53 protein-coding genes and 1 pseudogene (2 of these 54 running past the window's edge) are annotated in these 57671 nt (G+C 62.9%); 51 read left to right on the top strand and 3 right to left on the bottom strand.

Annotation, left to right across the window (positions count from 1 at the left end; genetic code table 11):
* The 19 genes and pseudogenes from IDH44_RS27340 to leuS all read left to right on the top strand — a co-directional run.
* On the top strand, positions 1 to 204 hold the 3' portion of the coding sequence (locus tag IDH44_RS27340; protein ID WP_397326747.1) for an aldehyde dehydrogenase family protein. 60 nt of this gene lie to the left of the window's left edge; only the last 204 of its 264 coding nucleotides appear in the window; its start codon lies off the left edge, out of view; its stop codon occupies positions 202 to 204.
* A pseudogene (locus IDH44_RS27335) lies at positions 164 to 457 on the top strand (aldehyde dehydrogenase family protein); the annotation flags it as partial. The gene IDH44_RS27340 and the pseudogene IDH44_RS27335, both read left to right, overlap by 41 nt.
* A gap of 97 nt (positions 458 to 554) precedes the next feature.
* Positions 555 to 1592, top strand: a complete 1038-nt coding sequence (locus IDH44_RS04820) for an SGNH/GDSL hydrolase family protein (RefSeq protein ID WP_190915242.1) — start codon at positions 555 to 557, stop codon at positions 1590 to 1592.
* A 204-nt stretch (positions 1593 to 1796) separates the two neighbouring features.
* Positions 1797 to 2249, top strand: coding sequence for a stage V sporulation protein AC (spoVAC, locus tag IDH44_RS04815; RefSeq protein ID WP_190915564.1), 453 nt, complete (start codon positions 1797 to 1799; stop codon positions 2247 to 2249).
* Position 2250: 1 nt separating this feature from the next.
* Positions 2251 to 3267: a stage V sporulation protein AD gene (gene spoVAD, locus IDH44_RS04810; protein WP_190915240.1), complete on the top strand. Its 1017-nt coding sequence runs from the start codon at positions 2251 to 2253 to the stop codon at positions 3265 to 3267.
* A 1-nt stretch (position 3268) separates the two neighbouring features.
* Positions 3269 to 3619 carry a stage V sporulation protein AE gene (gene spoVAE / locus IDH44_RS04805; RefSeq protein WP_190915238.1) on the top strand — a complete coding sequence of 117 codons (351 nt, stop codon included), beginning with the start codon at positions 3269 to 3271 and terminating at the stop codon, positions 3617 to 3619.
* Positions 3620 to 3741: 122 nt separating this feature from the next.
* Entirely contained in the window at positions 3742 to 4698 is a 957-nt protein-coding gene (locus IDH44_RS04800; RefSeq protein WP_190915236.1) for an AAA family ATPase, read from the top strand.
* Positions 4699 to 4803: 105 nt separating this feature from the next.
* Positions 4804 to 5952, top strand: a complete 1149-nt coding sequence (locus IDH44_RS04795) for a DUF58 domain-containing protein (RefSeq protein ID WP_223869374.1) — start codon at positions 4804 to 4806, stop codon at positions 5950 to 5952.
* On the top strand, positions 5936 to 8179 hold the full coding sequence (locus IDH44_RS04790) for a DUF4129 domain-containing transglutaminase family protein (protein ID WP_190915233.1): 2244 nt from the start codon (positions 5936 to 5938) through the stop codon (positions 8177 to 8179). The genes IDH44_RS04795 and IDH44_RS04790 overlap by 17 nt, the downstream gene beginning before the upstream one ends.
* Before the next feature lie 116 nt (positions 8180 to 8295).
* A complete protein-coding gene (locus IDH44_RS04785; protein WP_190915231.1) occupies positions 8296 to 8820 on the top strand; it encodes a YqeG family HAD IIIA-type phosphatase in 525 nt (174 codons plus the stop codon).
* The gene (gene yqeH / locus IDH44_RS04780) at positions 8817 to 9935 is read left to right on the top strand and encodes a ribosome biogenesis GTPase YqeH (RefSeq protein ID WP_190915229.1); all 1119 of its coding nucleotides are present in this window, start codon (positions 8817 to 8819) and stop codon (positions 9933 to 9935) included. The genes IDH44_RS04785 and yqeH overlap by 4 nt, the downstream gene beginning before the upstream one ends.
* Before the next feature lie 41 nt (positions 9936 to 9976).
* Complete coding sequence (gene aroE / locus IDH44_RS04775) at positions 9977 to 10834, top strand: shikimate dehydrogenase (RefSeq protein WP_190915227.1); 858 nt, start codon at positions 9977 to 9979, stop codon at positions 10832 to 10834.
* A 52-nt stretch (positions 10835 to 10886) separates the two neighbouring features.
* On the top strand, positions 10887 to 11183 hold the full coding sequence (gene yhbY / locus IDH44_RS04770; RefSeq protein ID WP_190915226.1) for a ribosome assembly RNA-binding protein YhbY: 297 nt from the start codon (positions 10887 to 10889) through the stop codon (positions 11181 to 11183).
* Positions 11184 to 11207: 24 nt separating this feature from the next.
* Positions 11208 to 11798 (top strand): nicotinate-nucleotide adenylyltransferase, encoded by a 591-nt coding sequence (gene nadD / locus IDH44_RS04765; protein ID WP_190915224.1) that lies wholly within the window; start codon positions 11208 to 11210, stop codon positions 11796 to 11798.
* Positions 11788 to 12351: a bis(5'-nucleosyl)-tetraphosphatase (symmetrical) YqeK gene (gene yqeK, locus IDH44_RS04760; protein ID WP_190915222.1), complete on the top strand. Its 564-nt coding sequence runs from the start codon at positions 11788 to 11790 to the stop codon at positions 12349 to 12351. Before nadD ends, yqeK begins: the two co-directional genes overlap by 11 nt.
* 3 nt (positions 12352 to 12354) lie before the next feature.
* The gene (gene rsfS, locus IDH44_RS04755; RefSeq protein WP_190915220.1) at positions 12355 to 12702 is read left to right on the top strand and encodes a ribosome silencing factor; all 348 of its coding nucleotides are present in this window, start codon (positions 12355 to 12357) and stop codon (positions 12700 to 12702) included.
* Complete coding sequence (locus tag IDH44_RS04750; RefSeq protein WP_190915218.1) at positions 12699 to 13613, top strand: CvfB family protein; 915 nt, start codon at positions 12699 to 12701, stop codon at positions 13611 to 13613. Before rsfS ends, IDH44_RS04750 begins: the two co-directional genes overlap by 4 nt.
* A 21-nt stretch (positions 13614 to 13634) precedes the next feature.
* The gene (locus IDH44_RS04745) at positions 13635 to 14399 is read left to right on the top strand and encodes a class I SAM-dependent DNA methyltransferase (protein ID WP_190915216.1); all 765 of its coding nucleotides are present in this window, start codon (positions 13635 to 13637) and stop codon (positions 14397 to 14399) included.
* Between the two features lie 62 nt (positions 14400 to 14461).
* Positions 14462 to 16891 carry a leucine--tRNA ligase gene (leuS, locus tag IDH44_RS04740; protein ID WP_190915213.1) on the top strand — a complete coding sequence of 810 codons (2430 nt, stop codon included), beginning with the start codon at positions 14462 to 14464 and terminating at the stop codon, positions 16889 to 16891.
* On the opposite strand, the gene comER is transcribed toward leuS, so the two are convergent.
* Positions 16888 to 17727 carry a late competence protein ComER gene (gene comER / locus IDH44_RS04735; protein ID WP_190915211.1) on the bottom strand — a complete coding sequence of 280 codons (840 nt, stop codon included), beginning with the start codon at positions 17725 to 17727 and terminating at the stop codon, positions 16888 to 16890. The two genes, leuS and comER, sit on opposite strands and share 4 nt — an antisense overlap.
* A 137-nt stretch (positions 17728 to 17864) precedes the next feature.
* Here comER and IDH44_RS04730 point away from each other — a divergent pair, with 137 nt between their 5' ends.
* The 7 genes from IDH44_RS04730 (at position 17865) to holA (ending at position 26461) form a co-directional block, all read left to right on the top strand.
* Positions 17865 to 18299 (top strand): ComEA family DNA-binding protein, encoded by a 435-nt coding sequence (locus tag IDH44_RS04730; protein ID WP_223869373.1) that lies wholly within the window; start codon positions 17865 to 17867, stop codon positions 18297 to 18299.
* A gap of 48 nt (positions 18300 to 18347) precedes the next feature.
* Positions 18348 to 19640 (top strand): homocysteine synthase, encoded by a 1293-nt coding sequence (locus IDH44_RS04725; RefSeq protein WP_190915207.1) that lies wholly within the window; start codon positions 18348 to 18350, stop codon positions 19638 to 19640.
* A 38-nt stretch (positions 19641 to 19678) separates the two neighbouring features.
* Positions 19679 to 20203, top strand: a complete 525-nt coding sequence (locus IDH44_RS04720) for a deoxycytidylate deaminase (protein ID WP_190915205.1) — start codon at positions 19679 to 19681, stop codon at positions 20201 to 20203.
* Positions 20204 to 20366: 163 nt separating this feature from the next.
* Positions 20367 to 23051, top strand: coding sequence for a ComEC/Rec2 family competence protein (locus IDH44_RS04715; RefSeq protein ID WP_190915203.1), 2685 nt, complete (start codon positions 20367 to 20369; stop codon positions 23049 to 23051).
* A gap of 155 nt (positions 23052 to 23206) precedes the next feature.
* Complete coding sequence (locus tag IDH44_RS04710; RefSeq protein WP_190915200.1) at positions 23207 to 23755, top strand: RNA polymerase sigma factor; 549 nt, start codon at positions 23207 to 23209, stop codon at positions 23753 to 23755.
* On the top strand, positions 23752 to 25167 hold the full coding sequence (locus tag IDH44_RS04705; protein ID WP_190915198.1) for an anti-sigma factor family protein: 1416 nt from the start codon (positions 23752 to 23754) through the stop codon (positions 25165 to 25167). The genes IDH44_RS04710 and IDH44_RS04705 overlap by 4 nt, the downstream gene beginning before the upstream one ends.
* Positions 25168 to 25411: 244 nt before the next feature.
* Positions 25412 to 26461 (top strand): DNA polymerase III subunit delta, encoded by a 1050-nt coding sequence (gene holA, locus IDH44_RS04700; RefSeq protein ID WP_190915196.1) that lies wholly within the window; start codon positions 25412 to 25414, stop codon positions 26459 to 26461.
* Between the two features lie 165 nt (positions 26462 to 26626).
* Here the strand turns inward: holA and rpsT are convergent, their stop codons facing one another.
* The gene (gene rpsT / locus IDH44_RS04695; protein WP_190915194.1) at positions 26627 to 26899 is read right to left on the bottom strand and encodes a 30S ribosomal protein S20; all 273 of its coding nucleotides are present in this window, start codon (positions 26897 to 26899) and stop codon (positions 26627 to 26629) included.
* Positions 26900 to 27103: 204 nt separating this feature from the next.
* On the opposite strand from rpsT, the gene gpr reads away from it, so the two are divergent.
* The 14 genes from gpr to IDH44_RS04625 all read left to right on the top strand — a co-directional run bounded on the left by gpr (position 27104) and on the right by IDH44_RS04625 (position 42696).
* A complete protein-coding gene (gene gpr / locus IDH44_RS04690) occupies positions 27104 to 28105 on the top strand; it encodes a GPR endopeptidase (RefSeq protein WP_190915192.1) in 1002 nt (333 codons plus the stop codon).
* Positions 28106 to 28265: 160 nt separating this feature from the next.
* A complete protein-coding gene (gene spoIIP, locus IDH44_RS04685; RefSeq protein WP_190915191.1) occupies positions 28266 to 29525 on the top strand; it encodes a stage II sporulation protein P in 1260 nt (419 codons plus the stop codon).
* Positions 29526 to 29541: 16 nt separating this feature from the next.
* On the top strand, positions 29542 to 29958 hold the full coding sequence (locus tag IDH44_RS04680) for a hypothetical protein (protein ID WP_190915189.1): 417 nt from the start codon (positions 29542 to 29544) through the stop codon (positions 29956 to 29958).
* A 118-nt stretch (positions 29959 to 30076) separates the two neighbouring features.
* Entirely contained in the window at positions 30077 to 31891 is a 1815-nt protein-coding gene (gene lepA / locus IDH44_RS04675; protein WP_190915187.1) for a translation elongation factor 4, read from the top strand.
* A gap of 118 nt (positions 31892 to 32009) precedes the next feature.
* Complete coding sequence (gene hemW, locus IDH44_RS04670; RefSeq protein WP_190915185.1) at positions 32010 to 33167, top strand: radical SAM family heme chaperone HemW; 1158 nt, start codon at positions 32010 to 32012, stop codon at positions 33165 to 33167.
* A gap of 137 nt (positions 33168 to 33304) precedes the next feature.
* The gene (locus IDH44_RS04665; RefSeq protein ID WP_190915562.1) at positions 33305 to 33766 is read left to right on the top strand and encodes an N-acetyltransferase; all 462 of its coding nucleotides are present in this window, start codon (positions 33305 to 33307) and stop codon (positions 33764 to 33766) included.
* 145 nt (positions 33767 to 33911) lie between these two features.
* The gene (gene hrcA, locus IDH44_RS04660) at positions 33912 to 34937 is read left to right on the top strand and encodes a heat-inducible transcriptional repressor HrcA (RefSeq protein ID WP_190915183.1); all 1026 of its coding nucleotides are present in this window, start codon (positions 33912 to 33914) and stop codon (positions 34935 to 34937) included.
* A 33-nt stretch (positions 34938 to 34970) separates the two neighbouring features.
* Positions 34971 to 35615, top strand: coding sequence for a nucleotide exchange factor GrpE (grpE, locus tag IDH44_RS04655; protein ID WP_190915181.1), 645 nt, complete (start codon positions 34971 to 34973; stop codon positions 35613 to 35615).
* A gap of 77 nt (positions 35616 to 35692) precedes the next feature.
* On the top strand, positions 35693 to 37540 hold the full coding sequence (gene dnaK / locus IDH44_RS04650) for a molecular chaperone DnaK (protein WP_190915179.1): 1848 nt from the start codon (positions 35693 to 35695) through the stop codon (positions 37538 to 37540).
* A gap of 99 nt (positions 37541 to 37639) precedes the next feature.
* Positions 37640 to 38755 (top strand): molecular chaperone DnaJ, encoded by a 1116-nt coding sequence (dnaJ, locus tag IDH44_RS04645; protein ID WP_190915177.1) that lies wholly within the window; start codon positions 37640 to 37642, stop codon positions 38753 to 38755.
* Between the two features lie 124 nt (positions 38756 to 38879).
* Positions 38880 to 39830 (top strand): 50S ribosomal protein L11 methyltransferase, encoded by a 951-nt coding sequence (gene prmA, locus IDH44_RS04640; protein ID WP_190915175.1) that lies wholly within the window; start codon positions 38880 to 38882, stop codon positions 39828 to 39830.
* A gap of 102 nt (positions 39831 to 39932) precedes the next feature.
* A complete protein-coding gene (locus tag IDH44_RS04635) occupies positions 39933 to 40709 on the top strand; it encodes an RsmE family RNA methyltransferase (RefSeq protein WP_190915173.1) in 777 nt (258 codons plus the stop codon).
* A gap of 4 nt (positions 40710 to 40713) precedes the next feature.
* A complete protein-coding gene (gene mtaB / locus IDH44_RS04630; RefSeq protein ID WP_190915171.1) occupies positions 40714 to 42078 on the top strand; it encodes a tRNA (N(6)-L-threonylcarbamoyladenosine(37)-C(2))-methylthiotransferase MtaB in 1365 nt (454 codons plus the stop codon).
* A 189-nt stretch (positions 42079 to 42267) separates the two neighbouring features.
* Positions 42268 to 42696 (top strand): NUDIX hydrolase, encoded by a 429-nt coding sequence (locus IDH44_RS04625; RefSeq protein WP_190915169.1) that lies wholly within the window; start codon positions 42268 to 42270, stop codon positions 42694 to 42696.
* 48 nt (positions 42697 to 42744) lie between these two features.
* On the opposite strand, the gene IDH44_RS04620 is transcribed toward IDH44_RS04625, so the two are convergent.
* On the bottom strand, positions 42745 to 43716 hold the full coding sequence (locus IDH44_RS04620; protein WP_190915167.1) for a Na/Pi cotransporter family protein: 972 nt from the start codon (positions 43714 to 43716) through the stop codon (positions 42745 to 42747).
* 103 nt (positions 43717 to 43819) lie between these two features.
* Between IDH44_RS04620 and IDH44_RS04615 the strand changes: the two genes are divergently transcribed.
* From IDH44_RS04615 to IDH44_RS04565, 11 genes are all read left to right on the top strand, one after another.
* A complete protein-coding gene (locus tag IDH44_RS04615) occupies positions 43820 to 45232 on the top strand; it encodes a class I SAM-dependent rRNA methyltransferase (RefSeq protein WP_190915165.1) in 1413 nt (470 codons plus the stop codon).
* 26 nt (positions 45233 to 45258) lie between these two features.
* Positions 45259 to 48795: a helicase-exonuclease AddAB subunit AddB gene (addB, locus tag IDH44_RS04610; RefSeq protein WP_190915164.1), complete on the top strand. Its 3537-nt coding sequence runs from the start codon at positions 45259 to 45261 to the stop codon at positions 48793 to 48795.
* The gene (gene addA, locus IDH44_RS04605; RefSeq protein WP_317890109.1) at positions 48776 to 52624 is read left to right on the top strand and encodes a helicase-exonuclease AddAB subunit AddA; all 3849 of its coding nucleotides are present in this window, start codon (positions 48776 to 48778) and stop codon (positions 52622 to 52624) included. Before addB ends, addA begins: the two co-directional genes overlap by 20 nt.
* Before the next feature lie 24 nt (positions 52625 to 52648).
* Positions 52649 to 53284, top strand: coding sequence for a hypothetical protein (locus IDH44_RS04600; RefSeq protein ID WP_190915162.1), 636 nt, complete (start codon positions 52649 to 52651; stop codon positions 53282 to 53284).
* Positions 53285 to 53418: 134 nt separating this feature from the next.
* Entirely contained in the window at positions 53419 to 53745 is a 327-nt protein-coding gene (locus IDH44_RS04595) for a hypothetical protein (RefSeq protein WP_223869372.1), read from the top strand.
* A gap of 147 nt (positions 53746 to 53892) precedes the next feature.
* Entirely contained in the window at positions 53893 to 54264 is a 372-nt protein-coding gene (locus IDH44_RS04590) for a histidine triad nucleotide-binding protein (protein WP_190915160.1), read from the top strand.
* 85 nt (positions 54265 to 54349) lie between these two features.
* Positions 54350 to 54523: a 30S ribosomal protein S21 gene (rpsU, locus tag IDH44_RS04585; protein ID WP_190915158.1), complete on the top strand. Its 174-nt coding sequence runs from the start codon at positions 54350 to 54352 to the stop codon at positions 54521 to 54523.
* Positions 54524 to 54538: 15 nt separating this feature from the next.
* The gene (locus tag IDH44_RS04580) at positions 54539 to 54982 is read left to right on the top strand and encodes a GatB/YqeY domain-containing protein (protein ID WP_190915156.1); all 444 of its coding nucleotides are present in this window, start codon (positions 54539 to 54541) and stop codon (positions 54980 to 54982) included.
* A 154-nt stretch (positions 54983 to 55136) separates the two neighbouring features.
* Positions 55137 to 56522 (top strand): NfeD family protein, encoded by a 1386-nt coding sequence (locus IDH44_RS04575; protein ID WP_190915154.1) that lies wholly within the window; start codon positions 55137 to 55139, stop codon positions 56520 to 56522.
* A gap of 48 nt (positions 56523 to 56570) precedes the next feature.
* Positions 56571 to 57557 (top strand): flotillin-like protein FloA, encoded by a 987-nt coding sequence (floA, locus tag IDH44_RS04570; RefSeq protein ID WP_190915152.1) that lies wholly within the window; start codon positions 56571 to 56573, stop codon positions 57555 to 57557.
* 46 nt (positions 57558 to 57603) lie between these two features.
* Positions 57604 to 57671: the start of a hypothetical protein gene (locus IDH44_RS04565; protein ID WP_190915150.1), read on the top strand. It continues 523 nt past the right edge of the window; 68 of the gene's 591 nt are visible here — the first part of the coding sequence; its start codon is at positions 57604 to 57606; the stop codon falls past the right edge of the window.

The raw sequence follows: 57671 nt of genomic DNA, 5'->3' as shown, positions 1-57671 counted from the left end.
GATGTGGTCGGTGCAGCCGTAGTGGAGCATCCAGATGTAGCAGGTCTTACCTTTACCGGTTCGAACCATGTAGGGAGGACAGACCGCACTGAAGCGTGGAGCCAAGTATCATCGAGATTGGCAAGCAAGAATGGGCGAGGTTATTGTGCGGTGGTCATAAGCTGGTCCAGTTCTTGCATTAATACGCGTAGCATCGCTCTCTGAAGCGCTGCAGGTAGCTAATGATTCCCAATATGGTCTGAGCGCTTCACTCTATACGACGAATATTCACCATGCGCTTGCCTTTGCCCGGGAGATGGATGCAGGGCTGCTGCGGGTCAATGCGGAGACAGCCGGAGTTGAACTGCAAGCGCCATTCGGCGGGATGAAGCAATCGAGCTCGCATTCCAGGGAGCAAGGCTCCGCCGCTATCGAGTTCTACACTTCGATCAAGACGGTCTTCATCAGTCCGTCATAGGTCCAATTCCTTGAAGCAAGGTCTGTGCGGCCAAGTGCTACTGTGCTATAATGTAAGCGGATTTCATAAATTTTACATATGCTGGAGGAACGCTTAGATGAATTTGGATCGGGTACAGTTTTACAATCTTGGCGCATTTGAAGAAATTCCAGGTATCGGCGAGCATGGCATGGTGCGCGTGCCGGCCGCGATTCGACACCGGCTCAACGAGCGCGCGCGCTTCATCGGCAAAGAATCGATCGGCGTAGAAATTCGGTTCGTGACCGACGCGCCCAATATCGATCTCTATCTGTCTGCACAAAAGGAACACGGCAGCGTATCTGCCGCGGTGCGCGTGTATAAAGGCAACTTCCTGGTGAAAACCCTGGAGCTGCAGAGCGGCGCGACGACCTTCCATCGGCTCGTGCCCCCGCCTGCGTTCGAAAAAGGAAACGAAAAGCTGATGCGCGACGGCGGCTACGCCCCGAACGTATGGCGCGTGATCTGCGGTCGCGCTCCAATTGCTGTGCACGGCATCGATACTCAAGGCCATGACATTCGGCCGCCGCGCCAGGACGAGCTGCCGCCGGTCAATTGGCTCGCGTACGGTTCGTCCATCACCAATGCCGACTTGGACGGTTATGTGCATGTCGCTGCTGCCAAGCTCGGCGTGCAAGTGCAAAACAAAGGCTTCAGCGGCGCATGCCATATCGAGAAAGAATTAGTCGACTACTTGCTCGATGATTGCGCATCGGACGTGATGACCTGCGAGTTGGGGGTCAATATGCGCGGCGCCTATACGCCGGAAGTTTTTGAGCAGCGCGCTTCTTATTTGATCAACCGCCTGGTCAAATTAAAAAAGCCCGCTCTGATCATCACCACGTTTCCGAATAGCCGGACGGATGGTTATGCCCTTGGTCCGGACGAGGTGACGGCGAAGGAAGCAGCCTTTAACGAGATTTTGATCCGGTTGGTTCGCCAGGCCGACAGCCCGACGCTTGAGCTGATGCACGGCTACGACGTGTTGAGCGAGGTGAATGGCTTGAGCGCCGATTTGCTGCATCCGACCGCATACGGACACGCGGTCATGGGCATGAATCTGGCCGCCAGGCTAAAGCCTTTTTTGCAGGCCCATCGTCTCCTTCCGCAGCAGTAGGCTGGGGTGCCGCGCCGGCGGGATGCGAATTTCGTTGTATCATATTTCGAAAAAAACTTGCGCCTTTCCAAAAGAGGCGTGAGTTTTTTGTCGTTGCAGCATAATGCGAGCGCAAAGTACAAATACTTTGGGAAAGCAAGGCGAGGCGAGAAGGAGGATGCCAAAGTGGCTACGAAACAAGCGGAATCGGGCAAATATAAAAAAATGGCGCTATCCGCCAAGGAGTACAAAGCGTTCGCCAAAACGCGCGAGCCGTCGCGTTCGATCGGTTTCAACTGCTTGCGGGCCTTTTTGGTCGGCGGTGCAATCTGCGCGTTCGGCCAGCTTATTCAGAATTTATTTGTCGCCTATATGGGCATGAACAAAACCGAAGCCAGCAACCCCACTGTGGCTGTGCTCATCCTGCTGTCCGTCATTCTGACGTGTCTGGGCGTCTACGACAAGCTGGCGCAATGGGCTGGCGCCGGATCGGCCGTGCCGGTGACGGGCTTTGCCAATTCGATGGCCTCGGCCGCGCTGGAGCATCGCAGTGAGGGCCTCGTACTGGGCGTAGGCGGCAATATGTTTAAGCTTGCCGGATCGGTCATCGTATTCGGTACAGTCGCCGCTTTTTTTGTCGGGATCGTGCACTGGATTCTCGGCACGGGGGGGCAATAAGATGCTGCGCGGCAATCAGACGTGGTGGTTTGAGCAGCGGCCGGTCATTATTGGGGCGTCGTCGGTCGTCGGTCCTGATGAAGGTGAAGGCCCGCTTGCGTCCGATTTTGACCTGATTCATCCCGAGCTCGACATGCAGCAAAAGAGCTGGGAGAAGGCAGAGCGGCTACTGATGGAGCAGGCCTCTGATTTTGCGATTCGCCATGCGGGCATACAGAAGGAACAACTGCAATTTTACATTGGCGGAGATCTGCTCAACCAAATTATCAGCTCAAGCTTCGCCGCCCGCGATCTCGGCGTGCCGTATCTGGGGATGTTCGGCGCTTGCTCGACCTCGATGGAGACGCTGGCGCTGGCCTCGCAGCTGGTCAACTCCGGCTCGGCCAGCTACGCCCTCGCCGGTACGAGCAGCCACAATTGCACGGCGGAAAAACAATTCCGGTATCCGACAGAATACGGCGCGCAGAAGCCGCCGACCGCGCAATACACGGTCACCGGCGCAGGGGCCGCCATTATTGCGACGGAGGGCGACGGGCCTGTCGTGGCCTGTGCGACGATCGGCAAAATCGTCGACCTCGGCGTCAGCGATCCGTTCAACATGGGCGCAGCCATGGCGCCGGCGGCAGTCGACACCATCCAGTCGCACTTCAACGATACCGGTCGGCAACCGTCGGATTACGATCTGATCGTGACCGGCGATCTGGCGAACGTCGGCCATCGTATCGCGAGCGATCTGCTGGAGCGCGGAGGCGTGCCGATGCGGGATACGACATTTGGCGATTGCGGACTCATGGTCTACGACGTCGAGAAGCAGAAGGTGCAGGCCGGCGGCAGCGGCTGCGCCTGCTCCGCGGTCGTGACTTACGGACACCTGCTCAAGCGTATCGCGAGCGGAGAGCTGAAGCGAATTCTGGTTGTCGCGACGGGGGCGCTGCTCTCGCCGCTTTCGTACCAGCAGGGGGAGACGATTCCATGTATCGCCCATGCCGTGGCTATCGAAAGCAAGGAGGCGAACTGACATGCAATTTGTATGGGCATTTGTCGTAGGCGGCGCAATCTGCGTCCTCGGTCAGCTCATGTTCGACGTCGTCAAGCTGACGCCGGCGCATACGATGTCCGCGCTTGTCGTGGCAGGCGCGATTGTAGATGGGCTGGGCTGGTATGAGCCGCTCGTCGATTTCGCCGGCGCGGGCGTCACCGTCCCGATTACCAGCTTTGGCAACGCGCTCGTGCACGGCGCGCTGACAGAGCTGCACAGTACGGGCTGGATCGGCATATTGACCGGAATTTTCAAAGTAACCAGTGCCGGAATCTCGGCGGCGATCATTTTTTCGTTTCTGGCGGCGCTTGTCGTCAGGCCTAAAGGCTGAGGAGGGTCCCTGTGGGATCCTCCAATTTTTTTTGGAGCCCCCTCCGGCTTGTACTCGCCTTCCGGATTCTTGTAGAATAGAGGTACACTGCCTGTTTTATTTCACCTCCGGGAGGTATCGCCATGGAAATCCGCAATGCAGATATGCAGCTTTGCACCATTATACGCCGCAACCTCGAATCATGCATCCTGGGTAAAAAGACCGAGATCTCCCGTTTGCTTACCGCGTTGCTGGCAGGCGGCCATGTGCTGCTGGAGGACGTGCCGGGCACCGGAAAAACCCAGCTCGTCAAAGCGCTGGCCCGCACAATCGGCGGCGATTTTCGACGTATTCAATGCAATCCGGATCTGCTGCCAACCGATATTACCGGTGTTTCAATCTATCACCCCAAAGAAGAAACCTTCATTTTCCGTCCGGGCCCTGTCGTCTCCAATATTTTGCTCGCGGACGAAATCAACCGGGCCACGACCAAAACGCAATCCGCCCTGCTCGAAGCGATGGAAGAACGGCGCATAACGGTCGACGGATTCACACATGAGCTGCCGGTGCCGTTCCTGCTGTTTGCGACCCAGAATCCAGTCGAATTCGAAGGGACTTACATGCTGCCCGAAGCTCAGCTCGATCGGTTCATGATGAAGCTGACGCTCGGTTATCCGGATGAAGCAACCGAACTGCAAATGGTGCTGGCCAGCCGCAGCGGCCAACCGGCGGATCGGCTGGAGCAGGTCGCCGAAATCGACGACATTGCGCGGATGCAAGAGCAGGTCCGGCATGTGCACGTCGACGAAGCGGTCGCCGATTATTTGATTCGCATCGTGCGCAGTACCCGTACACACGATGCGGTGCAGCTGGGCGCCAGTCCGCGCGCCGCGATCGCGCTGCTCGCCGCTGCCAAGGCGCACGCCTATCTTGCCGAGCGCGACTATGTCATTCCCGACGACATCAAGGAGTTGGCGCAGCCGGTGCTGGGGCACCGACTGATGCTGCATACGGAAGCACGCATGAACGGCACCACGCCGCTCCAAATTATCGACGCGGTCGTGGAACAGACGAACGCTCCAGTTCGGCTGGAGCGCTGATTGATGACTCGCGCGCCTTTGTCGGCCTTTCGCTGGCGCCTGGCTGCTGGAGTGTACGCCAGCAGCGCATTATATATGTTGTTCCAAGGCGGCAAAACGGCTCTTATGCTTTTTATGATTGTGAACGTGCTTTTTTTGTATCTGTTGCTCGGACGCTGGAGCGGCATCAGCAAGATCAGCGGCGAGCGCAGACTGGTTCAGGCCGGCGGGGCTCAGCAGACTGTGCTGGAGGCCGGCACCCGGCTGAAGATCGAGCTCCAATTTCGCATCCCCGGACTGTGGCCGATTCCTTATGTGCTGGTGCGCGAGCGGCTCGTGCGGCAGGGCGGCAAGGATATGCCGTTCGAGGTCTCGTTTGTGCCGGATTTCCGGCGCCACGGCTCGATTACGTACCTGACGCCTCCGCTTAGCCGCGGGCACTACCGCTTTTCGCCGACGGTATGCTCCACACGGGACGTATTTGGGCTGTTCGAGCACGACGGGACATTTGAGTCCGCGCACCGCTTCAGCGTGCTTCCCCAAAAAATTCGCATCCGCCACTGGAATGAGCTGCACCGCGGCATGAAGGGCCCCTATTCGCATGCCACGGCGCTGCGCTCAATGAAGGAAACGACCCAGCTCAACGGGGTGCGGGATTATCACTACGGCGACCGCCTCTCGCGCATTCATTGGAATGCGACGGCCAAGTCGGGCGAATGGAAGTCAAAGGAATTCGAACGCGAGGCGATGCCGAGGTCGGTTATCGTGCTGGATCGCTGCGAGGCGGCTTACCCGCAGCCGGAGTTCTTCGAGCTGGCCGTGTCGACGGCGGCTTCGCTGGCTGATTTCGGATTGCGGCGCGAGACGGCGACGGGCCTCGTGTCGTCCGGGGCGACGAAGGAAGGGTTTTTGCCGCGTGCCTCAGAGGAGCAGCGCAGCTTGATCGCCAAGCATCTGACGGGCGTCGCTTGCGACGGGCAGTCTGCGCTGTATAGCTCGATGCGTCAGGCCGCGGAGCTGCTGCCGTCCGGCTCGATCGCCGTGATCGTCAGTCCGCAGGGCGGCGAGGAAATGCTGCGCACGATGCAATGGCTGGACCGCAAGGGCCTTGCTCCCTGTCTCATTCATCTGCAGGCGCCTGCGGACAAGACGCCAGAAGCGCTGCACTGGCAGCGGCTTGTGCGCAGCCACGGCTGGCCCCTCTATACGATCGGGCATCTCCAAGAGCTTCCTGCCGCACTGGAAGGAGGCGCGCACCATGCATCCAGTGTTTGACGCTGTACGCCGATATTTGGCGCAGGAATGGTACCGCAAGCTGAAATATTTATTTGTTGCCATCCTGCTCTGGCAGTGGTTTTTTAGCCTGGAGGACTACTGGTGGGAGGAGACCTTCCAGATCGTGTTTGTCGTGCTTGCCTTGAGCACGGCGGCCGAAATGCTCCTGGCCGGACGACGATGGGTGCGGCTGCTGCTCCAATTGCTCGCGCTAATCGCAATCAATATCCATTATACCGGCTATGCCTGGGTGCCGAGATCGGATGAGCCCTGGCGGGAGAGTGTGGCGTGGCGCGATTGGTTCTCCGCCAATCTTACGCAACTGGAGCCATTTCTCTGGATCAGCCTGGGGGTATGGCTGCTGTATCAATTTGCCGCCTTGTGGACCATTACCCGCATGCAGGTGCTTATGCTGGTCTCGATCTGTTTGCTCACGCTGCTCGTAGCGGATTCCTTCAGCCCGCTGCTGCTCTGGGACAATGTGGCCTGGACCGTGTTCGTCGGACTCGCGTGGCTGATTGCCGAGCATCTGTGGCGCTTCCAGTCGAAGCATCCGGAGAGCTGGAAGCATCTGCTGCAGTACCCGGTGTCGCTCATTATGCCGACCTTGCTCGTGCTGGCGCTGGTCATGGCCTCGGGTCTGTTCGTTCCGAATATCGCCCCCGTGTTCAAGGACCCTTATACCGCCTGGAAGGAATCGCGCGGCGAGACGGTGCCCTCCTTCGTAGGCGACAAAGGGCTTAGCGGCAGTCCCGCGGACAACGCGGGAGACAGTCGCTCCGGCTACAGTCGGGGCGACAGCGAGCTGGGCGACGGCTTTCAGTTCGATTATTCGCCGATCATGGAGATCACGACGACCCGGCGCAGCTATTGGCGCGGCGAGACGAAGGGGCTGTATACCGGTACGGGCTGGGAAGACGGATCCGCCGAGCGCCGGGAATCGTCGGTGATCGGACTGATGAACGAGGAGGAGCTGCAGAGGCTGGGCGGCCCAGGCGCAGACGTGGAGACGATCGAGGTCGCGCAGACGGTGACGATGCTCAGAGAAGACGCGCTGCCGGTGCTGTTCGGCGCGGCGCCGATCTCTCGCCTGATGTCGCTGGGGGACGGGGAGGCTCAGGTGCGTATTCCCGGCCGTGTCGCATGGCTGCCCTACTCGTGGGAGCTGCGCTGGCCGGAGGAGGATGAGCGCGCAGCCTATCCGCAGGTCTACTCGATCGTCTCCGAGGTTCCGATCCTGGACGAGGAGGGCCTGCGCGCGGCCGCTGCCGAGCTGGACAGCTCGCAGCAGCGCCAGACGTACCTGCAGCTGCCGGACGGCTTGCCGCAGCGCGTCATGGATCTGGCCGAGGAGATTACGGCCGCTGCCGAATCGGATTACGAGCGCATGCGCGCGCTCGAGGATTATCTCAAGCTCACGTTCCCCTATACGAACACGCCCGATCTTTCGCGGCGGGAGAGCGACGATTTTGTCGACGCGTTTTTGTTCGAGGTGCAGGAGGGCTACTGCGATTATTATTCGAGCGCGCTGGCGGTCATGGGCCGCACGATCGGCGTGCCGACCCGCTGGGTCAAGGGCTATGCCCCGGGGGTGCTGCCGGCCGATCCGTTCATGGAATCGATGCCGGACGAGCTGGAGCTGAACCCGGAAGGCTCGGGCACCTATACAGTCCGCAACGCAGATGCGCACAGCTGGGTGGAGGCGTACTTTGAAGGCTACGGCTGGATTGCCTTCGAGCCGACCGCGGGCTTCAGCTTCCCGTACAGCTATGCCGAGGAAGAGCCGGAGGTGTCGGTGGAAGAAGTCGAACCGGCCGCGCCGGTCGAGTCCGCGCCGGAGACGGCGCCGGATCGGCGGACGAACTGGATGCCCTTCGTCGGAGCGGCCATGGTCGCGCTGTTGGCCGCGTGGACGGTGCTCAGGCGCCGCCAGCTGCTTGCCTCGGCGCGCAATTGGAGACTCCGCCATTATACGGCCAATCAGCGCATCGTGTGGGAGATGGAGCGGTTGCTGCGCGATTGTCGCCGCAAAGGGCTGCAATACGCAGAGCACGAGACGTTGCGTGAAGCGATTCGGCGCTGGGGAGGCGAGCGCAGCTACCTGCTTGACGATTTTCAAGCGGTGCTGCAATCGTTCGAACTGGCCAAGTATAGCGGGCGACTGGTGACGAGCGAGGAGGCGGAGCTGGCCGCCGCGCGCATCAAGCAGCTCAGAGAAAAGCTTTAGCGATTCGCACGCCGGAATCCGAAAACAGCGGATTCCGGCTTTTCTTTGCAACAAATTCACGGATTATGGTATAGTTTTTGCTATGATGAAAGGTTGGATTCAAAGGGGTCGGGGACATGTTTAAGCGGCTGCTGCCGAAAATGATCGTCAACACGATTTATGATATTGATTTGCAAAAACTGCATGAACTTGGGCTGCGCGGCATCATTACCGACCTGGATAATACGCTGGTCGGCGCACGCGACCCGAGCGCGACGCCCGAGCTGATTGACTGGCTGGACGATTTGCGCGCGCTCGGCTTCAAGGTCGTCATCGTGTCCAACAACAACATGACGCGGGTCTCGAACTTCTCGGAGCCGCTGAGCATCCCGTTCATCCACGCGGCCCGCAAGCCCGCCTCCAAGGCGTTCAGACGGGCGCTGCAGGTGCTGGATCTGCCGGCCGACCAGACGGCGGTCGTCGGCGACCAGATGCTGACCGACATGCTCGGCGGCAGCCGGATGGGGCTACATACGATTTTGGTCACGCCGATCGCGCCCAAGGACGAGGGCATCATGACCAAGATCAATCGCGGAATCGAAAAGATCGCGCTTGCCAGGCTGCGCAAAAAAGGCCTGTGGCCGGAGGAGGACAAGAAGTGAATGGAACGGATACGGCGCCTGTCTGCTCGGGCTGCGGCGCCGAGCTGCAGACGCTGGATGCAGCGCGACCCGGCTACGTGCCGGCGTCTGCGCTGACGCGCTCGCCGGCGGTGTGCCAGCGCTGCTTTCGCATCAAAAATTACAACGAAGCCGCTACGGTGGCCGTCGATCAGGACGATTATTTGCGACTGCTCGGCGGCATTGCCGCCACGCGCAGTCTGGTCGTCCATATTGTGGACGTTTTTGATTTTGAGGGCAGTCTGATCGGCGGCCTCGGCCGCTTCGTCGGCAACAATCCGGTTCTGCTGGCCGTCAACAAAGTGGACCTTCTGCCGAAGGCGGTCAACTTGAACCGAATTCGCAATTGGGTGCAGCAGCAGGCCAAGCTGGCCGGCATTCGCACGGTGGACGTGATTTTGTTCAGCGCGAAGCGCGGGCTCGGCATGGACAAGCTGATCGATGCGATCGAGCGCCAGCGCTCTGGCCGGGACGTCTACGTCGTCGGCGCGACCAATGCCGGCAAGTCGACGATGATCAACCGCCTGATCCGCGATTACAGCGACCTCGACAATGAAGTGACGGTGTCGCGTTACCCCGGCACGACGCTGGGCGAGATCCGCATTCCGCTCGAAGACGGCGCGAGCATCGTCGACACGCCCGGCATCGTATACCCGTCGCGTCTGACGGAGCTGGTGCCGCGCCGCATTCTCGGGGCGCTCATGCCGGAGAAGCCAATCAAGCCGCTCGTGTATCAGTTGAACAGCGGCCAGACGCTGTTTTTCGGCGCGCTGGCCCGGCTCGATTTTGCAGAGGGCGAGCGGCAATCGTTCACGGTCTATGCCGGCGCCGGGGTCAAGGTGCATCGGACCAAGCTCGAGCGCGCGGACGCGCTGTACGAGGAGCATCGCGGGGAACTGCTGACCCCGCCGACCCGGGACGAACTGGCCGATCTGCCGGCCTGGACGCGCCATTCGCTGCGCGTGCCCGCCGGCGCGGCCAAGGATGTGTACATTTCCGGCCTCGGCTGGATTGCCGTCAACGGCAGCGGCGGCGCGCTGCTGGACGTTCATGCGCCGAAGGGCGTCAAGGTGCTGCTGCGCGACGCGTTAATTTAAAAAGAATAGAAAGTATGGAACATATAGGAGACTTCGATCATATGCAGGACATTATTCAGGTGGACAGCCATACGGTGCTCTATGCCGTCATCGGCGATCCGATTCGCCATTCCAAGTCCCCGCTGATGCTCAACCGGGCGTTCGCAGAGGCAGGGATCAACGGCGTATACACGGCGTTTCACGTCAAAAAGGAGCAATTGGGCGACTTTGTCGCCGGTGTGCGCGCCATGGGGGTACGGGGCGTCAATGTGACAATCCCGCACAAGCTCGACATCATGCCGCATCTTGACCGCATCGACGAGAGCAGCCGGGCGATCGGCGCAGTCAATACGATCGTCAACGACGACGGCGTGCTGACCGGGTACAATACCGACGGACTCGGCTATGTGCGCTCGCTCAAGGAGGAGGTCGAGCCGGAACTCGCGGGCAAGCGCATTGTCGTGCTGGGCGCAGGAGGCGCCGCGCGCGGCGTGCTCTACGCGCTGACAAAGGAGCGGCCCGGCGCGATCACGGTCGTCAACCGTACGCTGGCCAAGGCCGAGGCGCTGGCGCGCGACCTGGCGCCTTACGGCACGGTCGCCGCGGCGGACAGCGGCGCGCTGGCGCGGCTGTGCGCGGACGCGGATATCGTCATCAATACGACGAGCGTGGGGATGCACCCGTCAACGGATGAAGTCCCGCTCGACGCCGGATGGCTGCGTCCGGGCGCGGTGGCCAGCGATCTCATCTACAACCCGATGGTGACGCGATTTTTGCGCGAGGCGGAGCAGCGCGGCTGCCGCATTCACGGCGGACTGGGCATGTTCGTCTACCAGGGCGCGCTTGCCTTCGAATATTGGACCGGCCGTCCCGCTCCGGTGGCTGCGATGCGCGAGGTCGTGCTGCGCGCCTTCACGTGAAGGCCTGGTCGCGGCGACAGGATTCATTCATATCGAAGAGGAGTATATACCTATGCTGACCGGAAAACAAAAACGCTATCTTCGCGGAGAAGCGCACCATCTGCAGCCGATCTTCCAGATCGGCAAGGGCGGCTACAACGCGCACCTCGTGCGCCACATTCAGGAAGCGATCGAAACGCGCGAGCTGATGAAAATCTCCGTGCTGAACAACTGCCTGGACGACCCGAAGGCGCTCGGCGAGCAGCTTGCCAGTGAATCAGGGGCCGAGCTGGTGCAGGTCATCGGCAAAACGATCGTGCTCTACAAGGAATCCAAAGACCACAAAACGATTGAGCTGCCGCGGGCCTAGAACGGCCGCAAAGGAGGACAAAAAATGCTGCAAGTCGGATTGATGGGAGGCACCTTCGACCCGATTCATTACGGCCATTTGCTGGCTGCCGAATCGGCGCGCGAGCAGCTCGGGCTGGACGAGGTATGGTTCGTACCGAGCCATCATCCGCCGCTCAAGCCGCATGCGCCGCAGGCATCGGGCGAACAGCGGCTCGAAATGGTGTTTCGCGCCATCGACTTTCAACCTCATTTCCGGGCGATGCCGATCGAGCTGGAGCGTGAAGGCACCTCCTTCACCATCGATACGGTGGCCGCGCTGCGCGAGCAGTACCCGGAGCGGGAATTTGCGGTCATTATCGGCGCCGATCGGGTCAACGATCTGGCGCAATGGCATCGCATCGAGGAGCTGGCCCGGGGCGTGTCGTTTATCGCGCTGCGTCGTCCGGGCGTAGAGCTGGACTGCGCCAGCTTGCCGGCTTATTTGCGCGAGCGGCTGCGGATCTGCGACATGCCGCAAATGGGGGTATCCTCGACCGAAATCCGCGAGCGCTGCGCCGCCGGGCGCTCGATTCGCTTCCTCGTGCCGGACAAGGTGCGCCAGTTTATTTTGAGGAACGGCCTATATGGAGCGTAAAGCGCTGATCGAAGCGGTCAGGACGCAGATGCCCGAGCGCCGCTGGCAGCATACCGAAGGCGTCATGCAGACCTCGATCGTGCTCGCGCGCCGCTTCGGCGCCGAGCCGGAACGCGCCGAGCTGGCCGCGATTCTGCACGACGTAGCCAAGTTTTGGCCGGTGGAGCGCATGCGCGAGGCCATAGTGGAGGAAAATCGCTACACGGACGTTCTGGCATACGACAAGGAACTCTGGCATGCCCACGCGGGCGCCTACGCCGCGGGCCGCGACTATGACGTCCGCGATCCCGAGGTGCTGGACGCGATTCGCTATCATACCTCGGGTCGGGAGCGGATGTCGCTGCTGGAGCGGGTCGTATGGCTGGCCGATCTGATCGAGCCGGGTCGCAATTTCCCGGGCGTGGAGCAGATTCGGACGCTGGCCGAGCACGATTTGCGGGGGGCGCTGATCGAGGGCTTCGATACGACGATTGCATATTTGCTAGCCAAGAAGAAAAGAATTTATCCATTGACTGTATTGGCAAGAAACGATTTGATGACCGAAGGAGGGTAAGCGATGACCGTAAGTTCGAGAGCATTCATGCAGATCGCCGTACATGCGGCGGAGGAAAAGAAGGCACAAAATATCGTCGCGCTGAATCTGGAGAACGTTTCGCTGGTGGCGGACTATTTCGTCATCTGCCACGGCAATTCGGACGTCCAGGTCCAGTCGATCGTCACCGAGGTGCGCAAGCGGGTCGAGGAAGCGGGCGGACGGATGCGCGGCGTCGAGGGGATGGACACGGCGCGCTGGGTGCTGATGGACCTGGGCGATGTCGTCGTGCACGTGTTTCACCGCGAGGAGCGGGAGTATTACAACATTGAGCGGCTGTGGTCGGATGCCAAGGTCGAGGAATTCGCATGAGCCTGGTCGCGGGCACGTACCGCACGCTCGAGGTCAAGCGCGAGGTGGAGCCTAACGGCTACTATGTCGGCGAGGACGATCAAGAAGTACTGCTGCACTATAGCGAGATTGTCGGCGACCGTCCGCAGATCGGAGACGCGATCGAGGTGTTCCTGTTCTTCGATACGGAGGACCGTCCGGCGGCGACGATGAAGCGTCCGCTGCTCGCCTTGGGCGAGCTCGGACGCCTGGTGGTGGCGGATATCCATCCGCGGCTCGGCTGCTTCCTCGAGATCGGGCTCGGACGCCAGCTGCTGCTGCCGCTCTCCGAGCTGCCGGAGCAGCGCGAGTATCGGCCGCAGCGCGGCGATGAAGTGTTCGTGCGCATGGAGCAGGACAAGGCCGGGCGGCTGATTGCAGCTGTCGCGCGCGAGGAGGATCTGGCGCCGCTCGTTTTTTCGGTGCCTGACGCATGGCGCAACAGCTGGGTCGAGGGCTGGGTCACCAAGACGCTGCAGCTCGGTTCTTTTGTGCTGCTCGACGGCGGCGATGTCGGCTTTGGCGCGTACGGCATGATCCCGGACGAGGCGCGCACGCGGCCGCTGCGCATGGGCGAGCGCGTACGGGCCCGTGTCACCTACATCCGCGAGGACGGCCGCGCCAATCTGGCGATGACCCCGCCCAAGGAGATCGGGCGCACGGAGGATGCGGCCCGGCTGCTGGCCTTCCTGCGGGAGCGTCCCGGCGGCGCGATGCCGTACTCGGACGAGACGCCGCCGGAGGTCATCAAGCAGCGCTTCGGCATCAGCAAGGCGGCGTTCAAGCGCGCGCTCGGCAAGCTCATGCGCGAGGGCGCGGTCACCCAGAAAGGCAGCTGGACGCACCTGGCGGAAGACAAGGCGCAGGACGCAGCTGAAGAGGCCCCCGAATAGACGAATATAGGAGAGAACAATATGTGCGCTTATCGCCAGTTCGCGTCGGTCTATGACCGGTTGATGGAGGATATGCCTTACCCGGCGTGGCTGCGCTTCGCCAGACAGGTCTGGGAACGCGGCGAAATGCCGCGCACCGTGGCCGATCTGGGCTGCGGTACGGGCAGCATTGCCATTCCGCTGGCGAAGTCGGGCTTCGAGGTGTTCGGAATCGACCTGTCGGCGGATATGCTCGCCGTGGCGCGCAGCAAGTGGGAGACGTCGCCGCAGCGGGCGATGCCGTCGAGCGCGGGCTCCATCCGCTGGCTGCAGCAGGATCTGCGCGATTGGGAGCTGCCGGAGCCTGTCGATGCGGCGATATCGTTTTGCGATTGCATCAATTATTTGACCGAAGAAGAGGATGTGGAGGCCGCGTTTCGCGCCACCTGCCGCGGACTGAAGCCGGGCGGCTTGTTTCTTTTTGACGCGCATGCGCCGTCCCAGCTGCGTCGTTACGCCGAGGAGCAGCCGTTCGTGCTGGACGAGCGCGACGTCGCTTATATCTGGACGAGCGAGCTCGACAGCCGCCGGATGGAGATCGAGCACCGGCTGACGATTTTTGCGCGGGAGTCGGGCGAGCGCTTCATCCGGTTTGAGGAAGTGCACGTCCAGCGCGCATACGAGGCGCAATGGCTGGTCGGCGCGCTGCGCCGGGCCGGCTTTTCCGATGCGCGCTGCTTTGCGGATTTTGAGCTCAGCGCCCCGGACGCCGATGCGCAGCGTCTCTTCTTCGTCGCCCGCCGCTAAATACATAGCCAATCAAGCCGGCATGGTGCTATACTGGAAAGCAAGTTGAGGAGGCTTCGCACATGAGTCAGGAACAGGGATACAATCCGCTTGTCATCGAGCCGAAATGGCAGCGGCACTGGGAAGAACATAAAACCTTTAAAACGACGGAGGATGCGGACAAGCCGAAATTTTATGCGCTGGACATGTTCCCTTATCCGTCCGGAGCGGGGCTGCACGTCGGGCATCCCGAGGGATACACGGCGACGGATATCGTCGCGCGCTACAAACGGATGCGCGGCTTCAACGTGCTGCATCCGATGGGCTGGGACGCATTCGGCCTGCCCGCCGAGCAGCATGCGCTCGACACCGGGCAGCATCCGCGCGACATTACGTTCAAAAATATCGACAACTTCCGTCGGCAAATTAAATCGCTGGGCTTCTCGTACGATTGGGATCGCGAGCTGAGCACGACCGATCCCGACTACTACAAGTGGACCCAATGGATCTTCATTCAGCTCTACAAGCGCGGACTCGCCTATGTAGCGGAAGTGCCGGTGAACTGGTGCGAGGCGCTCGGCACGGTGCTGGCCAACGAAGAGGTCATCGACGGCCTCAGCGAGCGCGGCGGCCATCCGGTCGTGCGCAAGCCGATGCGCCAATGGGTGCTCAAGATCACGGCCTACGCCGAGCGGCTGCTCGAAGACCTGGAGGAGCTGGACTGGGCGGAGAGCATCAAGGACATGCAGCGCAACTGGATCGGCAAGTCGACCGGCGCCGAGGTGACCTTCCCGATCGACGGCACCGACCGCGCGCTGGAGGTGTTCACGACGCGCCCGGACACATTATTCGGAGCGACGTATTGCGTGCTGGCGCCGGAGCATGAGCTGGTCGACGCGATCGTCACCGCCGATCGCCGGGAGGCAGTCATCGCCTATCGGGACGCAGCGGCGCGCAAGAGCGATCTGGAGCGCACCGATCTGGCCAAGACCAAGTCGGGCGAATTCACCGGCGCCTACGCGCGCAATCCCGTGAGCGGGGAGCGCGTGCCGATCTGGATCGCCGACTATGTGCTGGCGGGCTATGGCACCGGCGCCATCATGGCGGTGCCCGGACACGATCAGCGCGACTGGGAGTTCGCCTCCCAATTCGGGCTGCCGATCGTGGAGGTCGTGCAGGGCGGGGACGTGACCGAGGAGGCGTATACGGGAGACGGTCCGCACGTCGGCTCGGGCATCCTCGACGGGCTGCACAATGCGGAAGCGATCCCGCGTATGATCGCTTGGCTGGAAGAGCAGGGCAAGGGTCGCGGCAAAGTCACGTATCGCCTGCGGGACTGGCTGTTCAGCCGCCAGCGCTACTGGGGCGAGCCGATCCCGATCCTGCATCTGGAGGACGGCACGATGAAGCCGGTGCCCGAGGAGGAGCTGCCGCTGCTGCTGCCGGACGTCGATCAGATCACGCCGTCGGGGACGGGCGAATCGCCGCTGGCGGTCGTCGCGGACTGGGTGGAGACGGTCGATCCGGAGACCGGCCAGCGGGCGCGCCGCGAGACGAATACGATGCCCCAATGGGCCGGCAGCTGCTGGTATTATCTGCGCTACATCGATCCGCACAACAGCGAGCAGCTCTGCGCCCCGGACAAGCAGGAGCAGTGGCTGCCGGTCGATCTGTATATCGGCGGCGCCGAGCATGCGGTGCTGCATCTGCTCTATGCGCGGTTCTGGCACAAGGTGCTCTACGACATCGGCGTCGTCTCCACCAAGGAGCCGTTCCAAAAGCTCGTCAACCAGGGCATGATCCTCGGCACAAACAACGAGAAAATGAGCAAATCGCGCGGCAACGTCATCAACCCCGACGAAATCGTCGGCTCGTACGGCGCCGATACGCTGCGCATGTACGAGATGTTCATGGGACCGCTGGAGGCGACCAAGCCGTGGAACGGAAGCGGCGTCGAAGGCGTGCACCGCTTCCTTAGCCGGGTGTGGCGGCTGTTCGTCGCGGAGGACGGCGCGCTCAATTCGAAGATCGCGGACGTTCCCGGCGAGGAAGGCCTGCGCCGCACCTGGCATCGCACGATCAAAAAAGTGACGGACGATTATGAGCAACTCCGCTTCAATACGGCGATCAGCCAGCTGATGATCTTCACCAATGAAGCGTACAAGGCCGACGCGCTGCCGCGGGAGGCGATGACGCATTTTGTCCAGCTGCTCGCGCCGGTCGCTCCGCATATCGCCGAGGAGCTGTGGGCGCGCCTGGGCCATGCCGAATCGGTGAGCCACTCCGTCTGGCCGTCCTACGACGAGGCGCTGACCGTCGACCAGGAGGTCGAGATCGTCGTCCAGGTCAACGGCAAGATCGTGCAGCGCCTGGCGGTTGCGGCCGACCTGGAAGGGGCGGAGTTGGAGCGCGCCGCCCGGGTGCTGGACAAGGTGCAGGCGGCCATTTCCGGCAAAACCGTCCGCAAAATCATTGCCGTCAAAGGCAAGCTCGTCAACATTGTTGCGAATTAAGAGCCGTTGATTTTTTCGCCGTACAGCGAGATGCCGACCTTTTCCACATCCTCGGCGAACTTGGCGTGCGTCGTGCGGATGAGGCGGTTGAAGACGCCGTCGAGCTCGGTATCGAGCATGCGCAGCGCCTTGGCGGTGATGCCGCCGGGGACGCTGACGCGGGCTTGCAGCTGCTCGGGCGACAGGGCGCCGTCGGTAAGCAGCTTGCCGGTGCCGAGCAGCATGCTCGAGGCAAGCCGGGACGCCTCTTCGCGCGCAATGCCGGTCTCCTCTACGGCGGCGTCAATGTACTTTTGCAGCAAAAAAGCAAAAAATGCCGGACCGCAGCTCGACAGATCGGAGGCAATGCGCGTGTACGCCTCGTCGATCTGCAGCGGTCGGCCAATGGAGCCGAGCAGCGCCTCCAGCCGCTCGCAGTCGGCGGCGGAAGCGCGGCTGCCGTAGGTGCACAGGACGACGCCGCTGAACACGTCGTTCGTAATGCTCGGAATCATTTTGGCGACTTTGCACGGCATCATATCTTCCAATTGGGCCAGAAGCACTGGACTTGTGATCGAGACGATCATCTGTTCCGGCTGCATGCTGGCCTTTATTTCGTCCAGCACCTGGCGATACTCCAGCGGCTTGACGCACAGGAAGACGAGCTCGCAGCCGAGCACAGCCTCCAGGTTGGACGCGACCGCTTGCAGACCGGGATGCCGGATGGCCAGCCGCTCCGCCTTTGCACGGGTTCGATTGGCGGCGCGGATTTGCTGGGGCTGCAGAGCGCCGGAGCGAATGAACGCATCAATGAGCAGACTGCCCATGCTGCCGGTGCCGATGAATCCGACTTTCATCTGAATCCCTCCTTCTTACTTAATAGGGGAAATACCGTAGCGGCTGCTCTTCCTAGCGTATGCAGAGCGGCTTGCCCGAAATACCGCATGATTCGAGCGAATCCGGGAAAAATTTCGACGAAGGGAAGGTGCAAGAGATGAAACGATCACTGCAAGGCAGGCAGCGCCGTCGCTCCGGGGGGCGCGGACTGGCAGCGCTGCTCGCCGCAGCCGCGCTGTGTCTTGCCGTCGCGGCCGTCACGCTGGAGCGTCCTGCCGACGAGGACGTGCCCTGGCAGCGGGTAGACGCCGCAGTGTCGCTGGCGCTGGAGGGCATGGCCGCCGCCCAGGAAGCGGCCGCCGCTGCGAGCGAGCCTGAGGGGCCCGTCGATCTCAATGCGGCGAGCGCGGCCGAGCTGCAGGCGCTGCAGGGCATAGGGCCGGCCAAGGCGCAAGCGATTGTGGACGATCGCGAGACCAACGGACCTTTTGCGCAAGCGGAGGATTTGCTGCGGGTGACGGGCATCGGCGAGAAAACTTTGGAAAATTTGAAAGCTGACATTGTCGTGTACCCGGTAGATGTGCGAGAATAGAAAGGAAGAGGAATGAATCATATTAGGGAAGAGGAGGAAACCTTATCCATGTCTGATACCAAAAAACAATCGCTTGCTACCATTGCCGTTCACGGCGGCCAGGAAATCGATCCGACGACGATGTCTCGGGCCGTCCCGATCTATCAGACGACCTCGTACGGATTTCGCGATACCGAGCATGCCGCGAACCTGTTCGGTCTGAAGGAATTCGGAAATATCTACTCGCGCATCATGAATCCGACCAACGACGTCCTCGAGAAGCGGATCGCCGCGCTGGAGGGCGGGGCGGCGGCGCTGGCCGTCGCGTCCGGCCAAGCGGCCATTACGTATTCGATCCTGAACATTGCCGGCTCGGGCGATGAGATCGTCGCTTCGGCCAGCCTCTACGGCGGTACATACAACCTGTTCTCCACGACGCTGCCGAAGCTGGGCGTGACCGTCAAGTTCGTCGATCCGTCCGACCCGGACAATTTCCGCGCGGCGCTGACGGACAAGACGAAGGCGGTGTACGCCGAAACGATCGGCAATCCGAAGGGCGACGTCCTCGATCTGGAGGCGGTGGCGAACATTGCGCATGCGCACGGCGTGCCGCTCATCGTGGACAACACCTTCCCGACGCCGTATCTGTGCCGGCCGCTGGAGCACGGCGCCGACATCGTGGTCCACTCTGCGACCAAATTCATCGGCGGCCATGGCACCTCGATCGGCGGTCTGATCGTCGACGGCGGCAGCTTCGACTGGAAGGCCAGCGGCAAATTCCCGGGCCTGACCGAGCCGGACCCGAGCTACCACGGCGTCGTCTATACCGAGGCGGTCGGTCCGATCGCCTTCATCATCAAGGCCCGGGTGCAGTTGCTGCGCGATATGGGCGCGGCGATGTCGCCATTCAACGGCTTCATGTTCCTGCAGGGGCTGGAGACGCTGCATCTGCGGATGGAGCGGCACAGCGCCAATGCGCTGCGCGTCGCGCAATTCCTCGAAGGCCATGAGGCGGTGGAGTGGGTCAACTACCCTGGTCTGTCGAGCCACCCTTCCTACGATCTGGCGAAGAAATACATGCCGGAGGGACAGGGCGCGATCATGACCTTCGGTGTCAAGGGCGGGCTGGAGGCCGGTCGCAAGCTGATCCACGCGGTAGAGCTGCTGTCGCATCTCGCCAATGTGGGCGACTCCAAGTCGCTGATCATTCACCCGGCGAGCACGACCCATCAGCAGCTGCGCGAGGAGGAGCAGACGGCGGCCGGCGTGTCGCCGGGCATGGTGCGCCTCTCGATCGGCACCGAGGGCATCGAGGACATCATCGCCGATCTCGAGCAAGCGCTGCAGGTCAGTCAGGGCTAAGGCGCGCTCAGCGCCCCGGTACGAAAGGAAGGGTGACGATGGCGCAGCATCAGGCGTCCCGCAAGGATTGGGACACGTACTTCATGGATATCGCCTACATGGTCTCTACGCGATCCCGCTGCCCGAGACGCCATGTCGGAGCCGTGCTCGTGCAGGGCAAAAAGCTGCTCGGCACAGCGTACAACGGCGCCCCGATGGGCGTATCCGATTGCTCGGAGGCGGGCTGCATGATCGTCGGCGAATACGAGCTCGTGCGCGAAGGCGAGCAAGAAAAAATGGTGAAAAAGGAGCGCTGCATCCGCACGATCCACGCCGAGCAGAACCTGCTGCTGTTCACCGACCGCGTCGATCGGGAGGGCTCCACGGTGTATGTCACCGATCAGCCGTGCTGGACCTGCGCCAACATGCTGGCCAACAGCGGCGTACAGGAGATCGTGTATCATCGCCCTTACCTGAAGGATCACGATAAAGTGCTGCAATTAATGGAGAAAAAGGGAATGCGATTCCGGCAGCTGGGCGGCTATCAGCCGCCGGAGCAGACGCGTATGGAGCCGGCGCCTTGATTGCTTCTGCCGAGCCGGCTCTTTGCAACCGAATCTAATTGCGAAAAGGAAGAACCTTTTCACATCGTTTTTTTTCGATGTGAAAAGGTTCTTTTTTTTAAAATAATAGAAAGTAAATGATTTCCTCTATCCTTTTCTAAATTTTTCGGAGGTGCATCCCGAAATGATCATAACTAGTCGGCCGCTGCTCGCATTCGCCGCTTGCTGGCTCGGCGGATCGGCCGCCGCAGCTGCGCTCGCTCCGATGGGAACGCTGCTGGCGGGCGGCGCCTTGGCCGCCGTCATGCTGACCCTGCTCCTGCTCGGAGGCGCCAGACGGCGGGACTGCGCGCTCTGCCTCACGGCGTTTGTCCTGGCCGCGGGTCAGCGAATCTGGAGCGACGTGCACAACGAGTCGGCGCTCGGTGAGGCGTGGCGCGCCGCAGCCGCCCAGATGCCGGCCGCCGCGTACCCGGTGCAATTGACCGGAACGATCGTCTCGCCGGTGGAGACGGACGGGGATCGGGCGAGCCTGCATGTGCGCGCAGAAACGCTCGCATTCAGCGTGGGAGAGGACGTTATACCACAGAAGGAGCGCATGCTCGTCCAATTGAAGCTGACGGCGCCGGAAGAAGCAGACGAGGTTGCCGATTGGCGGAGAGGGGCGCGTATCGTCATCTCCGGCGAGCTCGCGCCGCCGAGCGCCGCGACCAATATCGGCGCCTTCGATTACCGCGATTATTTGCGCAGGCAGCGCGTTCATTGGGTGCTGCAAGCCGAGGGGACGGACGACATTGCCATCTCGCAGGGATCGGGCTGGACGCCTGCAGCCCTGCTCAGTTATATCGACGCGCTGCGCGCCGCGATGGCCGAGCGGCTCGCGTCGCTGTACGCGGAGCCGTACGCCGGTTTTATGAAGAGCCTGCTCGTCGGCTTGAGAGACGAGCTCGACGCCGAGCAGTATCGGCAATTTTCTTTATTGGGCTTGACCCATATCCTGGCGATCTCCGGTCTGCACGTCGGGGTCGTGCTCTATGGGTTGAATCTGGCGATGCGTCCGCTTCCGCTGGCCCGCGAGAGCAAGCTGAATGTGCTGCTCGGCGCCATTCCCTGCTATGTACTGCTCTCGGGGGCGGCGCCTTCGGTCATCCGCGCCGGCCTGATGGCGATGCTCGGCCTCTACGCGGCCAAGCGGCACAAGCTGAAGGACGGCTTGCACGTTTTGGCTGCCGCCGCCCTGGCGATGGTAATCGTTGATCCGTACATGCTGGAGAACGTCAGCTTTCAGCTCTCGTTTTTGGTTACGGGCGGGCTGATCGTCGGCGTGTCGCCGCTTCGCAAGCTGCTGCCCCGCACGAAGCGCTTCTCCGCGGCGCTGGATCTCCTCTCGGTCTCCGTCGTGGCGCAGCTCGTTTCGTTTCCCATGACCATTTATTATTTCAATCAATTCAATCTGCTCTCGCTGCTTGCCAATATCGTGCTGGTGCCGCTGATCTCCATGCTGGTGCTGCCGGCAGGCACGCTATCGCTGCTATTGTCCATGGTGTGGCGGGCCGGCGCACAAGGGCTCGCCGACGGCGTATCGGCGCTGAGCGGCGGGATGTTCACGCTGATTGAAGAGGCGAATCGGCTCATGCAGATGCGGACCATCTGGCCTTCGCCGCCCGTATGGTGGATTGTGCTGTATTATGGCTTGCTGCTGGCGGGATTTCGCTGGGCGGCGGCCAGGGCTCATCCCGATAATGGCGCCGCTCCGGCACGGCCGGACGACACGGTGCCGCTCGGCATCGACGGCGGGGCGCAGACCGCGCCGCTCAGGCCGCAGGCAGGCGCCGCTTCGGCAAGCGTGGCCCGGGTGCCGATGCGCCGGCGCGCGCTCGTGCGCGGCGCAGGGCTGGGCGCGCTGCTGCTGGGCGCCATGTTGATCTATGCCGCCGCGCCGGATCGCTTCGATCGCGCCGCCTACGTGGAGGTGCTCGATGTCGGACAGGGGGATGCGATCCTGGTGCGGACGCCGACGGGCGGGCATATCCTGGTCGACAGCGGCGGGACCTTCGATTATCTCGGCGAGGACGAGCAGTGGCGGCGTCGGCGCGATCCGTTCGAGATCGGCCGCAAGGTGGTCGTGCCGCTGCTGCTGCAGCGCGGCGTGCAGCAGCTCGATCTGCTCGTGGCGACGCATCTGGATACCGATCATATCGGCGGCATGCAGGCCGTGCTGGAAGCGATCCCGGTCAAGCGGCTGCTACTGGCCGGGACGATCAAGCCGTCGGAGGACGCGACCGCGCTGCTGGAGACCGCCTTACGGCTGGGGGTCCCGGTCTATGCCGGCTGCGCCGGCCAGAGCTGGCAGATGGAGCCTCACGTCCAGCTGCGGGTGCTGTGGCCTGCGCCCGCCTCTCCCGGCACGAACGAATGCACCGGGTCGGCAGAGGGGGGGCTGCCTGTAGCGGAGGAGCAGAACGAGCGCAGCGTCGTGCTGTGGCTGCAGCTATACGAGCGCAAGCTGCTGCTGACCGGCGACATCGGCGCCGATACGGAACGCAAAATTATAGAGCAGCTTCAAGACGCTGCAAATGAAATGCCGGCAGAGGAGCAAGCCCTGACACCTATCGATCTGCTCAAGGTGGCCCATCACGGCAGCCGCTTCTCGACGAGCGACGAATGGCTCGCCTACTGGCAGCCTGCCGTTGCGCTGATCTCCGTCGGCCGCACCAACACGTACGGGCACCCGCATCCCGACGTGACCGGCAAGCTGGCCGCCGCCGGGGTTGTCAGCCTGCGCACCGATCTGGACGGGGAAGTTCAGCTGCGCATTGGACCCGGACGCATGCAGTGGCGCAGCGCGCTTGCACAAGGAAAGGAATGACAGCGGGCCTGGCCGGCTGCAAGGCTATACGAGGGGGGGCTTTTCTGCTATTCTTAAGGATGGATTAGGACTCGTTTTTTTCGTTTCAAGTGCCAGTGCTGCAACATTTTGAACAGCCTTTCCGTCTGAAAGGTTGCAAGAGAGGGGGACCCTTGGTGGTGGAGCCTGGTCTCATTAGAGCCGCTCAATCGGGCGATCGCGACGCCTTGATCACTCTGTTGCGGGAGATTGAAACCCATGTCTACCGGACAGCCTATTATATACTCAATAATGAACAGGATGCGCTCGACGCAGCGCAGGAGGCGCTCATCCGCGTATATACCAAAATCGGTTCATATGAGGAAAAAGCCCAGTTCAAAACATGGGTGCAGCGCATTGTCACGAATATCTGCATCGACAAGTTTCGGCGCAGCAAGCCGACGGTATCGATCGACGAGCACGATATGGTGTTTCGGGAGAAGCAGAACGTCGAGGACGAGGTCATGTCCGGCTACGTGGCCAAGGATATCCGCGAGGCGATCGACAAGCTGCCCGAGCATCATCGGACCGTCGTGGTGCTTCGATACATGCAGGATTTCTCGTACAATGAAATTGCCGATTCGCTCGATTTGCCGCTCAACACGGTCAAATCTTATCTGTTTCGCGCAAGGCAACAGCTGCAATCGTTGCTCCAAGATTATCAGAAGGGTGGTGTCCGAGGATGAACTGTCAAGAGGTGATGGAACTGATGCAACGTCAGCTGGACGGAGATCTCGACGAGCGGGAATCCGAAATCTTGACGAGCCATACGAGGCAATGCCCGGACTGCGCCGATATGTACGAACGATTAAGCAAGCTGTCTGCCGATCTGGAAAACCTGCCGCGCGTCTCGCCCAGCCATAGCCTGGTCGATGCCATCCTGCCGAAGCTCGAGGAGCTGGAGCGGGCCGAGCGCATCGCCGCGCCCGCGACGTCGGCGGCACCGGCTGCGCAGGCCGATGCGCCAGCCCCTGCACAGACGAGCCCGACGCGCGCGAGGCGCTTGCCCTGGACGAAGCGCTGGTCTACCCGCGCTGCCGGCGGCGCGCTGGCGGCGGCGGTCGTCGTCGGACTGTTCATCGTCACGTTCGACCCCGCGCTCATCGGCGGACCCGGCGCGAGCGACAATGCGAGCTACAGCGCCGACGAGGCCCCGCTCAGCTCCAAAATGGCCAACCAGAGCACAGCTGCGGACGAATCGATGGCGCAGCGTATGGAACATAATGAGACGGCCTCCGGCAGCGATGAATCGTCGTCGGCTGCTCCGGAGGACGGCGCAGCCGGCATGACAGACCGGAGCACGGCCTCGGGCGGCGCAGCGCCTCAGGAGACGGAGGAGGCGAACGGCGGAGCGGCGAATTCGAGCGACGATGGCGCCGCGGCTGCGGACAATGCAGAGCCTGCCGGAGGGGCGGCTGCGGACAATGCGGCGTCCACAAGCGATGCGGATCAGAATGCGGATGCGTCGCAAGCAGAAGAGCTGCCGTCAGGCACTGAGTCGGCGCCCGCTGCTCCGGCCGACTCTCCGGCCAAAGCGCCGCTGGCGCCGACGGCAAGCGAGGGTCGCGCTCCGCAGGAGACGCCTGCGGCCCCGGCCGCGGAGGAGGACGGCGCAGCAGCGCCTGCTGCCGATGCCGACGAGACGCGTGCGGAGCAGCTGCAGGCGCCCCAAAGCGCAGGCGACGGCGCGCCTCAGGCCGAGCAGGATACGGACACAGCCGCTCCGGCACGCCAAGATGAGGCCGACGCGAGCGGCGACATGGCCGATGACACGCAGTCTGATGCGCCCCGGGGCGGGGCCGGCGGCTACGTGCCCGAAAAATCGCAGACGATCGGCATCGCCTCCGGCGATGCGCTTGCCTCGCCAGGCGTGCCTTCGCCGGACGGCGCGTACGAGGCGGTCGTCTCCGGCAGCACGCTGCAGCTGCGCAACGCGGAGTCCGGAGCGCTGCTGTTCGAGAGCCGCAAGGACGATGGACGCATCGTCAACGTCGTCTGGTCGGATGACGGCGCTACGCTGGCCTACGAGGTCGAAGCGGGCGAGCAGAGCCGGCAATATGTGGTGAATATTGCGAACCTGTCGGAAAGCGCGCAATAGGCGCGGGTAAATGCACACTTGCGGCCCGCGCTGCGTATAGTAAGGTATCACCGGAGGCCGTCAAGCAACGTGCACGCATTGGCCTTACAAGTTGTGAGCCTTGACTTTGTATGACCGTTTTCGGCGAAGCGGCCATGGACCTTTGCCGGGAATGTTTATATAGATGATCAAGGGCGGAGGGATGAAGCCGGGCAGGTGGCTTCATCCCTCCGTTGTGCCTGAATATCGAAAGGAGGCGGCGCCCGTGAACCAGCGTACCGCGGCCAAGGAATTAAAGGAGGGACAGCCTCGTCCCGTCTATGTGCTATACGGCAAGGATCGTTTTCGAATGCAGGAATTTGTCGCGTTTATGACCGAATGTCTGCTGCAGCCGGATGAACGGCAGCTGGGCGTCGTCAAATTCAACACCGCCGATGCGCCGATCGAAGAAGCCGTATTGGAGGCGGAGACGGTGCCGTTTTTTGTGCCGCGCAAAATTGTCATCGTGCGCGACCAAACCTTGCTGGCCGCCGGCGGCAAGGAGACGGCCAAGCTGGAACATCAACCGGATCGGCTGCTCGAGTATTTGAAGCAGCCAAGCGAGACGAGCACGATCGTGCTGATGGTGCTGGCGGACAAGCTCGACGAACGGCGCAAGCTGGTCAAGCGGCTGAAGGATCAGGATGCCCTGCTGCCCTTCGCCGAGCTGCAGGGCGCCGAGCTCATGCGCTGGATGCAGCGGCGCGTGCAGGAGCAGCGGCGCGAGCTGGCCGAAGCCGCAGCCGAGCTGCTGGCCGTGCGCTGCGGCGGCGATTTGCAGCGGGTCGCGCAGGAACTGGACAAGCTCTGTCTGCATGCCGGTCCGGATGGCCGCATTGCACCGGATCACGTCGAGGCATTGACCGAGGCGACGGTGGACGAGGACGTTTTTGCGCTAGTAGACGCGATTACCGCCCTGGAGGCGGGCAAGGCGATCGCGATCTACCGGGCGCTGCTGCTGCGCCGCGAGGAACCGATCAAGATTGCCGCGCTGCTGGCTCGGCAATTTCGGATCATGCTGCAGATCAAGGAGCTGGACGGGCAGCAATACGGTCAGCAGCAAATCGCTGCACAGCTCGGACTGCATCCCTATGCCGTCAAGCTTGCGGCCGAAAAAAGCAGACGGTTTGCACGTGGCGTACTGGCTGCCCATTTGGCCAAGCTGGCCGAGCTGGATTATCAAATGAAAACCGGCCGGCTTGATAAAGCGCTGGGACTCGAGCTGTTTTTGCTGGAAATATGCGCCCAAGGCCACGATGTTGGCATTCGTACGTAATGGGATGACCTGACCTCATCCAGGCTCCGCTGGCGAAACGGCAAGGTTGTCAGCACACAGCTAAAAAAAACGACCGCCACTGGCGGTCGTTTTTTTAAGAATAGAAAGTATATGAATTGGCCTATACTTGTCTATTTTTCGCGGAACGCATGCGTAAAGTCCGGGTTAAGCCTGAGCGGAAAGCGTGTTGATCTTTTTCGCCAGACGGGACTTTTTGCGGGCAGCCGCGTTTTTATGAAGCAGGCCTTTCGTAACCGCTTTGTCCAGCTTTTTCGAAGCGACGGCGTAGGCCGCTTTGGCCGCTTCTACGTCAGTGCCGGCGGTTGCTTGATCGGCAGCTTTGACCGCCGTACGAAGCGCGGACTTTTGCGAAGCGTTCAAGGCACGGCGTTTTTCTCCGGTTTTGACGCGTTTAATGGCGGATTTAATGTTTGGCATGGCTTTCACCTCCTGTACAGGAACAGTCTTGCAGTCGCTGCAACACAACTTAAAATATATTAGCATGCGCAGCCATAAAATGCAATACTTCTTGTCCGCGTCGCCGCTTCCGCGAGGCGCTGCGCCGGCGGTATAAAATCGCTGGCCGCAAGCGCACACTAGTAGCGTAAAGCATGACTAGAATCGAGAGGAGCAGCTATGCCCATGAGCGAACTGGATCTTCAACAATATGCCGTACGCACGGACCTGGCCCTGGAGGCCAAAGAGGAGGCGGAGCGGCCTGGCGGCGCCATTCCCGGCATCACGTCGCAGGTGGACGAGCAGGACGGCATCCGGATCACCCGACTGGCGGTGGACAGCGAACAAGGGGCGGCCGCAATCGGAAAAATGATCGGCCATTACGTGACGCTGGAGGTACCGGAGCTGCGCACGCAGGACACCGTGCTGCAAAATCGCGTGACCGAACAGTTTGCCCGCGAGTTTGAAGCGTTTTTGTCACGCGTCGGCATTTCGCCCGAGGCCAAGGTGCTGATCGTGGGACTCGGCAATTGGAACGTGACGCCTGACGCGCTCGGGCCGCTGGTCGTAGAAAATGTAATGATTACGCGGCATTTTTTTGAATTAATGCCGGACAAGGTGGCGCCGGGGTACCGGCCGGTCAGCGCGGTCGCACCCGGCGTGCTGGGGACGACGGGGATCGAATCCAGCGAGATCGTGCACGGCATCGTCGGCCAGTCGAAGCCCGATCTGATCATCGCCATTGATGCCCTGGCCTCGAAGGCGCTCGAACGCGTCAATACGACCATTCAGATTGCCGATACCGGCATTCATCCCGGCTCCGGCATCGGCAATAAGCGAATCGGCATTACGCGGGAGATCATGGGCGTGCCGACGATCGCAATCGGGGTGCCGACCGTCGTCTACGCTTCGACCATCGTCAACGGCTGCATCGACATGATGGCGCGCCACTTCGAGCGGCACGAAGGCAACACCGGTCCGATCATGGGGATGCTGCCGGAGCTGCCCGAGACGGAGCGTCTCCAGCTCGTCAAGGAGGTGCTGCAACCGATCGGGCACGACTTGCTCGTCACGCCCAAGGAGGTCGACCAGTTCATCGAGGACATGGCCAACATTATTGCCAGCGGCCTCAACGCGGCGCTGCATGGCGCCGTCGACCCTTCCAATGCCGGGGCATATACGCACTGACAGGCGCCTGAACCCGCAGCGGCCGAACTGCAGCTTGTCTGCCCTTTCGGCCGCTTTTTCGATGTCTAGCAGTCTACTTTTTTTGGGGCATGGCGTTCTATCATTTTTGCTCGCTTCATAGGATGGGGTATACAGGGTCAACCATCTGGAGGCTGAGACGATGAAAAAAACGCTGCAATTCGGGGAAGGCCGCCGCGCGGGAGTCGAAAGACTGAAGGCATTGCTGACGACGGGGCGAACATTCGCCTGGCTGTCGGTGGCGTCAAGTATTTTTTTTATTGTGCTCGGGTTGGGGGGCATGCTGCAAAAGCAGGTCGAGTCCTCGCCCCTGTCCTCAATGAAGGGGATGGCGGCCGGCATATCCGGGGGCTGGTTCGGTCAAATGCTGGGCATGGAAATTCCGGCGTTCGAAGGAAAACAGCCGCCGGACGGCTCGCTCCTGGGCACCCAGACCGCGGCATTCGTCATGCGGCTGCTGACGGATATCAACCCGGAGGATCCGCGCAGCCTCATCGCGGGCGAGCTGCCCGGTCTCGGAAGGGACGAGTCCTTCCTGATCCGGGGCGGCAGCGGTCCTGAGGTCGGGCCGCCTCCGCGGGATACGCCGCCCGTAGCGCAGGCGCCGCAAGAGACAGGCGCGCCGTCCGGTCAGCGGCCGGACAGCGCGTCCGAGCCGACCGGTCCCGATCAGCCGCCGAGCGAAGGCGGCGGGACAGGCTCGGAGCAAGCGCCGCCGCCGGACGGCGAGTCCGGACTGCCGGAGCGCTCCACCGGCAGCCGCAAGCCGGTCTTCATCTATCATACGCATAATCGCGAATCGTGGTATCCGGAGCTCGGCGAGGGTATAAAAGATCCCAGCTCCGCCGACACCAATATTACGATGGTCGGCAAGCGGCTCGCCGAGTCGCTGGAACGCTTGGGCGTCGGGGCGCAGCATTCCGCCACCGATTATCCGACCGAGGTGGCGAGCTACCGCTGGGAGCTGCTCTATACATACTCCCGGTCGACGGTCAAGCAAGCGATGCTCGCCAATTCGGAGGTGCGCTTTATCTTCGATCTGCATCGCGATTCCTTGCGCCGCAAGGACACGACGGTCACCATCGACGGCGAGGATTACGCGCAGGTATTCTTCATCATCGGTCACCGCAATCCGGACTGGCGGGAGAACGAGGCCTTCGCAACGCAGATTCACGAAATGCTCGAGGCGCGCTATCCCGGGCTGTCGCGCGGCATCTGGGGCAAGGACGCTTCCACCGGCAATGGCGAGTACAACCAGTCGCTCGCGCCGGAGAGCGTGCTGGTGGAAATCGGTGGCGTCGACAACACGCTCGCGGAGTCGAACCGCACGGCGGACGCGCTGGCCGAGGTGATCGCGGAGCTGTACTGGCAGGCCGACAAGGTCGACGGTGCGGCCGAATAATAAGGGAGGCGATAACATGAAGCGGGACGCATTGAAATGGTCGCTGATCGGAGGCGCGCTCGTATTCCTGCTGCTGTACGGCATCGAGGTGGCCACGACCGGTATCGAGAATGTACACGGTCCGCTGGACAACACGCAGCGCGTCCGGGAGGAGACGCCGCTGTCGCCGTCCGCGCAAGCCGCAGCGGCGGCGCAGGAGGTGGCTGAACGTCTGGCGGCGCAGCGGGAGGAGGCGGCGCGCGAGCAATGGCTGCAGGCGGCCGCCGCCGCGGTGCAAGGCGCCGCCGCCGATCCCCTGCGTCCGGAGGGCGGCGCGCCGCAGCGCGAGCCCTCCGTCAATCAGGTCGCGGACCGGACGGCCGGCGTATTGCAGTCGCTCTCCAGCGGCGGCATCCGCTTCATTGTCGGCCTGTTCGATACGGTCACCGAGTAGCTTCGGAGGGCGGATTGTCCGATTCGTCCGCCCGCTCATTCCAGTCATTGAAACGGCGCACGCCTGCTGATATAATAATAGGATTAATTCGCAAATGGGATGGGTGTGGGGGTTAACGATGACAGACGTTCGCGACCGACAGAAAATGATCCGCAATTTCTCGATTATTGCACATATCGATCACGGCAAATCAACGCTTGCCGACCGCATATTGGAATACACCGGCGCGCTCACCTCTCGCGAGATGCAGGCCCAGGTGCTGGACCAGATGGAACTGGAGCGCGAGCGTGGCATTACGATCAAGCTGCAGGCCGTGCGGCTGAATTACCGTGCCGAGGACGGACAAGAGTATCTGCTCAATCTGATCGACACGCCCGGGCATGTCGACTTTACGTACGAGGTGTCGCGCAGTCTCGCCGCCTGCGAGGGGGCGCTGCTCGTCGTCGACGCGGCCCAGGGCATCGAGGCGCAGACGCTCGCCAATGTCTACCTGGCGCTGGACAACAATCTGGAGATCTTGCCGGTCATCAACAAGATCGATCTGCCGAGTGCGGAGCCCGAGCGCGTCAAGGGCGAGATCGAGGATGTGATCGGTCTGGACGCCAGCGACGCTGTGCTGGCCTCGGCCAAGGCGGGGATCGGCATCAAGGAGATTCTGGAGCAGGTCGTCCTGAAGGTGCCGGCGCCGACCGGCGATCCGGACGAGCCGCTCAAGGCGCTAATCTTCGACTCGCACTACGATCCGTACCGCGGCGTCATCGTCTATGTCCGCGTGCTCGACGGCAGCATCTCGGCCGGTAAAAAAATTCGCTTCATGGCGACTGGCGCCGAATTCGAGGTCATCGAGGTCGGGGCGTTCAAGCCGCGCATGACGATCGTGGACGAGCTTGCGGTCGGCGATGTCGGCTTCGTCGTCGCCGGCATCAAGAACGTCAAGGACACGCGCGTCGGCGATACGATTACCGAATCGAAGCGGCCGGCGCCGAAGGCGCTGCCGGGCTACCGCAAAATCAATCCGATGGTTTTTTGCGGGCTATATCCGATCGAAACGCAGGATTACAACGATTTGCGCGAAGCGCTGGAGAAGCTGGAACTCAACGACGCTTCGCTGCGCTATGAGCCGGAGACCTCGTCGGCGCTCGGCTTCGGCTTCCGCTGCGGCTTCCTTGGCTTGCTGCATATGGAGATTATCCAGGAGCGAATCGAACGCGAGTTCAACATCCCGCTCATCACGACGGCGCCGAGCGTCATCTATCGCGTCACGCTGACCAGCGGCGAGACGATGGATATCGACAATCCGTCGAACTACCCCGAGGCGGGCAAGCTGGAGCAGGTCGAGGAGCCTTTCGTGAAGGCGTCGGTCATCGTGCCCAATGACTATGTCGGGCCGATCATGGAGCTATGCCAGGGCAAGCGCGGCGAGTTCAAGAACATGGAGTACCTGGACACGAACCGCGTCACGATCGTCTACGAGATGCCGCTGTCGGAGATCGTGTACGACTTTTTCGATCAGCTCAAGTCCAACACGAAGGGATACGCCTCCTTCGATTACGAGCTGGCGGGTTACCGCCGCTCCAATCTCGTCAAGATGGACATCATGCTCAACAACGAGCAGGTGGACGCGCTGTCGGTCATCGTGCACCGCGACCGCGCTTACCAGCGCGGCAAGATCATCTGCGAGAAAATGAAGGAACTGATCCCGCGGCAGATGTTCGAGGTGCCCGTACAGGCGTCAATCGGCACGAAGGTCATCGCCCGCGAGACGGTCAAGGCGATGCGCAAAAACGTGCTGGCCAAGTGCTACGGCGGCGACATTAGCCGCAAGCGAAAGCTGCTGGAGAAGCAGAAGGAAGGCAAGAAGCGGATGAAGCAGGTCGGCAGCGTCGAGGTGCCGCAGGAGGCTTTTATGGCCGTCCTCAAAATCGACGAATAGGTCTGCCGGCGATGCACAACAGGGGGAGCGCGCGCGCTCCCCTCTTGCCGTGGGCCGGAGCTGCATGCCGGGCACAACGGCTCAAAAACCAACAAGACGTGCAAGGGAGGGAAAGTCGATGCTTCAAATGCAGCCGCACGCGTTATATATTCATATCCCGTTTTGCACCAATAAATGCTTTTACTGCGACTTCAACTCGTTTGTGCTCAAGGGCCAGCCGGTCGACGCGTACTTGACGGCGCTGGAACGGGAGATGGCGATGACAGTCGCCGCTGTGCCGCCGGAGCGCATCGACAGCGTGTTCGTCGGCGGCGGGACGCCGACGGTGCTGACGCCGCCGCAAATGGAGCGTTTCCTTGCCGCCGTGCGCCGTCATTTTCCGATTACGGCCGAGACCGAGTTTTCGATGGAGGCCAATCCGGGTACGACCGATCCGGACAAGCTGGCGGCGATGCGAGAGGGCGGCGTCAATCGCATCAGCTTTGGCGTGCAGTCCTTCGACAACGGGCTGCTCGAGCGAATCGGCCGCATCCATGACGTGGACGACGTCTATCGCAGCCTCGACAATGCGCGTGCGGCGGGCTTCGACAACCTGTCTATCGACCTGATGTTCGGCCTGCCCGGCCAGACGACAAAGGCGCTGGCGGACAGCGTCGATCGCGCCCTGGCGCTCGACCTGCCGCATTATTCGCTGTATAGCCTCAAGGTCGAGGAGAACACGCTGTTCCACACGCTCTACGAGCGCAACGAGCTGCCGCTGCCAGCCGAAGAAGAAGAGCTCGAGATGTACGGCTATATCATGCGGCGTCTCAAGGACGCGGGACGCCGTCAATACGAGATCAGCAATTTCGCGCTGCCGGGCCGCGAGAGCCTGCACAACATCACGTATTGGCGCAACGCGCCCTATTACGGGATCGGCGCGGGCGCGCACGGCTACATCGGCCGCGAGCGTCACGTCAACGTCAAGGGCGTCCAGCCTTATATCGATGCGGCGCAGGCCGGATTGCCGCGGCTGGAAGGGCACGCCGTCTCGCAGGAGGAGGCGATGGAAGACTTCATGATGGTCGGTCTGCGCCTGTTGGACGGGGTGCGCGAGGCGGATTTCCGGCGTCAGTTCGGCATCGGCTATATGGATGCGTTCGGCACGGTCATCGAGAGGCTGACCCGCGACGGTCTGCTCGAGCCGGTTGACGGCGGTACGGGGCATCGCCTGAGCGTGCGCGGCATCCCGCTCGGCAACGAGGTGTTCGGCGCTTTTATCGGGGTGTTGGTATGACAGGATTGCAGATTTATTCGGTATCGTGTATATTTATTCGTAATCTAACGTGATCGTCCTCGCATCCGTACCGGCGCCAGCCGCGGAGCGTGGCGCGGCCGGGCAACGCAGGTGGAGGGAGAACAGTGCAAAAAACAGTGCAGACCAGCTGCCGCAAGGCAACGCTGGACGATGTGGACGAGCTGTACGAGCTGATCAAGGGATATGCGGAAAAGGGCATTATGCTGCCGCGGTCGCGCGCTGTGCTGGAGCGGCAGATCGACAGCTTCGTCGTGGCGGAGATCGAGGACCGCATCGTCGGCTGCGGATCGCTTTGCCAGCTTGGAGCGGACCTGGTGGAGATTCGATCGCTCGGCATTTCCGAGGGGCATAAGGGCAAGGGCATCGGCAGCAAGCTGGTGGATTGTCTGCTGGCCGAGGCGCGCGCGCAAAATCTGACCAAGGTGATGGCTTTGACCTACGAGGTCGCGTTTTTTCAAAAAAACGGCTTCGAGGTCGTGCAAAAGGAAATTTTTCCGGAAAAGGTCTGGACCGATTGCGTCAACTGCGCCAAGCAGCATTGCTGCGACGAAATTGCGGTCCTCAAAAAGCTGAACTGACTTGACAATCGGCAAGTCGGTTTGGTATTTTTGTAGTAATGATTAGCACTCGATGCTATTGAGTGCTAACGGCCTGCTGCTACACTGAGGCACGGCCGCGCAACCGCCGGGCATGACCAAGAGAGACAGGCAAGGAGGGGCTCGTATGTTGACCGACCGGCAGCGATTGATTCTGAATGCGATAGTGGACGATTATATCCGCTCCGCCGAGCCTGTAGGCTCGCGGAGCATTGCCAAGCGGGGAGGCGTGGGCTTCAGCCCGGCGACGATTCGCAACGAGATGGCGGACCTGGAGGAGCTCGGCTTCCTGGAGCAGCCACATACCTCGGCCGGACGCGTCCCGTCGACCAAGGGCTATCGCTATTACGTCGATCACCTGGTGAAGCTCGGCGAGGTGAACGAGGAGGAGCTGGCCCGGGTGCGGCTGTTCCTGGCTGAGAAGATGAATCAGATGGAACAGATGATTCAGCACGCCGCGACGATCCTGTCCAACCTGACCAACTACACCTCGATCGTGCTCGGTCCGGAGACGTTCAGCAACTCGCTGAAGCATTTTCAGCTCGTGCCGCTGAACGACGAGACCGCAGTGGCAATTATCGTCACCAACACCGGTCATGTCGAGAATCGCACGGTCTCGATTCCGAAGGGGATGGAGATCTCCGAGATCGAGAAGGTGACGCGCATTCTGAATGCGAAGCTGGCCGGGGTGCCGCTGGTGCGGCTGCGCTCGCGCCTCTATTCGGAGGTCGGGCAGGAGCTGGGCCGCTACGTGACCCATTGCGAGCAGCTGATGGATGTGCTCGACGATGCGCTGGCGGGCGAGCAGGGGCATCACGTCGTGCTCGGCGGGACGACGAATATGCTGACCCAGCCCGAATTCAAGGACGTCGACAAGGTGAAGACGCTGCTCGATCTGCTCGAGGAGACGCCGACGCTGCTGCGGCTCGTGTCCTCGCTGCCCGACGGCATCCAGGTCAAGATCGGGGCGGAGAACGGGCATCAGGCGATCAGCAACTGCAGTCTCATTACCGCGACCTATTCGTTCGAGGGGCAGGCGCTCGGCACGATCGGCATCCTCGGACCGACCCGCATGGAGTACGGCAAGGTCATCAGCCTGCTCGACGTGCTGTCCAAGGATATGACAAGGCTGCTTGGAAAATGGTATAAATAGAGCATTGAACTTGACGAAGGAGGTGAAGCATTCGTGAATGTAAATCGTCAATCAGAGCCGCAAGAAGCCGCTCAGGAAACGGCGCAAAAGCAAGCCGCCGAGGAGCAGGAGACGACGCAGGCCCCGGAGGGGCAGGCGGAGAGCGAGGCAACCGATCAGGCGCAGCCGGCAACGGACGCCGATCAGGAGCAGGACGCACATGAGCAGCAAGCTGAAGCGCCAGCCGAGGATCCGCGCATCGCCGCGCTGGAGCGCGAGGCCGCGGAGCATCAGCAGCGTCTGGTGCGCGCCCAGGCCGATTTTGACAACTATCGGCGCCGTACGCAAAAGGAAAAAGAAGAGCTGGCCCGTTACGCTTCCATGAAGCTGATTACGGAGCTGCTCCCGATCGTGGACAACTTCGAGCGGGCGCTGGCAGCGGCTCAGGACAGCGGCGATCAACAATCCCTCGTCAAAGGAGTGGATATGATTTTCCGGCAGCTGGACCAGGTGCTCGGCCAGGAAGGGCTGAAGGCGATGGAGACGGTAGGACAGCCGTTCAATCCGGATTACCATCAAGCCATCATGCAGGTCGAGTCCGAGGAGCATGAAGAAGGCGTCGTGGTGGAAGAGGTGCAGAAGGGCTATATGCTGAAGGACAAAGTGCTTCGGCCGGCCATGGTCAAAGTAAGCGGCTGACGCCGCTTGCCGATCCGGCGTTTATCATTGTCCGGGCATGATCCCCGGACTTGTATATGAATAAGGAGGAATCAGGCATGAGCAAAGTAATCGGAATTGACCTTGGTACCACCAATTCCTGCGTGGCCGTCATGGAAGGCGGCGAAGCGGTCGTCATCCCCAATCCGGAGGGCAACCGCACGACGCCGTCCGTCGTCGGCTTCAAAAAAGACGGCGAGCGCATCGTCGGCGAATCCGCCAAGCGTCAAGCGATCACCAATCCCGACCGTACGGTCATCTCCATCAAGCGCCACATGGGGACGAACCACACCGAAAAAATCGACGAAAAGCAGTACTCGCCGCAGGAAATCTCGGCGATCATCCTGCAAAAGCTGAAATCGGATGCGGAGGCCTATCTCGGCCAGACGGTCACGCAGGCGGTCATTACCGTCCCGGCGTACTTCAATGACAGCCAGCGCCAAGCGACGAAGGATGCGGGCAAAATCGCCGGCCTCGAGGTGCTGCGGATCGTCAACGAACCGACGGCTGCGGCGCTGGCCTACGGTCTCGAAAAAGCCGAGGATCAAAAAATTCTTGTCTATGACCTTGGCGGCGGCACGTTCGACGTCTCGATCCTGGAGCTGGGCGACGGCTTCTTCGAAGTAAAAGCAACGAGCGGCGACAACAAGCTCGGCGGCGACGACTTCGACCAGGTCATCATCGATCACCTCGTGGCGGAATTCAAAAAAGAGCACGGCATCGATCTGTCCAAAGACAAGGCCGCCGTGCAGCGGCTCAAGGATGCGGCCGAAAAGGCCAAAAAAGAGCTGTCCGGCGTCATGTCGACGACGATCTCGCTGCCGTTCATCACGATGTCCGACGGCGTGCCGCAGCATCTGGAGATGAACCTGACCCGCGCCAAATTCGAGGAACTCTCCGCCGGTCTGGTCGAGCGCACGCTCGGCCCGACGCGCCAGGCGATGAAGGACTCGGGCCTCTCGACGAGCGAGATCGACAAAATCGTACTGGTCGGCGGCTCCACGCGCATCCCGGCGGTGCAGGAAGCGATCAAAAAGCTGACCGGCAAGGACCCGCATAAAGGCGTGAACCCGGATGAAGTCGTCGCGCTCGGCGCGGCCGTTCAAGCCGGCGTCTTGACAGGCGACGTCAAGGACGTCGTGCTGCTCGACGTCACCCCGCTGTCGCTCGGCATCGAGACGGCAGGCGGCGTGTTCACCAAAATGATCGAGCGCAACACGACGATCCCGACGAGCAAATCGCAGGTGTACTCGACGTACGCCGACAATCAGACCAGCGTCGAAATTCACGTGCTGCAGGGCGAGCGCGAGATGGCGGCCGGCAACAAAACGCTTGGCCGGTTCATGCTCGGCGATATCCCGCCGGCGCCGCGCGGCGTGCCGCAAATCGAAGTGACCTTCGACATCGACGCCAACGGCATCGTCAACGTCTCGGCGCTGGACAAAGGCACGGGCAAAAGCCAGAAGATCACGATCACGTCCTCGAGCGGTCTCTCGGACGAGGAAATCGATCGGATGGTCAAGGACGCCGAGCTGAATGCCGAGGAAGACAAAAAGCGCCGCGACCTGGTGGAAGCGAAAAACGCCGCCGATCAATTGATCTACACCGTCGACAAGACGATCTCGGATCTGGGCGACAAAGCCGACGCCGGCGAGGTGGAAAAGGCGAACGCGGCGAAGGAAAAGCTGAAGCAAACGCTGGAATCCGACAACGCCGAAGACATCAAGGCGGCCACCGAAGAGCTCTCGCAAATCGTACAGCAGCTGTCTGTCAAGCTGTATGAACAGGCGGCGCAAGCGCAGCAGGCGGAGCAAGGAGCCGAGGAAGGTCCCTCCGGCGACGACAAGAATAAAGACAATGTAGTCGATGCGGATTACGAGGTTGTGGACAACGACAAAAAATCCTGATTCAGCGTCGAACGCGAAAGGTCAAAGTCAGGCAGGGCTTGACTTTGACCTTCGCTTGCGTTCGGAGGCCTAGATCGATGATAGACGGGGGTGAAAATCGTGGCGGAGAAACGGGATTACTATGACGTGCTCGGGGTTGGAAAAAGCGCATCGGAGGATGAGATTAAAAAGTCCTACCGCAAGCTCGCGCGCCAGTACCATCCGGACGTCAACAAAGCGGCCGATGCGGAGGCCAAATTCAAGGAAGTCAAGGAAGCGTACGATGTGCTCAGCGATTCGCAAAAGCGCGCAACGTACGATCAATACGGGCATGTCGATCCAAACCAAGGGTTCGGCGGCGGCGGTGCCGGCGATTTTGGCGGATTCGGCGATATTTTCGACATGTTTTTCGGCGGCGGCGGACGGCGCGATCCGAACGCGCCGCAGCGGGGCAACGATCTGCAATATACGATGAGCGTGGAATTCAAGGACGCGGTCTTCGGCAAGGAGACTGATATCCAGATTCCGCGCACCGAATCCTGCGACACCTGTCACGGCTCGGGCGCGAAGCCCGGCACGAAGCCGGAGACTTGCTCGGTGTGTCACGGCTCCGGCCAGCAGGAGGTCGTGCAGAATACGCCGTTCGGACGGATCGTCAATCGGCGCGCCTGCACGAATTGCAGCGGTACGGGACGGGTCATCAAGGATCGCTGCTCGAACTGTCACGGCTCGGGCAAGGTGAAGAAGCAGCGCAAGATCCATGTCCGCATTCCGGCGGGCATCGACGAAGGGTCGCAGATTCGCCTCTCCGGCGAGGGCGAGGCCGGCGTGCGCGGCGGTCCGGCAGGGGATCTGTACATCGTATTCCGGGTCAAGGCGCATGAGTTTTTCGATCGCGACGGCGACGACATCTATTGCGAGGTGCCGTTGACCTTTGCCCAGGCGGCGCTCGGCGACGAGATCGAGATTCCGACGCTGACCGAGAAGGTCAAGCTGAAGATTCCGGCGGGCACCCAGACGGGCACGTACTTCCGTCTCAAGGGCAAAGGCGTGCCGCGGCTGCGTGGATATGGGCAGGGCGATCAGCATATCAAGGTCACGGTCGTCACGCCGACCAAGCTGTCGGACGAGCAAAAGGAGCTGCTGCGACGCTTGTCCGGCGCCGAGGGCGAGGCGGTGCAGGAGCATCACGAGTCGATTTTCGAAAAAATGAAAAAGGCGATCCGCGGCGATTAGCGTTGGCGCAGCTGCGGACATCGAACGGGCGGTCCGCGAGGGCCGCCTCTTTGCTTTGCCTCCAGACGCACGAATGAGGTAAAATAGGCAATGAAGATTATGAAGATCGGGGAGGCCGTACAGGTTGAAATGGCATGAGCTGACAATCTCGACATCGGAGCAGACCATCGAGATGATTACGAACTTTTTGCATGAAAGCGATGCGGACGGCGTATCCATTGAGGAGTCGGGTACGCTGAATCGGCCGCGCGACACGTCGCTGGGACAGTGGTACGAGCATCCGCTCAACGATATCCCGGAGGGGGAAGCCGTCATCAAGGGCTACTTCCAGGAGGGGACGGAGATCGAGCCGCTGATTGCGCGGCTGCGCGTCTCGATCGACGGCTTGCGCGAATTCGGACTGGAGCCGGGCGATTACCGCATCACCGCGGGGATGGTGGACGAGGAGGACTGGGCGGAATCGTGGAAGCAGTACTTCAAGCCGCTGCGCGTCTCCGATCGCTTGACAATCAAGCCGACGTGGGAGACGTACGCGCCTGCGGCGGAGGAGCGGATCATCGAGCTCGATCCGGGCATGGCCTTCGGCACGGGAACGCATCCGACGACGGCGCTCTGCCTGCGCACGCTGGACGAGGAGCTGCGCGGCGGAGAACGCGTCATCGACGTCGGCACCGGCTCGGGCGTGCTCGCCATCGGCGCCTGCCGGCTGGGCGCGCGGCGGGTGCTGGCGCTCGATCTCGATCCGGTGGCGGTCTCCAGCGCGACCGCCAACGTGGCGCTCAACGGGCTGGAGGAGCAGGTGGAGGTGCGCTACAGCGATCTGTTGACTGCGCTCGAGGCCGACGACGACGCCGTGCCGGCCGATCTGATCGTGGCCAATATTCTCGCCCACATCATCCTCAGCTTCGTGGACGACGCCTATCAGGCGCTGCGGCCCGGAGGGACGTACGTGGTGTCGGGCATCTACAGCAACAAGGAGCAGGAGGTCGAGCAAGGCTTGACGGCTGCCGGCTTTGCGATCGAACGGATCGCGCGCGAGGACGACTGGCTCGCCTTCGTGGCGCGCAAGCGGTAGCGGCCCAGACAGCGGCCGAGTCTGGCGGCGTCTGGCCGCGTGAGGCTGCGTGTAGCGCAGCGCCCCCAAAACATGCTATGATGAAGGTTGGAGTTGAAGCAGATGCAGCGATATTTTATCGCTCCGTCGCAATTTGACGCGGACCGCGTCACGATTGACGGAGATGACGCGCATCACCTCGCACGGGTGATGCGCATACAGACGGGCGGACGCATCGTCGTCTGCGACGGCGAGCGCCGCGAGGCGCTCGCCGAGGTGAGCGAGATCGGGGCGGACCGCGTGGTGGCGCGGATCGTCGAGGAACGTCCGGCGAGCGCGCGCGAGCCGCGCTGGCGCGTCACGATTGCGCAGGCGCTGCCCAAGGGCGACAAGCTCGAGACCGTCATCCAGAAGGGCACGGAGCTGGGCGCTTATGCGTTCGTGCCGTTCGAAGCGGCGCGCACGGTCGTGCGGTATGACAATCGCAAGGAAGAAAAGCGCCGGTCGCGCTGGACCCGCATCGCCAAGGAAGCCGCCGAGCAGGCCCATCGCGGCCGCTTGCCGCAGGTCGAGGAGGTTCAGAGCTGGGGCGCGCTGCTGCGACGCATTCCGTCCTGCGATCTGGCGCTGCTGTGCTACGAGGCGCAGGGCGGGGCGCCCGAGCGCGGCATCGGCGCCGCGCTGCGGCGTTTTGGCGCACAGCCCCGCGCCGCCGGTCAGGCGGACATTCTCGTCATCGTCGGGCCGGAGGGCGGCTTCACGCCCGAGGAAGCGGAGCAGGCCGAGGCCGCAGGGGCCGTATCGGTCGGGCTCGGCGCGCGCATCCTGCGCACCGAGACGGCGGGCATGGCCGCGCTGACCTGCCTGATGTACGAATCCGGAGAGATGGGAGGAGCCTAACAAGATGCCATCCGTAGCATTTTACACCTTGGGCTGCAAGGTGAATTTTTACGACACCGAGGCGATCTGGCAATTGTTCAAAAACGACGGCTACGAGCAGGTCGATTTTGAAGCGACGGCGGACGTCTATCTGATCAATACGTGTACGGTGACCAACACCGGCGACAAGAAAAGCCGCCAGATTATTCGCCGCGCGGTGCGTCGCAATCCCGACGCCGTCATCGCGGTGACGGGCTGCTACGCGCAGACGTCGCCGGCGGAGATTTTGGCGATTCCAGGTGTCGATCTCGTCATCGGCACGCAGGATCGGGAGCAACTGATGACGCATATTCGCAGCATCCAGGCGGATCGCGAGCCGGTCAATGCGGTGCGCAATATTATGAAAACTCGCCAATTCGAGGAGCTGGACGTACCTGATTTTGCCGAGCGCACGCGCGCGTTTCTGAAGATTCAGGAGGGCTGCAACAATTTTTGCACCTTCTGCATCATCCCGTGGTCGCGCGGGCTCTCGCGCAGCCGCGACCCGCAGAGCGTGGTCGCGCAAGCGCGGCAGCTCGTCGCCGCGGGGTACAAGGAAATCGTGCTGACCGGCATTCATACCGGCGGCTATGGCGACGATCTGGACAATTACAGACTGGCCGATCTGCTGTGGGCGCTCGACGAGGTCGACGGACTGGAGCGGGTGCGGATCAGCTCGATCGAGGCGAGTCAGATCGATGAACGCGTGATCGAGGTGCTCAATCGTTCGGACAAGATGTGCCGCCATCTGCATATCCCGCTCCAAGCCGGCGACGACGAGGTGCTCAGACGCATGCGGCGCAAGTATACGACAGCCGAGTTCGCCGAAAAAATCCGCCTGCTGCACGAGGCGATGCCCGGCGTGGCGATTACGACGGACGTGATCGTCGGCTTTCCGGGCGAGACGGAGGAGATGTTCGAGCGCGGTTACCGCTTCATGGAGGAGCTGGGCTTCGCCGAGATGCATGTTTTCCCGTATTCCAAGCGGACCGGCACGCCGGCGGCGCGCATGGAGGATCAGGTGGACGAGGAGGTCAAGCACGCGCGCGTGCACCGGCTGATCGAGCTCTCGGAGCGGATGCAGCTGCGCTATGCCGAAGGGTTCGTCGGCCAGGTGCTGGATGTCATTCCCGAGCGGGACTACAAGGGCGCGCCGGGCACCGGCCTGCTGATGGGATACTCGGGCAATTACATTCAGGTTGTTTTTGACGGCGCGGCGTCCCTGGTCGGGGAGCTCTGCCGGGTGCACATTACGGAAGCCGGCGCCAACGAATGCCGCGGCAATCTGGTGCGCGTGCTGGAGTCGAAGCCGATCGTCGCCGCGCAGCCGGCGGCTGCGGGGGCGCGCTGACGGCGACGCCAGGCGGACTTGGCCAGCATGCAGGCTGCTGCACGATTTGATCGCTTCATAGCGGCTCTACCCTGCGTAGGAGCAGGACATAGCGGGACCACAAAAGCAGGGATTTCGTCCGTCCGGCATGCAGCCGTCCGGGCGGAATCCTTGCCGCTTATCGGCGATGCGAAACGGGGGCGATTAGAGATGAAAGAAATATCTGCGGGCGGCGTCGTCTTCCAGCGGCTCGACGGCGATCGCCTGCAAATTCAGCTTATCCAGGACCGCTATGGAAAAACGTCGCTGCCCAAGGGCAAGAGGGAGCCGGGCGAAACGGTCGAGCAGACCGCCTTGCGCGAAATTCGCGAGGAGACCGGTCTCACCGGCCGGATCGTGGCCAAAATCGACTTGATCAAATATACCTACAAGCATGAAACGAAGGGCATGGTCGACAAGGAAGTGCACTATTTCCTGGTCGAGGCCACCGGCGGACGACTGCAGGCGCAGGTGGAGGAGATCCGCGGCGTCGAATGGTTCGAGCCGCAGGAGGCATGGCGGCGCCAACGCAAGTCCGGCTACAGCAACAACAATCGCATCGTCGCGGGCGCCTTGCGGTTGCTCGGCATCCGTCGCTAGCAGGAATCGCATCGGCGGCTTGCGGCGCGCGGAGCTCCTCCGCAAGCGTCAGTCTGCGGCCGCGCGGCTGCGCAAGGCGGGCAAGTAACAGAGCGGCAGGGCAAGCAGCGAGCTGGCGACGTTGAAGATCGTCTGGGCATGGGCGATCTGGCTCGCGGGATCGTGGGCGAGCGCGGCGGACACGGTCTGCAGCGCCCCCAAAAAGGGCAGGCACAGCGCAGCGCCGCCGACATTGAGCAGGGTGTGGGTCCAGGCGACGAAACGCCCGGAGGCGCTGCCGCCGAGCGAGGCGAGCAGTGCGGTCGCGCAGGTGCCGACATTGGCGCCGAGCACAAATGCGATTCCGGCCTCGGGCGGCATCGTGCCGTGCAGCACAAGTCCCATGACCAGTCCGATGGCGGCGGCGCTGCTGTGCAGCAGGGCGGCCAGTACGGCGCCGAGCGCCAGGCCGACGAGCGCGCGCTCACTCGCCCGGCTGAGCAGAGCGCCGAGCAGCGGGCTCGTCTCCAGATGCGGCGCGATCGACTGCATGATGCCGATCCCCTGGACGAGCAGCGCGAAGCCGGCGCAGGCGACTGCGCCGTAACGCATGGGGCGCAGCCAGGCAGGCGCGCGCGCCGCCGGATGGAGGCCGTATTCGTCCAGCAGCGCGGTGAGTAGCCAGGCGGCGAGCGAGCAGGCGAGCAGCGGCGGCGCCAGCCGATCGAGGCGCAGGCCGATCAGCTCGGTCGTGACGCAGGAGCCGATGTTGGTGCCGAGGATGATGCCGAGCGTGCGGCGATAGCTCAGCAGGCGGGCGTTGACGAGTCCGATGGCGATGACCGTCACCGCGGTGCTGCTCTGCAGCACCGCGGTCGCGCCCGCCGAGACGAGCATGCCGCGCAGCGGCGTGGCGGTGCCGCTGCGGATCGCTACCGACAGCGAGGGACCGGCCCAGCGATACAGCGCCAGCTCCATAATTTTCATGCCCAGCATGAACACGGCGAAGCCGAGCAATGTCGGCAGCAGCATGGCCAGCATTTCGCTTCCCCCTTCACCATTACACTTCTACGATATCTATGCGGCGCAGCGGACAGGCATGACGATCCGCGCCGCCGGGTGCGAACCGGGAAAGGAACGGACAATGAACGAACGTGCTAGCGTCATTTTGAAGCGCGGCCGCGCGCCGCGGCTGGAGCAGGGACATCCCTGGATTTATGAGAACGAGACGGAGCGAATGGAGGGGGCGGCGGAGCCCGGCGATCTGGTCGATGTGTACGACCACCGGGCGCGCTATCTGGCGACAGGGTATTGGAACCCGGCTTCGCAGATTCAGGTGCGCATCGTCGCGTACACGCCGCTGGAGGCGATGGATCGGGCGTTCTTCGAGGAGCGGCTGGTGCGCTGCCGGGAGCACCGGGCCCGCTTCCTGCCGGGCGTATCCGACTGCAGGCTCGTCTATGGCGAGGCGGACGACCTGCCCGGCCTGACGGTGGATCGGTACGGCGGCGTGCTCGTCGTGCAGATCGTCACGCTGGGCATGGATCAGCGCCGGGCAGCAATCGTCGAGGCGCTGATCGAGGTGTTCCGGCCGGAGGCGATCTACGAGCGCAGCGACCTCCCCGTGCGGGCGCTGGAGGGGCTGGAGGCGCGCACCGGGCCGCTCTACGGTGAAGCGCCGCGCGAAGTGACGATTATCGAGAACGGCCTGACGATGGAGGTCGACATCGAGAGCGGACAGAAGACCGGCTATTTTTACGATCAGCGCGACAATCGGGCGGCGATCGCGCCGCTGATGCTCGGCTGGGGCGCGCGCAGCGGCATTCGCCTGGCCCCGCGTCCGGGATCCGAGGCGGATGCGCAAGCGAGCGAGGAGCGGGAGCCTGCGTCCTCGGCGCTCGTACCGGTCAACCGCAGCGGCAAGGAAGTGACCTTTCCCTATTGGGACGGCGCGACGGTGCTGGAGTGTTTTGCCCATACCGGCAGCTTCACGATGCATGCTTGCCGCTACGGCGCCAAGCGGGTGACCTGTCTCGACGTATCGGCGCACGCGCTCGAGACGGCCGCCCGCAACGCCCGGGCCAACGGGTTTGCGGATCGCATCGATTTCGTCCAGGCCGACGCCTTCGCCTATTTGCGCGAGCAAGTGAAGGGGCTGGAGGAGCGCAGACGGCGCGCCCCGGGCGCGGCGGACAAGGCCGATACGTCCAAGCCGCTCGCGGCGGCGGGCCGTACGTGGGACGTCGTCATTCTCGACCCGCCGGCCTTTGCCAAGAGCAAGGGCGCGCTGGCAGGCGCGCGGCGCGGCTACAAGGACATCAATCTTCAGGGCATGAAGCTGGTCAACGAAGGCGGCTATCTCGTCACTGCGAGCTGCTCGTATCCGATGAAGCCGGAGCTGTTTTTGGAGACGGTGCAGGAGGCGGCGCGCGATGCGGGCAAGCTGTTGCGTATGGTGCACTGGCAGGGCGCGGGCAAGGACCATCCCCGTCTGCTCGCGGCGAGCGAAGGGAATTATTTAAAGTTTGCCATTTTTGAGGTGCGCAGCCGGGCTTAATCAAGTGTTTCAAGGGGGGGACAGGCATGCTTCGATTTGTATTGGGCAGGGCCGGGGCGGGCAAGACGACTCGGTGTCTGGGCGAGATCCGCGAGCGGCTGCACGCGTCGGCGCAGGGCAGTCCGCTCCTGCTGCTCGTGCCGGAGCAGGCGACCTTCCAGACGGAATATGCGCTGCTGCGCCAGGCCGGACTGACCGGCACGATGCGCGCTCAGGTGCTGAGCTTTCGGCGCCTGGCGTATCGCGTCATGCAGGAGACCGGCGGCGCAGCCCTGACGCCAATCGGCGAGACGGGCAAGCAGATGCTGCTGTACAAGATTGTGCAGCGGCTGGAGGACGAGCTGCAGCTGCTGCGCGGCGCAGCGCAGGGCCATGGCTTCATCGAGCGGCTGAGCGAGCTGATGACCGAGTGGAAGCGCTACGGTATCGAGGCGCCGGCAGTACGCGAGTACGCCGAGGCGCATGCCGGCGGCAGCGGCATGCTCGGTCGCAAGCTGCACGATCTGCAGCTCATCGGCGCGGCGCTGGAGCGCGAGCTGGACGGGCATTACCTCGAGGCCGAGGACTACCTGCACCGGCTTGCCGCCGGCTGCGAGCAGACGTCGGCGCTGCGCGAGGCCGAGCTGTGGATCGACGGCTTCCACGGCTTCACGCCGCACGAATACCTCGCCCTCGGGGCGCTGCTGCGCACCGTGGGGCGGGTCACGGTGACGCTCTGCCTGGACCGGCCATATGACGGAGATGCGCGGCCGCACGAGCTCGATCTGTTCCACAAGACGGCCGAGACCTACATCGCGCTGCGCGCGCTCGCCGAGACGTCCGGTGTCGAGCTGGAGCCGGTCGTCAGGCTGGACGCTTCGCCGCCGCGCTTCGCCGCGAGTCCGATGCTGGCGCATATCGAGCGCAGCTACGAGCGGCCGGGGGCGCAGGCCTATGCCGGAGAGACGCATGGCGATCCGGCCGATCCGCGCTGCGGCGTGTCGGTGCACGGCGCGGTCCATCGCCGCGCCGAGGTGGAGGCGGCGGCGCGCGACATGCTGCGCCGCGTGCGCGAGCAGGGCTTGCGCTGGCGCGACATGGCGCTCCTGGTGCGCACCGGCGGGGATTACAACGATCTGCTGGAGCAGGTGCTCGGCGATTACGACATTCCCTACTTCCTCGATCACAAGCGCCCGATGCGGCAGCATCCGCTGCTCGAATTCATCCGTTCCGCGCTGGAGACGGTCACGCAGGGCTGGCGCTACGATGCCGTCTTCCGCTGCATCAAGAGCGAGCTGCTGCTGCCGCTGGACGGCGAGCTGAGCCGCGAGGACCTCGACCGGCTGGAGAATTACGTGTTGGCCGCGGGCATCGACGGGCGCCGCCGCTGGCTCGACGCCAAGCGCTGGCGACCGCTGCAGCGCGCCTCGCTCGAGGACGAGCTGCCGGCGGAGCCGGGCCGGGCGGAGCTGGCCGCGCACGCGCGCATCCTGGATGCGCGGGAGGCGGTCGTAGCGCCGCTGCGCCGCTTCGAGCGGGCGCTGCGCGGCGCGGCGGATGCCGAGGCCATGTGCAGGGCGCTCTACCGGCTGCTCGAGCATGTCGGCGCCGCCGACCGGCTGGAGCAGTGGAGCGCGGAGGCTTCGGCGGGCGGCGAGCTGCGGCGCGCGCGCGAGCATGTGCAGCTGTGGGAGGGCGTGATGGGCACGCTCGACCAACTGGCGGAGATGATGGGGACGCAGCCGCTCTCCCCGGAGCTGTTCGCAGGCATCGTGGAGGCGGGCCTGGACGGGCTGAAGCTGGCGACGGTGCCGCCTGCGCTCGATCAGGTGCTGGTCGGCAGCATGGAGCGGACGCGCGCCGAGGCGGTCGAGGTGTGCTACCTGCTCGGTGCGGGCGACGGCGTGCTGCCGCTGCGCATGGAGGAGGATGGCATCCTGACGGAGCAGGAGCGTCAGCGGCTGGCGGCGGACGGGCTCGTCATGGCCCCCGGCATCCGGCGTCGTCTGCTGGACGAGCGCTTCCTGATCTATACGGCGCTGACCGTGCCGCGCAGCCATCTGTGGATCAGCTATCCGCTCGCCGACGACGAGGGCAAAAGCCTGCGGCCGTCGGAGGTGCTGCGCCAGCTGCGTCAGCTGCTGCCGGGTGTGCCGGAGCGGGTCGCAGAGGCGCAGCCCAGACCCGGCGCGGACGAGGCGGAGCAAGAGGCGTATATCGGCCATCCCGGACGGACGCTGTCGCATCTCTTCGGCCAGCTGAGCGCGTGGCGGCAGGGCGCGAACCTCGCTCCGCTCTGGTGGGAGGTCTACAATTGGTTCGCCGGCGAGCCGCAGTGGCGCGACCGGCTGGCCTTGCTGGCTCTCTCCCAGCGCTTCGCCAATGCGGCGCCGCCGCTGCCCGGTCCGCTGGCGGATCAGCTGTACGGCGAGCGTCTGCGCACGAGCGTATCGCGCATGGAGCGCTTCGTGTCCTGCCCGTTCCAGCACTTCGCCAGCCACGGCCTGCGGCTGCGCGAGCGCGAGCGGCATCAGCTGGGCGCGCCGGACATCGGCCAGCTGTTCCACGCGGCGCTCAGCCGGCTGACCGCCGAGCTGGGCGACGCCTGGGGGACGCTGCCGGAGCCGGAGCTGCGGCGGCGCGCCGCCGCGGTCGTCGACGCGCTGGCGCCGCGGCTGCAATCGCAGATCCTGCTGAGCAGCGGCCGCTTCCGCTATATGGCGTCCAAGCTGCGCGAGATCGTCGCGCAGGCGGCGCTGATGCTCGGCGAGCATGCGCGGCGGGCGACGTTCCGGCCGGTCGGCGTAGAGGTCGGCTTCGGCGGAGACGGCGCGCTGCCGCCGCTCGTGCTGCCGCTCGCCGGGAGCCGGGAGCTGGAGATCGTCGGCCGGATCGATCGCGTCGACGCGGCGCAGACCGACGAAGGTCTGCTGCTGCGCGTGCTCGACTACAAGTCGTCGGCGACCTCGCTGCAGCTGGAGGCGGTCATGCACGGGCTGTCGCTGCAAATGCTGACCTATCTGGACGTGCTGCTGACCCATGCGCCCAAATGGCTGGGCCAGCCGGCAGCGCCGGCGGGCGTGCTCTACTTCCACGTGCACAACCCGCTGCTCGCCGCCACCCGGGCCATCGACGGCGCCGAGGCGCATCGCCAGCGGCTGAAGCGCTTCAAGCCGAAAGGGCTGCTGCTGGCGGACGAGCAGGCCGTGCGGCTGATGGACGGCAGCCTCGAATCCGGGCACTCCGATCTGCTGCCGGTGGCGATCAAGAAGGACGGCAGCTTCTACAGCGCCTCCTCCGTCGCCCGCAAGGAGGAGTGGGACGTGCTGCGGCGCTCGGTGCGCAGCACGATCCGCCGCATCGGCAGGCGCATCACCGGCGGCGAGATCGCCATCGAGCCGTATCGGATGGGGGGCAAGACGCCTTGCACGCATTGCGCGTACAAGCCGGTCTGCCAGTTCGATCCGATGATCGAGGGCAACGGCTACGTCAAGCTGGGCAAATCCACCAAGGACGAGGTGTGGCGCGGTCTGACGCGGCAGGCCGAGGAAGGAGGGGCGGCAGATGACGATGCAGCCGAATAAGCAGGCGAATCAACCGGCGCGTCCGGCGGGCAGCACCTGGACGGAGCAGCAATGGGAGGCGATCGTCGCCGGCGGCCGCGACATCCTCGTCGCCGCCGCGGCGGGCTCCGGCAAAACCGCCGTGCTGGTGGAGCGCATCATACGCAAAATTACGAGCGGCGCCGATGTCGACCGGCTGCTCGTCGCCACCTTCACCAAGGCGGCCGCGGCCGAAATGAAGGAACGCATCCGCATCGCGCTGGAGAAGGAGCTTGCCGCCGATCCGGACAGCGAGCATTTGCGGCGGCAGCTCGCGCTCATGACGCGCGCTTCGATTACGACGCTGCATTCCTTCTGCGTCGAAGTGATTCGCCGCTATTATCCGCTGATCGGGCTCGATCCGGGCTTTCGCATCGCCAACGAGACGGAGGCGGAGCTGCTGCGGCTCGATGTGCTCGAGCAGCTGTTCGAGGCGCGATACGCCGAGCTGGAGGCGCATCCGGGCTTCGCCGAACTGGCGGAGCGCTTCGGCGGAGAGAAGGACGACGAGCCGCTGCAGCGGCTCGTTCAGCGGCTGTACGATTTTTCGCGCAGCCATCCGTGGCCGGAGCACTGGCTGCGCGCGGCGGCGGCGACGTTCCATGTGGCGGACGAGATCGAGCTGGGCGACACGCATTGGGTGCGGCGGCTCGCCGGCGACGCGCAGGGCGCGCTGGCGGCAGCGCAGACCCAACTGGAGCAGGCGCTCGAGCTGACGCGGCAGCCGGGCGGTCCGGACGCGTACGCGCCGACGCTGGAGGCCGAACTTGCTGCGGTGCGGAAGTTGGCGCTGCGGATGGCGGATGCGCCCTGGACGACGTGGCAGGCGGCGTTCGCCGAGGTGGCCTTCGGGCGGCTCAAGGCGGTGCGCGCGGGCGAGGCCGACCAGGCGTTGCAGGAGCGGACGAAGAGGCTGCGCGACAATGCGCGTACGGTCGTGGCGCAGCTGCAGGACGAATTGCTTGGCCGCAGTCCAGCCGAGTTTTTGGCGGAGCTGCGCGACAACGCACCGCTGATGGAGGAGCTCTCGGAGCTGACGATTGCGTTCGGCGAGGCGTACGAGCGCGAGAAGCGGGCCAAGGGCCTGCTCGATTTCGGTGATCTGGAACATTATTGTCTGCGCATCCTGCGCGGTGCGGACTCGGAGCCAGGCCGCACGGTCCCGTCGTCCGCGGCGCTGGATTACCGGGAGCAGTTCGACGAGGTGCTGCTCGACGAGTATCAGGATACCAATATGGTGCAGGAGGCGCTTGTCGAGCTGATTGCCCGGCCGGGCAATGGCAACCGCTTCATGGTTGGCGACGTCAAGCAGAGCATCTATCGCTTTCGATTGGCCGAGCCGGGGCTATTCCTGGACAAGTACAAGCGCTACGGCGCTGCCGACAGCGACGGGCAACGCATCGATCTGGCGCGCAACTTTCGCAGTCGGCGCGAGGTGGTTGACGGCGTCAACGACGTCTTCCGCCTCATTATGCGAGAGCGCGTGGCGGAGCTGGATTACGACCGCAGCGCGGAATTGATTCACGGCGCCGCGTATCCCGCCCGCGCGGACGGGGCGGCCGATCCGCGTCTGGCGGTGGAGCTGACGCTGCTCGACCGGGCCGATGCGCCGGCAGCGGAGCCGGAGGAGCGATCGGACGCGGAGCCAGGCGAGGACGGTGAGGGCCAGCCGTCCGGCGATGCCGGCGATCTGCAGGCGGCGCAGCTCGAGGCGCGCTTCATCGCCGCCCGCATCCGCGCGATGCGCGGCGACGGGGCCGAGCGCGAGCGCATGCGCGTCTATGACGGGCGGCGCGGCGGCGAGCGGCCGCTGCAATGGCGCGACATCGTCATCCTGCTGCGCGCCACGCAGCAGTGGGCGCCGTTGCTCATCGAGGAGCTCCAGGCCGCGGGCATCCCGGCCTATGCCGAGCTGAATACGGGCTACTTCGACGCGACGGAGGTCGAGATCATGATCGCGCTGCTGCGGGTGATCGACAATCCGCACCAGGACATCCCGCTGGCCGGCACGCTGCGCTCGCCGCTCTTCGGGCTGGGCGCGGATGAGCTCGCGTTGCTCCGGGTCCACGCGCCGCCCGGGGCTTCGTACTACGAGGCCGTCGCGGCGGCGGCGGACGACGCCGGGCTGCCGCAGGCGCTGACGGACAAGGTGCGGCGCTTCCTGCGGCAGCTCGCGCGCTGGCGCGCCGAAGCGCGTCAGGGCGCGCTCTCCGAGCTGCTATGGGCGATCTACCACGAGAGCGGCTACTACGATCTGGTCGGCGGCTTGCCGGGCGGCCTGCAGCGTCAGGCCAATCTGCGCGCGCTGCACGATCGCGCCAGACAGTACGAAGCGACCTCCTTCCGCGGTCTGTTCCGCTTCTTGCGCTTCATTGACCGGATGCGCGAGAACGGCAGCGACCTCGGGACGGCGCGCGCGCTCGGCGAGCAGGAGGATGTCGTGCGCATCCTCTCGATCCACAAGAGCAAGGGGCTGGAATATCCCGTGGTGTTCGTCGCCGGACTGGGCAAGCGGTTCAATATGCAGGACGTCAACGGCGCCTTCCTGATGCACAAGCAGCTCGGCTATGGCCCCCGACAGGTCGACCTGCAGCTGCGGATCGCCTACCCGACGCTGCCGCAGCTGGCGATCCGGCGCGCGATGAAGACGGAGCAGCTGGCCGAGGAGATGCGGGTCTTGTATGTCGCGTTGACGCGGGCGAAGGAGAAGCTCGTGCTCGTCGGCACGGCGGCCGATGCGGCCAAGCTGCTGGAGAACAAGCGCGCGGAGGCAGAGACAGAGCCGTCGGACTATACGCTCTCACAGGCCCGTACATACCTGGACTGGCTGCTGCCGGTGGCGCTGCGCGGCGGCGCTGCCGCGCAGCCGACGCCCGCGGAGGACGACGCGGCTTCGGCTGCGCAGTGGCGGCTCGGCATCGCGCAAGCGTCGTGGTACGCCGCAGAGGCCGCCGTCGCGGCTGCGCCAGATCCGCTGGAGGAGGCGGTGCGCGAGCAGCGGCTGGAGGCGGTGAGCGCGCTGCATCGCATTCCGGATCTGGCGGCCTCCGCGCATACGCGCGAGGTTGTCGCGCGGCTCGGCTGGGCGTATCCGCACGCTGCCGCGACCGAGATCCCGGCCAAGACGTCGGCGACGGAGCTGAAGCGCCTCTACAGCGAGCAAGAGCTGGAGGATGCGGCGCAGCTGGAGGACGTCAGGCGTCCGCCGCGATCCGCTGCCGCGCCTTCCTCGTCGCAGCTGCGCCTGCGCCGGCCGCGCTTCATGGAGGAGGCGGCGCTGACCGCGGCCGAGCGGGGCACCGTGAGCCATCTCGTCATGCAGCATGTGCCGCTCGGCGCAGCCGTGGTCGATGCTGCTGTGCTGCGCCGAACGGTCGAGCGCATGCGCGAGCGCCAGCTGCTGACTGCGGCGCAGGCCGAAGCGGTCGATGCGGCCGCGGTGGAGGCTTTTTTTCAGACGCCGCTCGGCGGCCGACTGCAGCGTGCGCCGCGCGTGCGCCGCGAGGTGCCGTTCAGCTGCCTGCTGCCTGCCGCGCGCGTGCATCGGGCGGCGGCTGAGGCTCAGATCGGCGCCGAGCCGGTCATGATCCAGGGGGTTGTCGACTGCCTGTTCGAGGAAGCGGACGGCACGCTCGTGCTGCTCGATTACAAGACCGACCGCGTCCCGGATCGCGATTGGACGCGCGCCGCCGAGCGTCATCGGTTCCAGCTGGAGCTGTACGCGGAGGCGGCGGCCGGCATTCTCGGTCGACGCATCGACGAATGCCACGTGTTTTTTTTCGATGGCGCGCACACAGTGCGTCTCTGCTAATTATTCATACGGGAGTGAGCATGCATGAAGGAGTCCCCAGCCCCCAGACGATCCTGGTTCACGCCGATCGTCCTGGTCCTGCTCGTGCTGAGCGCGATCGGGAATGTCTATCTGTATAGCATCCAGCTGCAGCAAGCGCAGCAGACCCGGATCGCCACCGGGACGCGGATTCTGGAAGACGCGCGGAACAGCAAGCAGCACGTGGAAGCGATGCGCGCCGCGCTGGCCGCGCTGGCGGCCAGCGACGACGCGAACAGCCGCATCGCCGCCAAGTCGGAGCTCGGCTACGCCTTGGACGACGCGAAGGCGCTTGCCGATTTCGCCTCGGCCGGTCAGGCGGTCGCTCCGCGAGCCCCTGCGCCGGCGCGGCCTGCTTCCCGGTTCGTCGAAGAGGTCGAGCTGTCGCTCCGCGCGGTCGGCAATACGGCTGAGTCGCTCGGCGAGACGGAGCAGGGCTACGTGACGATGCTGGAGGAAATCTACGCCGATCTGGATACGGAACTGGGGCGCCTCGAGATCGAACGCACGACCGATCAGCTTGCGCTGCAGACGGCGCACGGCGGGCCTTGGACGGAGACGGCGCACGCCCTGCTGGCGATTATGAACGGGCCTGAACAGCTGCTGCTTGAAGGCGCGGCCCAGCGCCTGAGCAGCCATTGACCGACCCCGTTCGCTTCTTCCGCCGATCCATAGGTGTCCTCGCCTCCGGGACGGCTGTCAATTTCGCATTCGATGCACGGCGCGCCCATGACTGAATATACTGGGCACAGAAGCGCCGAAGGAGAGATGCGAGAATGGAAACCGCTCAGATGGATACTGCGCAAATGAAGCAATGGTGTGCCAATCATATGCACCGCTATGTGCTGGCTCAGACAAAAGACGGCTATTGCTGCGACGGCATCGTCGAGCATATCGACGACGAAGTGGTCTGCCTGGCCGTGCCGGTCGGAGACGGCGGCGGGCAGTGGGGCGTGCGCAATTTTTTCCCTTATCCGTATCCGGGGACGCCGTTCGCGACACCGCCGCTGTATCCGTATCCCTATTACCCGCGCAGACGCTTTGCGCGTCAGGTGCTGCCGCTGGCCGTGCTGCTCGGCCTGACGCTGCTGCCCTATTATTGAGTCGCGAGAGGAGGTGTGGCCGACCGGCCGCGTCTCCTGCTTTTTCGGTTGGACGAGTTCACGCTTTCTGCTATGATGAGAGCAAGCTGAGGCTGGCGGATGCGGCGCGCATTCGCCATACATACACTACGAGAGGCGGGAAAAGGCATGGATTGTCTGTTTTGCAAAATTGTCGAGGGAACGATACCGAGTAAAAAAGTGTACGAAAACGAGGATGTGATGGCCTTTCATGACATCGAGCCGGCAGCTCCGGTGCATGTGCTCATCATCCCCAAAAAACATATTGCCACGATCAACGACGTCGCCGAGGAGGACGCGATTCTGGTCGGCCGCATTTACGCCGCCGCCCGCGAAATCGCCCGCGAGCTGGGGATCGCCGAAGACGGATATCGGCTGATCAACAATTGCAACGCCGATGGCGGCCAAGTCGTCTATCATCTTCACGTGCACCTGCTCGGGGGCCAAAAGCTGGGACCGCTGCTCGCATCGCAGGTCCAATTGCCCAAAGCTAGAAGTTGACACTGCGTTTCCCGTTCCTTTATAATGAAATGTGATATACCGTGTATTACTTCTGGACGGTCTGTTTTGGAGGGAGGGAAAACTGGTGGCTGAAACGAAAATTCGCAAAAACGAGACGATCGACGCTGCATTACGCCGTTTCAAGCGTTCCATTGCAAAGGATGGCGTGCTCGCTGAGGTTAAAAAGCGCAAGCACTACGAGAAGCCAAGCGTCAAGCGCAAGAAAAAGTCCGAGGCTGCGCGCAAAAGAAAGTTTTAGGAGGAGCCTTCCCACATGAATTTGAGCGAACGATTGAACGACGATATGAAGCAAGCGATGAAAGACAAAGACAAATTCAAACTTGCTACCATTCGCATGGTACGCGCCAACATCAAGAATCAGGAGATTGATCTGAAGCGCGAGCTGAATGACGAGGAAGTGCTTGCCATTGTCGGTCGTGAGATCAAACAGCGTAAAGATTCCCTCCAAGAATTTAAAAAAGCGGGCCGCGAAGACCTCGCGGAAACGACCGCAGCTGAAATAGATATTATTAGTGAATACCTGCCCGAGCAGCTGACCGAAGAAGAGATCAAAGTGATTGTGCAGCAGACCATCCAGGAATCCGGTGCTTCTTCCAAAGCCGAGATGGGTAAAGTGATGGGCGCCTTGATGCCGAAGGTAAGAGGGCGTGCAGACGGTAAACTAGTAAATCGCATTGTTCAGCAATTGCTAGAATAGATAAAACGAGCGCTCCCGCCCAAACGGGAGCGTTCTTTACCATTTACAGCTGCAGCGCTTCCATGCCGGTATGACGCATTGTGAAACATTTTGCAACGGACCGGTGATTTCATACGTATTAGGGAATACATAACGAAAAGGAGGGGATGAAAAGATGCCTTTCCTACGCAAAGCCGCGGCAGTCAGCCTGCTGGCGCTGCTGCTCCTGTCGCTGCTGCCGAGCCTGATCTACGCTGCGGCGCAGGAGGATGGAGCCCGTCCGGCCCGCACCGGTCCCGCCGTCTACGTCGTACCGGTCAAGCAGACGATTGAATCCGGTCTTGAAGCTTTTCTGGACCGGGCTTACCGCGAAGCGGAGGAAGCGCAGGCGGAGATGGTCGTGCTGGAGATCAATACGCTCGGCGGCGCGGTCATCAGCGCGGAGAACATTGGCGAGCGCATCCAGAACAGCTCCGTGCCCACGACGGCATTCGTGGACGCCAAGGCGATCTCGGCCGGCGCGTTCATCGCCTTGAACGCCGACCAAATTATTATGCAGCCGGGCAGTACGATGGGCGCCGCGGCCGTGGTGGACGGCACCGGCACGCTGATCGACAATCCGAAGACGGTCTCGTACTGGGTCAAGGAGATGCAGACGGCAGCGGAGCAAAGCGGCCGTGATCCGTCATACGCCGTCAAAATGGTCGACCCGTCCGCCACGCTCGAGGGCGGTCCGCTGGCGGACAAATACCCGCGCGGCACGATATTGACGCTGTCCGCGGAGGAGGCCCTCGAGGTAGGCTATGCCGAGCATATCGCCGGCTCGGTCGAGGAAGCGGTGCAGTGGCTGGGTCTGGACGGCCGCGCTCTGGTTGAATTCGAGCCGACCTTTGCCGAGCGGCTGGCGAGCTGGATTACCTCGCCGCTGATCAAGACGCTGCTGTTCATCGTCGGACTTGCGGGCGTCGCCATCGAGCTGTTCGTGCCGGGTTTTGGCGTCCCGGGAATTCTCGGCGCTGCTGCTTTCGGGCTTTATTTTTTCGGTCATTACGTGGCCGGCTTTGCCGGAATGGAATCGGTGGTGCTGTTTGTCGTCGGCATCGGCTTGCTGATTGCCGAGGTGTTTGTTCCCAGTTTCGGCATCTTGGGCCTGGTGGGAACGTCAGCGCTCATATTCGGAATCATGACGGCGGCATTCGACAAGGGGGAGACACTGGTGTCGTTAGGGCAAGCCTTTTTGATCGCGATTGTCATTGTGGTCATCGTCGCCGTCATTTTCAAAAAGCGCGGCATCTGGAACCGATTCATTCTAAGTGATCGGATGACCGCCGACCGCGGCTACAATTCCAACGAATCGAAGCAGCTCCTGATCGGGCTCAAGGGGACTGCCTTGACCCCGCTGCGGCCGTCGGGCACCGCCGACATCGGCGATGCGCGGGTCGATGTCGTCACCTCCGGGGAATACATCGATCGCGGCCAGGCGATTCAGGTCCTGTTCGTAGAGGGCTCGCGCGTCGTCGTGCGCGCGGCTGCCGGTCCGCCTGCTTCGATCGAGGAATAAACGGTTAACCATTTCACATACCAAAAGATGGAGGGATTGCACTAGCCTATGGATCCGATTATCACGTATTTAATTATCGGTGTCGTCGCATTTGTCCTGTTGGTCGTATTTTTCAATTTCTTTCCGTTCATGCTCTGGATCGCTGCTATTTCCTCGGGCGTACGCATTGGCATCATCACGCTCGTCGCCATGCGACTCAGAAGGGTCGTGCCGTCGCGTATCGTCAATCCGATGATCAAGGCCACCAAGGCCGGACTCGGCTTGTCAATTAACCAACTGGAGAGCCATTACCTGGCGGGCGGCAACGTCGACCGCGTCGTGAACGCGCTCATCGCGGCGCAGCGCGCCAACATCAATCTGGAATTCGAACGCGCCGCGGCGATTGACCTCGCCGGACGCGACGTGCTGCAGGCTGTGCAGATGAGCGTCAATCCGAAGGTCATCGAGACGCCGTTCGTCTCCGCCGTCGCCAAGGACGGCATCGAGGTCAAGGTCAGAGCGCGCGTCACCGTGCGCGCCAATATCGATCGCCTCGTCGGCGGGGCCGGCGAAGAAACGATTCTGGCCCGTGTCGGCGAAGGCATCGTCAGTACGAACGGCTCTGCCGAATCGCACAAGGTCGTGCTCGAGAATCCGGATCTGATCTCGCGCACGGTGCTGGACAAAGGGCTGGACGCCGGTACGGCATTTGAAATTCTCTCCATCGATATCGCCGATGTCGACGTAGGCAAAAATATCGGCGCCAACCTGCAAACCGAACAAGCCGACGCCGACAAGCAGATCGCCCAGGCGAAGGCCGAGGAGCGTCGCGCCATGGCCGTTGCGCAGGAGCAGGAAATGAAGGCGAAGGTCGTCGAAATGCGCGCGCGCGTGGTCGAGTCGGAATCCCAGGTGCCGCTGGCGATGGCCGAAGCGCTCAAAAAAGGCCAACTCGGCGTAATGGACTACCTGAACATGAAAAATATCGAATCCGATACGCAGATGCGCGGCTCCATCGGCAAGCCGCCTGAAACGCGGGGCAACTCGGACAAATGAGGCCGTCTCCGGTCAAAGCCCTGACTGCGAGTAAGGGGGGCAATGCATGGATCGTTTGATTGGGTTGATTTTTGACAATTTTTTCATCTTCGTCATCATCATCGGCTTCATCCT

The sequence above is a fragment of the Paenibacillus sabuli genome (assembly GCF_014705605.1).
GTDB classification, from domain to species: Bacteria; Bacillota; Bacilli; order Paenibacillales; family Paenibacillaceae; genus Paenibacillus_D; species Paenibacillus_D sabuli.
Note: the sequence above shows the minus strand (reverse complement) of the source record. Positions and strands in the feature narration are given on the sequence as shown.

Bases quoted from the DNA above. Each gene is read 5' to 3' on its own strand.
- IDH44_RS04820 (WP_190915242.1), top strand. From the start codon at position 555: ATGAATTTGGATCGGGTACAGTTTTACAATCTTGGCGCATTTGAAGAA.
- spoVAC (WP_190915564.1), top strand. From the start codon at position 1,797: ATGGCGCTATCCGCCAAGGAGTACAAAGCGTTCGCCAAAACGCGCGAG.
- spoVAD (WP_190915240.1), top strand. From the start codon at position 2,251: ATGCTGCGCGGCAATCAGACGTGGTGGTTTGAGCAGCGGCCGGTCATT.
- spoVAE (WP_190915238.1), top strand. From the start codon at position 3,269: ATGCAATTTGTATGGGCATTTGTCGTAGGCGGCGCAATCTGCGTCCTC.
- IDH44_RS04800 (WP_190915236.1), top strand. From the start codon at position 3,742: ATGGAAATCCGCAATGCAGATATGCAGCTTTGCACCATTATACGCCGC.
- IDH44_RS04795 (WP_223869374.1), top strand. From the start codon at position 4,804: ATGCTTTTTATGATTGTGAACGTGCTTTTTTTGTATCTGTTGCTCGGA.
- IDH44_RS04790 (WP_190915233.1), top strand. From the start codon at position 5,936: ATGCATCCAGTGTTTGACGCTGTACGCCGATATTTGGCGCAGGAATGG.
- IDH44_RS04785 (WP_190915231.1), top strand. From the start codon at position 8,296: ATGTTTAAGCGGCTGCTGCCGAAAATGATCGTCAACACGATTTATGAT.
- aroE (WP_190915227.1), top strand. From the start codon at position 9,977: ATGCAGGACATTATTCAGGTGGACAGCCATACGGTGCTCTATGCCGTC.
- yhbY (WP_190915226.1), top strand. From the start codon at position 10,887: ATGCTGACCGGAAAACAAAAACGCTATCTTCGCGGAGAAGCGCACCAT.
- nadD (WP_190915224.1), top strand. From the start codon at position 11,208: ATGCTGCAAGTCGGATTGATGGGAGGCACCTTCGACCCGATTCATTAC.
- yqeK (WP_190915222.1), top strand. From the start codon at position 11,788: ATGGAGCGTAAAGCGCTGATCGAAGCGGTCAGGACGCAGATGCCCGAG.
- rsfS (WP_190915220.1), top strand. From the start codon at position 12,355: ATGACCGTAAGTTCGAGAGCATTCATGCAGATCGCCGTACATGCGGCG.
- IDH44_RS04750 (WP_190915218.1), top strand. From the start codon at position 12,699: ATGAGCCTGGTCGCGGGCACGTACCGCACGCTCGAGGTCAAGCGCGAG.
- IDH44_RS04745 (WP_190915216.1), top strand. From the start codon at position 13,635: ATGTGCGCTTATCGCCAGTTCGCGTCGGTCTATGACCGGTTGATGGAG.
- leuS (WP_190915213.1), top strand. From the start codon at position 14,462: ATGAGTCAGGAACAGGGATACAATCCGCTTGTCATCGAGCCGAAATGG.
- comER (WP_190915211.1), bottom strand. From the start codon at position 17,727: ATGAAAGTCGGATTCATCGGCACCGGCAGCATGGGCAGTCTGCTCATT.
- IDH44_RS04730 (WP_223869373.1), top strand. From the start codon at position 17,865: ATGAAACGATCACTGCAAGGCAGGCAGCGCCGTCGCTCCGGGGGGCGC.
- IDH44_RS04725 (WP_190915207.1), top strand. From the start codon at position 18,348: ATGTCTGATACCAAAAAACAATCGCTTGCTACCATTGCCGTTCACGGC.
- IDH44_RS04720 (WP_190915205.1), top strand. From the start codon at position 19,679: ATGGCGCAGCATCAGGCGTCCCGCAAGGATTGGGACACGTACTTCATG.
- IDH44_RS04715 (WP_190915203.1), top strand. From the start codon at position 20,367: ATGATCATAACTAGTCGGCCGCTGCTCGCATTCGCCGCTTGCTGGCTC.
- IDH44_RS04705 (WP_190915198.1), top strand. From the start codon at position 23,752: ATGAACTGTCAAGAGGTGATGGAACTGATGCAACGTCAGCTGGACGGA.
- rpsT (WP_190915194.1), bottom strand. From the start codon at position 26,899: ATGCCAAACATTAAATCCGCCATTAAACGCGTCAAAACCGGAGAAAAA.
- gpr (WP_190915192.1), top strand. From the start codon at position 27,104: ATGAGCGAACTGGATCTTCAACAATATGCCGTACGCACGGACCTGGCC.
- spoIIP (WP_190915191.1), top strand. From the start codon at position 28,266: ATGAAAAAAACGCTGCAATTCGGGGAAGGCCGCCGCGCGGGAGTCGAA.
- IDH44_RS04680 (WP_190915189.1), top strand. From the start codon at position 29,542: ATGAAGCGGGACGCATTGAAATGGTCGCTGATCGGAGGCGCGCTCGTA.
- lepA (WP_190915187.1), top strand. From the start codon at position 30,077: ATGACAGACGTTCGCGACCGACAGAAAATGATCCGCAATTTCTCGATT.
- hemW (WP_190915185.1), top strand. From the start codon at position 32,010: ATGCTTCAAATGCAGCCGCACGCGTTATATATTCATATCCCGTTTTGC.
- hrcA (WP_190915183.1), top strand. From the start codon at position 33,912: ATGTTGACCGACCGGCAGCGATTGATTCTGAATGCGATAGTGGACGAT.
- dnaK (WP_190915179.1), top strand. From the start codon at position 35,693: ATGAGCAAAGTAATCGGAATTGACCTTGGTACCACCAATTCCTGCGTG.
- IDH44_RS04635 (WP_190915173.1), top strand. From the start codon at position 39,933: ATGCAGCGATATTTTATCGCTCCGTCGCAATTTGACGCGGACCGCGTC.
- mtaB (WP_190915171.1), top strand. From the start codon at position 40,714: ATGCCATCCGTAGCATTTTACACCTTGGGCTGCAAGGTGAATTTTTAC.
- IDH44_RS04625 (WP_190915169.1), top strand. From the start codon at position 42,268: ATGAAAGAAATATCTGCGGGCGGCGTCGTCTTCCAGCGGCTCGACGGC.
- IDH44_RS04620 (WP_190915167.1), bottom strand. From the start codon at position 43,716: ATGCTGGCCATGCTGCTGCCGACATTGCTCGGCTTCGCCGTGTTCATG.
- IDH44_RS04615 (WP_190915165.1), top strand. From the start codon at position 43,820: ATGAACGAACGTGCTAGCGTCATTTTGAAGCGCGGCCGCGCGCCGCGG.
- addB (WP_190915164.1), top strand. From the start codon at position 45,259: ATGCTTCGATTTGTATTGGGCAGGGCCGGGGCGGGCAAGACGACTCGG.
- addA (WP_317890109.1), top strand. From the start codon at position 48,776: ATGACGATGCAGCCGAATAAGCAGGCGAATCAACCGGCGCGTCCGGCG.
- IDH44_RS04600 (WP_190915162.1), top strand. From the start codon at position 52,649: ATGAAGGAGTCCCCAGCCCCCAGACGATCCTGGTTCACGCCGATCGTC.
- IDH44_RS04595 (WP_223869372.1), top strand. From the start codon at position 53,419: ATGGAAACCGCTCAGATGGATACTGCGCAAATGAAGCAATGGTGTGCC.
- IDH44_RS04590 (WP_190915160.1), top strand. From the start codon at position 53,893: ATGGATTGTCTGTTTTGCAAAATTGTCGAGGGAACGATACCGAGTAAA.
- IDH44_RS04580 (WP_190915156.1), top strand. From the start codon at position 54,539: ATGAATTTGAGCGAACGATTGAACGACGATATGAAGCAAGCGATGAAA.
- IDH44_RS04575 (WP_190915154.1), top strand. From the start codon at position 55,137: ATGCCTTTCCTACGCAAAGCCGCGGCAGTCAGCCTGCTGGCGCTGCTG.
- floA (WP_190915152.1), top strand. From the start codon at position 56,571: ATGGATCCGATTATCACGTATTTAATTATCGGTGTCGTCGCATTTGTC.